Source organism: Acinetobacter venetianus RAG-1 = CIP 110063, assembly GCF_000368585.1.
In the GTDB taxonomy this organism is placed as follows: domain Bacteria; phylum Pseudomonadota; class Gammaproteobacteria; order Pseudomonadales; family Moraxellaceae; genus Acinetobacter; species Acinetobacter venetianus.
In genome coordinates this window covers 1,317,359-1,375,029 of record NZ_KB849558.1, presented here as the reverse complement: position 1 = coordinate 1,375,029, position 57,671 = coordinate 1,317,359, and the positions used below count along the sequence as shown (strand labels likewise).

The 57,671-nt window shown below is 38.6% G+C and carries 54 protein-coding genes and 2 tRNA genes (1 of these 56 cut by a window edge); 33 read left to right on the top strand and 23 right to left on the bottom strand.

The features are described 5' to 3' along the window. From F959_RS11990 to F959_RS11980, 3 genes are all read right to left on the bottom strand, one after another. Nucleotides 1-142 carry the 5' portion of a gamma carbonic anhydrase family protein gene (locus F959_RS11990; protein WP_004880518.1) on the bottom strand. It extends 392 nt beyond the left edge of the window, so only the first 142 of its 534 coding nucleotides appear in the window; the start codon lies at nucleotides 140-142; the stop codon falls past the left edge of the window. Between the two features lie 90 nt (nucleotides 143-232). Then, on the bottom strand, nucleotides 233-1,381 hold the full coding sequence (gene dacC, locus F959_RS11985) for a D-alanyl-D-alanine carboxypeptidase PBP5/6 (protein WP_004880516.1): 1,149 nt from the start codon (nucleotides 1,379-1,381) through the stop codon (nucleotides 233-235). Between the two features lie 114 nt (nucleotides 1,382-1,495). Next, complete coding sequence (locus tag F959_RS11980) at nucleotides 1,496-1,897, bottom strand: MCR_0457 family protein (protein ID WP_004880513.1); 402 nt, start codon at nucleotides 1,895-1,897, stop codon at nucleotides 1,496-1,498. A 320-nt stretch (nucleotides 1,898-2,217) separates the two neighbouring features. On the opposite strand from F959_RS11980, the gene F959_RS11975 reads away from it, so the two are divergent. Beyond that, entirely contained in the window at nucleotides 2,218-2,580 is a 363-nt protein-coding gene (locus tag F959_RS11975) for a glyoxalase/bleomycin resistance/dioxygenase family protein (protein ID WP_004880512.1), read from the top strand. A 96-nt stretch (nucleotides 2,581-2,676) separates the two neighbouring features. Here F959_RS11975 and F959_RS11970 read toward each other — a convergent pair whose 3' ends face one another. Further along, a complete protein-coding gene (locus F959_RS11970) occupies nucleotides 2,677-3,051 on the bottom strand; it encodes an MCR_0457 family protein (RefSeq protein WP_004880510.1) in 375 nt (124 codons plus the stop codon). Nucleotides 3,052-3,154: 103 nt separating this feature from the next. Between F959_RS11970 and surE the strand changes: the two genes are divergently transcribed. From surE to F959_RS11955, 3 genes are all read left to right on the top strand, one after another. Continuing rightward, complete coding sequence (gene surE, locus F959_RS11965; protein ID WP_004880508.1) at nucleotides 3,155-3,925, top strand: 5'/3'-nucleotidase SurE; 771 nt, start codon at nucleotides 3,155-3,157, stop codon at nucleotides 3,923-3,925. A gap of 111 nt (nucleotides 3,926-4,036) precedes the next feature. Then, entirely contained in the window at nucleotides 4,037-4,846 is an 810-nt protein-coding gene (locus F959_RS11960) for a peptidoglycan DD-metalloendopeptidase family protein (RefSeq protein ID WP_029424908.1), read from the top strand. Nucleotides 4,847-4,977: 131 nt separating this feature from the next. Further along, on the top strand, nucleotides 4,978-5,907 hold the full coding sequence (locus F959_RS11955; RefSeq protein WP_004880504.1) for a LysR family transcriptional regulator: 930 nt from the start codon (nucleotides 4,978-4,980) through the stop codon (nucleotides 5,905-5,907). 37 nt (nucleotides 5,908-5,944) lie between these two features. Here the strand turns inward: F959_RS11955 and F959_RS11950 are convergent, their stop codons facing one another. Next, entirely contained in the window at nucleotides 5,945-8,575 is a 2,631-nt protein-coding gene (locus tag F959_RS11950) for a Lon protease family protein (protein WP_004880503.1), read from the bottom strand. A gap of 282 nt (nucleotides 8,576-8,857) precedes the next feature. Between F959_RS11950 and F959_RS11945 the strand changes: the two genes are divergently transcribed. The 4 genes from F959_RS11945 (at nucleotide 8,858) to rpmE (ending at nucleotide 12,965) form a co-directional block, all read left to right on the top strand. After that, entirely contained in the window at nucleotides 8,858-11,032 is a 2,175-nt protein-coding gene (locus F959_RS11945) for an AmpG family muropeptide MFS transporter (RefSeq protein WP_004880500.1), read from the top strand. Nucleotides 11,033-11,034: 2 nt separating this feature from the next. Then, on the top strand, nucleotides 11,035-11,436 hold the full coding sequence (gene gloA / locus F959_RS11940) for a lactoylglutathione lyase (protein ID WP_004880499.1): 402 nt from the start codon (nucleotides 11,035-11,037) through the stop codon (nucleotides 11,434-11,436). 138 nt (nucleotides 11,437-11,574) lie between these two features. Beyond that, entirely contained in the window at nucleotides 11,575-12,543 is a 969-nt protein-coding gene (locus F959_RS11935; protein WP_004880498.1) for a bile acid:sodium symporter family protein, read from the top strand. 197 nt (nucleotides 12,544-12,740) lie between these two features. Then, a complete protein-coding gene (gene rpmE, locus F959_RS11930) occupies nucleotides 12,741-12,965 on the top strand; it encodes a 50S ribosomal protein L31 (protein WP_004880497.1) in 225 nt (74 codons plus the stop codon). Nucleotides 12,966-13,068: 103 nt separating this feature from the next. Here rpmE and F959_RS11925 read toward each other — a convergent pair whose 3' ends face one another. The 3 genes from F959_RS11925 to epmB are packed head-to-tail and all read right to left on the bottom strand — an operon-like array spanning nucleotide 13,069 to nucleotide 17,926. Beyond that, nucleotides 13,069-15,165 carry an EAL domain-containing protein gene (locus F959_RS11925; protein ID WP_017196963.1) on the bottom strand — a complete coding sequence of 699 codons (2,097 nt, stop codon included), beginning with the start codon at nucleotides 15,163-15,165 and terminating at the stop codon, nucleotides 13,069-13,071. Then, a complete protein-coding gene (locus F959_RS11920) occupies nucleotides 15,147-16,898 on the bottom strand; it encodes a hypothetical protein (RefSeq protein ID WP_004880495.1) in 1,752 nt (583 codons plus the stop codon). The genes F959_RS11925 and F959_RS11920 overlap by 19 nt, the downstream gene beginning before the upstream one ends. Before the next feature lie 11 nt (nucleotides 16,899-16,909). Next, complete coding sequence (epmB, locus tag F959_RS11915; RefSeq protein WP_004880494.1) at nucleotides 16,910-17,926, bottom strand: EF-P beta-lysylation protein EpmB; 1,017 nt, start codon at nucleotides 17,924-17,926, stop codon at nucleotides 16,910-16,912. Nucleotides 17,927-18,012: 86 nt separating this feature from the next. Between epmB and efp the strand changes: the two genes are divergently transcribed. The 7 genes from efp to F959_RS11880 all read left to right on the top strand — a co-directional run bounded on the left by efp (nucleotide 18,013) and on the right by F959_RS11880 (nucleotide 25,243). Further along, a complete protein-coding gene (gene efp, locus F959_RS11910) occupies nucleotides 18,013-18,582 on the top strand; it encodes an elongation factor P (RefSeq protein WP_004652839.1) in 570 nt (189 codons plus the stop codon). Nucleotides 18,583-18,761: 179 nt separating this feature from the next. Further along, nucleotides 18,762-20,864, top strand: coding sequence for a carbon starvation CstA family protein (locus tag F959_RS11905; RefSeq protein ID WP_004880493.1), 2,103 nt, complete (start codon nucleotides 18,762-18,764; stop codon nucleotides 20,862-20,864). 2 nt (nucleotides 20,865-20,866) lie between these two features. Beyond that, complete coding sequence (locus F959_RS11900; RefSeq protein ID WP_004880492.1) at nucleotides 20,867-21,169, top strand: YbdD/YjiX family protein; 303 nt, start codon at nucleotides 20,867-20,869, stop codon at nucleotides 21,167-21,169. Between the two features lie 79 nt (nucleotides 21,170-21,248). Continuing rightward, entirely contained in the window at nucleotides 21,249-22,208 is a 960-nt protein-coding gene (locus F959_RS11895) for an AAA family ATPase (protein WP_004880491.1), read from the top strand. A 14-nt stretch (nucleotides 22,209-22,222) separates the two neighbouring features. Further along, nucleotides 22,223-23,140, top strand: coding sequence for a DUF58 domain-containing protein (locus F959_RS11890; RefSeq protein WP_004880488.1), 918 nt, complete (start codon nucleotides 22,223-22,225; stop codon nucleotides 23,138-23,140). A gap of 2 nt (nucleotides 23,141-23,142) precedes the next feature. Continuing rightward, the gene (locus F959_RS11885) at nucleotides 23,143-25,131 is read left to right on the top strand and encodes a transglutaminase TgpA family protein (protein ID WP_004880486.1); all 1,989 of its coding nucleotides are present in this window, start codon (nucleotides 23,143-23,145) and stop codon (nucleotides 25,129-25,131) included. A gap of 35 nt (nucleotides 25,132-25,166) precedes the next feature. Next, a tRNA-Val gene (locus tag F959_RS11880) sits at nucleotides 25,167-25,243 on the top strand. A 1,380-nt stretch (nucleotides 25,244-26,623) separates the two neighbouring features. On the opposite strand, the gene F959_RS11875 is transcribed toward F959_RS11880, so the two are convergent. The 3 genes from F959_RS11875 to F959_RS11865 form a co-directional block, all read right to left on the bottom strand. Further along, complete coding sequence (locus F959_RS11875; protein ID WP_004880483.1) at nucleotides 26,624-27,307, bottom strand: pirin family protein; 684 nt, start codon at nucleotides 27,305-27,307, stop codon at nucleotides 26,624-26,626. 193 nt (nucleotides 27,308-27,500) lie between these two features. Continuing rightward, a complete protein-coding gene (gene argG, locus F959_RS11870; RefSeq protein ID WP_004880480.1) occupies nucleotides 27,501-28,844 on the bottom strand; it encodes an argininosuccinate synthase in 1,344 nt (447 codons plus the stop codon). 293 nt (nucleotides 28,845-29,137) lie between these two features. Next, the gene (locus F959_RS11865; protein ID WP_004880479.1) at nucleotides 29,138-30,007 is read right to left on the bottom strand and encodes an IS982 family transposase; all 870 of its coding nucleotides are present in this window, start codon (nucleotides 30,005-30,007) and stop codon (nucleotides 29,138-29,140) included. 39 nt (nucleotides 30,008-30,046) lie between these two features. On the opposite strand from F959_RS11865, the gene F959_RS11860 reads away from it, so the two are divergent. Continuing rightward, nucleotides 30,047-30,391, top strand: coding sequence for a hypothetical protein (locus tag F959_RS11860; protein ID WP_017196792.1), 345 nt, complete (start codon nucleotides 30,047-30,049; stop codon nucleotides 30,389-30,391). 20 nt (nucleotides 30,392-30,411) lie between these two features. Here the strand turns inward: F959_RS11860 and F959_RS11855 are convergent, their stop codons facing one another. Beyond that, on the bottom strand, nucleotides 30,412-31,263 hold the full coding sequence (locus F959_RS11855) for a LysR family transcriptional regulator (protein WP_004880474.1): 852 nt from the start codon (nucleotides 31,261-31,263) through the stop codon (nucleotides 30,412-30,414). Nucleotides 31,264-31,428: 165 nt separating this feature from the next. Here F959_RS11855 and F959_RS11850 point away from each other — a divergent pair, with 165 nt between their 5' ends. The 4 genes from F959_RS11850 (at nucleotide 31,429) to F959_RS11835 (ending at nucleotide 36,237) form a co-directional block, all read left to right on the top strand. Continuing rightward, entirely contained in the window at nucleotides 31,429-32,346 is a 918-nt protein-coding gene (locus F959_RS11850; protein WP_004880472.1) for a DMT family transporter, read from the top strand. Nucleotides 32,347-32,650: 304 nt separating this feature from the next. Further along, nucleotides 32,651-34,681 (top strand): FAD-dependent oxidoreductase, encoded by a 2,031-nt coding sequence (locus F959_RS11845; RefSeq protein ID WP_004880471.1) that lies wholly within the window; start codon nucleotides 32,651-32,653, stop codon nucleotides 34,679-34,681. 86 nt (nucleotides 34,682-34,767) lie between these two features. Continuing rightward, nucleotides 34,768-34,857 (top strand) — tRNA-Ser (locus tag F959_RS11840). 168 nt (nucleotides 34,858-35,025) lie between these two features. Continuing rightward, nucleotides 35,026-36,237: a tyrosine-type recombinase/integrase gene (locus F959_RS11835; protein WP_004880469.1), complete on the top strand. Its 1,212-nt coding sequence runs from the start codon at nucleotides 35,026-35,028 to the stop codon at nucleotides 36,235-36,237. A gap of 92 nt (nucleotides 36,238-36,329) precedes the next feature. Here F959_RS11835 and F959_RS11830 read toward each other — a convergent pair whose 3' ends face one another. From F959_RS11830 to F959_RS11805, 6 genes are all read right to left on the bottom strand, one after another. Next, entirely contained in the window at nucleotides 36,330-36,593 is a 264-nt protein-coding gene (locus F959_RS11830; protein ID WP_004880468.1) for a Txe/YoeB family addiction module toxin, read from the bottom strand. After that, a complete protein-coding gene (locus F959_RS11825; RefSeq protein ID WP_004671839.1) occupies nucleotides 36,577-36,840 on the bottom strand; it encodes a type II toxin-antitoxin system Phd/YefM family antitoxin in 264 nt (87 codons plus the stop codon). Before F959_RS11825 ends, F959_RS11830 begins: the two co-directional genes overlap by 17 nt. Before the next feature lie 406 nt (nucleotides 36,841-37,246). Then, nucleotides 37,247-37,513, bottom strand: a complete 267-nt coding sequence (locus F959_RS11820; protein ID WP_004880464.1) for a helix-turn-helix transcriptional regulator — start codon at nucleotides 37,511-37,513, stop codon at nucleotides 37,247-37,249. Nucleotides 37,514-37,619: 106 nt separating this feature from the next. Continuing rightward, nucleotides 37,620-38,660, bottom strand: a complete 1,041-nt coding sequence (locus F959_RS11815) for a hypothetical protein (protein WP_004880463.1) — start codon at nucleotides 38,658-38,660, stop codon at nucleotides 37,620-37,622. After that, the gene (locus F959_RS11810) at nucleotides 38,647-39,876 is read right to left on the bottom strand and encodes an inovirus-type Gp2 protein (RefSeq protein ID WP_004880461.1); all 1,230 of its coding nucleotides are present in this window, start codon (nucleotides 39,874-39,876) and stop codon (nucleotides 38,647-38,649) included. The genes F959_RS11815 and F959_RS11810 overlap by 14 nt, the downstream gene beginning before the upstream one ends. 941 nt (nucleotides 39,877-40,817) lie before the next feature. Next, a complete protein-coding gene (locus tag F959_RS11805; protein ID WP_004880458.1) occupies nucleotides 40,818-41,138 on the bottom strand; it encodes a pyrimidine/purine nucleoside phosphorylase in 321 nt (106 codons plus the stop codon). A gap of 617 nt (nucleotides 41,139-41,755) precedes the next feature. On the opposite strand from F959_RS11805, the gene F959_RS11800 reads away from it, so the two are divergent. The 10 genes from F959_RS11800 (at nucleotide 41,756) to F959_RS11760 (ending at nucleotide 49,449) form a co-directional block, all read left to right on the top strand. After that, nucleotides 41,756-42,868: a hypothetical protein gene (locus F959_RS11800; RefSeq protein WP_004880457.1), complete on the top strand. Its 1,113-nt coding sequence runs from the start codon at nucleotides 41,756-41,758 to the stop codon at nucleotides 42,866-42,868. Next, entirely contained in the window at nucleotides 42,861-43,205 is a 345-nt protein-coding gene (locus F959_RS11795; protein ID WP_004880455.1) for a hypothetical protein, read from the top strand. Before F959_RS11800 ends, F959_RS11795 begins: the two co-directional genes overlap by 8 nt. A gap of 104 nt (nucleotides 43,206-43,309) precedes the next feature. Further along, nucleotides 43,310-43,831, top strand: coding sequence for a hypothetical protein (locus tag F959_RS11790; protein ID WP_004880454.1), 522 nt, complete (start codon nucleotides 43,310-43,312; stop codon nucleotides 43,829-43,831). 286 nt (nucleotides 43,832-44,117) lie between these two features. After that, nucleotides 44,118-44,765, top strand: coding sequence for a hypothetical protein (locus tag F959_RS11785; protein ID WP_004880452.1), 648 nt, complete (start codon nucleotides 44,118-44,120; stop codon nucleotides 44,763-44,765). A 69-nt stretch (nucleotides 44,766-44,834) separates the two neighbouring features. Next, entirely contained in the window at nucleotides 44,835-45,194 is a 360-nt protein-coding gene (locus F959_RS11780) for a hypothetical protein (protein WP_004880451.1), read from the top strand. Between the two features lie 13 nt (nucleotides 45,195-45,207). Continuing rightward, on the top strand, nucleotides 45,208-45,363 hold the full coding sequence (locus F959_RS16665; RefSeq protein WP_154649197.1) for a hypothetical protein: 156 nt from the start codon (nucleotides 45,208-45,210) through the stop codon (nucleotides 45,361-45,363). A gap of 122 nt (nucleotides 45,364-45,485) precedes the next feature. Continuing rightward, entirely contained in the window at nucleotides 45,486-45,908 is a 423-nt protein-coding gene (locus F959_RS11775) for a hypothetical protein (RefSeq protein WP_004880450.1), read from the top strand. A 77-nt stretch (nucleotides 45,909-45,985) separates the two neighbouring features. After that, entirely contained in the window at nucleotides 45,986-47,053 is a 1,068-nt protein-coding gene (locus tag F959_RS11770; RefSeq protein ID WP_004880449.1) for a DUF932 domain-containing protein, read from the top strand. A gap of 223 nt (nucleotides 47,054-47,276) precedes the next feature. Next, on the top strand, nucleotides 47,277-48,404 hold the full coding sequence (locus F959_RS11765) for a YqaJ viral recombinase family nuclease (protein WP_004880448.1): 1,128 nt from the start codon (nucleotides 47,277-47,279) through the stop codon (nucleotides 48,402-48,404). Nucleotides 48,405-48,552: 148 nt separating this feature from the next. Continuing rightward, nucleotides 48,553-49,449 carry a recombination directionality factor gene (locus tag F959_RS11760; protein WP_004880447.1) on the top strand — a complete coding sequence of 299 codons (897 nt, stop codon included), beginning with the start codon at nucleotides 48,553-48,555 and terminating at the stop codon, nucleotides 49,447-49,449. Nucleotides 49,450-49,551: 102 nt separating this feature from the next. On the opposite strand, the gene F959_RS11755 is transcribed toward F959_RS11760, so the two are convergent. The 3 genes from F959_RS11755 to F959_RS11745 all read right to left on the bottom strand — a co-directional run bounded on the left by F959_RS11755 (nucleotide 49,552) and on the right by F959_RS11745 (nucleotide 51,167). Then, the gene (locus tag F959_RS11755; RefSeq protein ID WP_004880446.1) at nucleotides 49,552-49,824 is read right to left on the bottom strand and encodes a hypothetical protein; all 273 of its coding nucleotides are present in this window, start codon (nucleotides 49,822-49,824) and stop codon (nucleotides 49,552-49,554) included. Between the two features lie 14 nt (nucleotides 49,825-49,838). Continuing rightward, nucleotides 49,839-50,720, bottom strand: coding sequence for a copper resistance D family protein (locus tag F959_RS11750; RefSeq protein ID WP_004880444.1), 882 nt, complete (start codon nucleotides 50,718-50,720; stop codon nucleotides 49,839-49,841). Nucleotides 50,721-50,786: 66 nt separating this feature from the next. Then, complete coding sequence (locus F959_RS11745) at nucleotides 50,787-51,167, bottom strand: copper resistance CopC family protein (RefSeq protein WP_004880443.1); 381 nt, start codon at nucleotides 51,165-51,167, stop codon at nucleotides 50,787-50,789. 277 nt (nucleotides 51,168-51,444) lie between these two features. On the opposite strand from F959_RS11745, the gene F959_RS11740 reads away from it, so the two are divergent. Then, complete coding sequence (locus F959_RS11740) at nucleotides 51,445-53,790, top strand: heavy metal translocating P-type ATPase (protein WP_004880442.1); 2,346 nt, start codon at nucleotides 51,445-51,447, stop codon at nucleotides 53,788-53,790. A 73-nt stretch (nucleotides 53,791-53,863) separates the two neighbouring features. Here the strand turns inward: F959_RS11740 and F959_RS11735 are convergent, their stop codons facing one another. Together F959_RS11735 and F959_RS11730 are read right to left on the bottom strand one after the other, a co-directional pair. Next, nucleotides 53,864-55,240, bottom strand: coding sequence for a heavy metal sensor histidine kinase (locus F959_RS11735; RefSeq protein ID WP_004880440.1), 1,377 nt, complete (start codon nucleotides 55,238-55,240; stop codon nucleotides 53,864-53,866). Continuing rightward, complete coding sequence (locus tag F959_RS11730) at nucleotides 55,230-55,913, bottom strand: heavy metal response regulator transcription factor (RefSeq protein ID WP_002058525.1); 684 nt, start codon at nucleotides 55,911-55,913, stop codon at nucleotides 55,230-55,232. The genes F959_RS11735 and F959_RS11730 overlap by 11 nt, the downstream gene beginning before the upstream one ends. 150 nt (nucleotides 55,914-56,063) lie before the next feature. Here F959_RS11730 and F959_RS11725 point away from each other — a divergent pair, with 150 nt between their 5' ends. Together F959_RS11725 and F959_RS16935 are read left to right on the top strand one after the other, a co-directional pair. Continuing rightward, nucleotides 56,064-56,414, top strand: coding sequence for a hypothetical protein (locus F959_RS11725; protein WP_002058521.1), 351 nt, complete (start codon nucleotides 56,064-56,066; stop codon nucleotides 56,412-56,414). Between the two features lie 88 nt (nucleotides 56,415-56,502). Next, the coding region (locus tag F959_RS16935) for a multicopper oxidase domain-containing protein (RefSeq protein WP_004880433.1) at nucleotides 56,503-57,671 on the top strand (1,169 nt) is incomplete at its 3' end.

The following is a 57,671-nucleotide window of genomic DNA, read 5'->3' as shown; positions in this document are numbered from 1 at the left end:
CACCGCGAATCACGGCAAAAGGCCAGACAGAAACATTCTCAGCAAGTTTTACATCACCAATTACCACTGACATATCATCAATGTAACAACTTGAATCTATATCAGGTTTTTGGTCTAGATAAGGGCGAATGTTGTTTGACATAGCAGTGTTCAATTGAAGATTTAAAAGAATTATAAAATAAAAAAGCACTCAAGCTAAATAGCATGAGTGCTTGATTTCACTATTCTAAAATTAGAATAAGTTACTGAAGAACATTTTGATATGATCGATCATACGCGCAAAGAAACCCGCTTCTTCAACAGGTTTTAAAGCGACAAGTGGCTTCTCAGCAATCACTTTGCCATCAAGGCTTGCAACTAATTTACCTACAACTTGACCTTTCGCTAAAGGCGCGTTCAATTTAGGTTGAACTACAAGTTGGGTTTTAATGTTATCCGCTCGACCTTTAGGCATCGTTACGCTGAAGTTTTCAGCTAAGCCAATTTGAACTTCATCTTCTTTACCAAACCAAACTTTGGCTTTAGCAAGTACTTGGTTTGCAGGTTGAACATTAACAGTTTCAAAGTTTGCAAAACCCCAAGCAAGTAAAGTACGTGTTTGGCTTGCACGCTCATTCATGCTTGGTGTGCCGAAGATGACAGAGATCAAACGCATTGGCCCACGTTTACTTGAAGTCGTTAAGCAATAACCAGCTTCATTTGTATGACCTGTTTTTAAGCCATCAACACTTGGGTCAGTGTAAAGTAGGGCATTACGGTTGCCTTGCTTGATACCATTAAAGGTAAATTCTTTTTCTGAATAGATTGGGTAATATTTAGAACTGTCTTTGATAATGTGCTGAGCAAGAACAGCCATATCTTTCGCAGTAGAATAATGACCATCAGCAGGCATACCTGTCGAGTTGATGAAGTTTGTATTCACCATGCCAACACGTTTTGCTTCTTGGTTCATCATGTAAGCAAAAGTACCTTCATTCCCTGCAATGTGTTCAGCCATTGCTTTAGACGCATCGTTACCTGACTGAATAATGATACCGCGTAACATTTCTAGAACTGTTGCAGTGCCATTTAATGGAACATACATACATGATTCAGAACTGCTACCACGACACCACGCAGATTCATTCATACGTACTTTTTCGTCTTCAGTTAATTCACCCTTCAAAAGTTTCTGCTCAATGATGTAGCTTGTCATCATTTTAGTCATTGAGGCAGGCGCAAGTTTTTCATTTTCGTTTTTTGCAGCGAGAATCTGTCCAGTCTCATAGTCCATGAGTACATAGGATTTATTATTTAATTCTGGTGGAGCAGATAGGACAGTTGCTGCATAAGAAAAGCTTGGCAAAAGTAGTAATGCAGCAAGAGCGCTTTTTTGAGTCATTCTAAGTGGTTCCAATATCTTGTGTGAAGCAGTAGAGCCTAGCATTTTAGGATAAAGCAAAGCCGACTTCTATGGGCGAAGTCGGCTTTTTCATACAGTATTGTAACGAATCGGTTACTTAGAATAATAATTCCGAACATCATCGCAGATTTGGCGATTATCTTCTTCAGAAGCTGCCTTTGCATCTGCACGTGCTTCTTTTAAAGCAGCTTGGAAATCTTTGCTTTTTGCGCGTTTATTGAGGACTTCAACAGCATTTGGATCGTTGTTTAAATAAGCTTTAACTAAGTTTTCATAAGCTTTATTAAACTTGAGATCTTTTCCGATTAATTTAGGGCAAGTCTCAGAAATAACATAGATCGCAGCAAGCTCTTGAGGCGTGACGCTGTCAGTTGTTGGAGTAACTTCAATTTTCTCAGTCTCAGACTTTTTGTCAGCTGCAAAAACTGTAGGAGATAAAGTGCTAGACGCGATGAGAAATGATAAACCTAGTGTTTTAAAAACATTTTTCTTCATAAGAAACCAAACTCAAAACAAGACTTAAAGAATTTGAATAACTTATAGCATAAAGTAAATTAAAAATTGTATCTTTGCTGTAGGAACCATGGAGAAAATGTGGTTTTAAATTTTCATAATCTCAGACATTGCAACGATGCTGAGATGAAATTGTACTGAGGTTTAACAGCTTTATTTCTCCTTATATGTTTAATATAGATGAATTTACTTTTCGTATTATTATAAGAATGAATATGGTCGATAGAACTGTATTTTAAATGAATAAGTTAGATAAAAAGACGAGTGAAAATAACAAATCTGTATCGAACAGGAGTAATAAAATGAAGACAAAATTCACAGGTGGTATTGATATCGCCCTTAAACTTCCACCACATCAATTTGAAGAAACGGTCATATTTTATCGCGATGTGATTGGCCTTAAACAAATTACAGAAAAAGGCACAGCAATAGGTTTTGAATTTGGCCCTGTCAATTTATGGATTGATGTTGCATCTGGAATAAGTCAAGCTGAGCTTTGGCTTGAACTATTTACTGATAATTTTTCTGAAGCTGCTAAATATTTGAGAGACGCTGGGGTAGTGCGTTGTGATGCGATTGAACCTTTAGCTGAAGGTTTTCGAGGAGGTTGGATTATTAGCCCCGCCAATATTGTTCACATGGTCCGTGAACCTGATGCTTGGTAGTGATTGTTTAAGGCGGGCTTCACTCATTTTGTGAGTAGATTAGGGATGTGGTTTTAAAGTGCCATATTTTAAAACCACATTCATGCTTTTAGAGGATTACTCTTCGTAATTTAATACATCTTCACAAACTGATTTTTGCTCAGCTTGGCCGACTTCTTTTGCTGCTTGACGCGCATCTGTCAGTAGATTTTGGAACTCGCTATCTTTTTGCAAGCTGTCTAAAGTCGTGGACTTATTTGAGTAGTTACTTAAATAAGAATTAACAATTTTCTTAATATTTTGATCAAACTTTGCATTTTTACCAATAATGCTTGGACACATTTCGATCAGTACTTGTGCATTCGCGATATCATCTTTAATCAATGCATCCGCTTCAGCTGCTGAAACTGCCTCGTCAGCAAAAACCGTTGGTGCAGTAAGAAGTGCGAAACTCACCCCAAAAACTCGAATAAAATTAGATAAATGTCTCATAGTTACTTAAATTTCTAATACTAAGAAGTAATAAATATATATAATTCAATGAATAATTCAATTGAAAAAACTCAGTAGTAATATTTGAAGAGATAGGATTTTAGTGAATATATTGATTGCAAATGATGATGGAGTTTTCGCTCCTGGTATTCAGGCTTTAGCACATGCTTTGAAACCTTTAGGCCGAGTCGTTGTGGTTGCACCAGAAAGTGAGCGCAGTGGCTTTTCAAGTGCTTTAACGCTTGATCGTCCTTTACGTCCAGTACAAATTTCGGAAGATGTTTGGGCGGTAAATGGTACACCAGCAGACTGTGTTTATTTATCTATGAATGGTCTGTTTGATTTTGAATTTGACCTAGTCGTGAGTGGTATCAATAGCGGTGCTAACTTAGGCGATGACGTTTTATATTCAGGTACAGTGGGCGCTGCATTTGAAGGTCGTTTAATGAAACATCCAGCAATTGCAGTCTCATTATCTGGTTCAAATGTACGTTCTTATGAACACCCTCAAGCATATGCACAAGCAGCAAAATGGGTGCATGATTTCATTGCTAATGGCTTACCGATTTTACCGCCGCGTCATATTTTCAATATTAATATTCCTGATGTTAAAGAAATCAAAGGTGCTCAAATTACTTATCAAGGGCGTAGAGCACAGTCAAAACCGATCACTAGCCATGTAGACCCGCGTGGTCGACAAGTTTATTGGATTGGACTCGCAGGTGAAGCTGTAACAGAACCTCAACCCGCTTCGAGTCATATTCAATCTGATTTCTTTGCGGTATCGAATGGATATGTCAGTATTACGCCGATTCAGATGGATGCAACAAATTATGCTGTGCTTGACGATTTACATGCTCTTGTAAATGGTTAGCGGTGGCTCTGTTATAACTTTGTGAATATAGAATGTGAAAACTCGTTTTTTTTCACTATTTTGGTACTCTAGGGCCGAAATAAATTAAGCTTTTTTAAGATGGGGGTGAAGATGCACATAAACCAGGTCTCGATTTTTCTATCACAGAAGATGATTAAAACAATCGTATTGTCTATGGCGGTAGCAACAACGGCGGCTATTGTGACTGGTTGTGCATCTAAACCGCAAATCCACGGCGGAACGCGTTTTGCTCAAGCTCCAAATTATTACACTGTAAAATCAGGTGATACCTTAAGTGGCATTGCAAATCGTTATGGAATGAATTATCTCGATATTGCAGCTCTCAATGATATTGCACCGCCTTATCGAATTTATGTGAATCAATCTCTACGTCTTAAAGGCTCAGCATCTAAACGTACAACATCAACGCAGACAATCACACAAACTGCACCTATTCAACGTCAGAGTATTCAGTTGCCTACGCAACAGCCTGTAGCACCGAAACCTGTGGTTCCAGTCGTTCCTGTAAATCCAACTTCATCGAATCTAGCTTCAAATCTACGTTGGGTTAAACCATCAAATGGTCCTGTGATTCAGACATTTAATTTGGCGAGTAATGTCAAAGGAACACGTTACGGTGGAAATGAAGGTGATCCAGTATTTGCTGCCGCCAATGGTCAGGTTGTTTATGCTGCCGACGGTCTAAAAGAATATGGGAACTTAGTGTTGGTTAAGCATATTGATGGCTATATCACAGCGTATGCACATAACAGCAAAATGCTCGTGAAGAGTGGTGATAACGTTACCGCTGGTCAGAAAATCGCTGAAATGGGTTCTTCAGGTGCAACACGCGTGATGCTGGAATTCCAAGTTCGTTTAGATGGTAAACCAGTCAATCCAACTACAGTTTTACCAAATTAATTTTTCTTTTTGGCAAAACAAACTTTCAACAAATTGTTAATAATCACTGGTCTAAGACTAGACTTCTCTGTATACTCTTATAGATTGCTTTAATTAGAACAATAAGCATATAAATAAATAGAGGGAAGTCTATGTTAGATCAATTGCGTGCAATGGGGGTCTTTGCGTGTGTTGTAGAGAAAAGTTCTTTCAGTGGTGCAGCGAGAGAATTAGGAATTACAACAAGTGCAGTCAGTCAGCAAATCCGTTCTTTAGAACAAGAAATGGATGTCACTTTATTACATCGTTCAACGCGTAAGCTTAGTCTTACTGAAGCAGGGCAAGCATTCTTTTTAAGTTGTCAAGAAATGCTCGCAGCGGCTGAGCGAGGTAAAATTCGTATTAATGAGTTACGTGATGATCTGGTGGGTGATTTACGAATCTCGACTACACCTGAGTTAGGTGCATTACATGTTATCCCAGCACTTTCTCATTGGATGTCAGCGCATAAGGGCTTGGCAATTCATTTTGAAGCAGATCATCGTTATATCGACTTAATTGAAGAGCGGATTGATATCGCTGTTAGAATGAGTCTAAAAATGGATGATCATAATCTAACAGCAGTTCCACTGGCTCGTGTCGATCAAGTATTGGTTGCTTCGCCTAGCTATCTCAATCAATCTTTGCCAATTACAAGACCTGAAGACTTACGTCATCATGAGTTGCTTCCTGTAACGTTAATGCAAAATTATCAACATTTTGCATTTCGTCATGGGTTGAGTGGTGAAGTGGTGAATGTAGATATGAAAACACGTTTGGGTACAAATAACGTTTTTGTCGCAAAGTCACTCTGCCAACAAGGACATGGTATTGCACGTATTCTTTATATGGATATTCAAAAAGAGCTAATCAATGGTTCATTGGTCGAGGTATTGCCTGACTGGCACATGCCATCTTATACCTTGCATGCTTTAACATCGAAACGTGAACAATATCCAATGAAAGTTCATCGTTGTATTGATGCATTAAAGCAATATTTTGCGCAACTCCCTGGAGGCCGTTCCTTGCAAGGGGTAGCCTAACAAAAAAGCCATGTTCCGAGGAACATGGCTTTTTCTTTTAACGATGTTTCTTTTTACTTAGAGGTTTTAGCGTTTTAGCTTCAGCGAGAGCTTCCTCAGAAGCTTTGGCATCGGTTTCATCTTTTTTGGACTTCTTACGTTTTTTCTTTTTCTTTGGTTCATCCTCTTCTACAGCTTCACCATCCTCTATCGCTTGCCAGTACTCAAGTTGTTCCATCACAGCAGCATAGATTGAGTTTTTGCTGTAACGACCCTTTTTATCAAGTGTTCCTACTGGACGAGCCATTAAAATTTCTAAAGCTTGATCAATGGTGTCAATCGCATGTACGTGGAATTGCCCACTTTCAACGGCATCAATAACATCTTGACGTAACATGAGGTGTTGCATGTTTTGACGAGGAATGATGACACCTTGTTTACCTGTGAGTCCTTGCAGCTTACAAGCATCGTAAAAGCCTTCAATTTTGGCATTTACGCCGCCAATTGGCTGAACTTGTCCTAATTGGTTCATTGATCCAGTAATTGCCCAAGATTGATCAATTGGAATCTGACAAATCGCAGAAATGAGTGCAGAAAGTTCAGCTACAGTTGCACTATCGCCATCCACTTGTCCATAACTTTGCTCAAAAGCTAATGCTGCTGAGAAATGCAGAATTTGCTCACGACCGAAGTGGGCTTTGAGGAAGCTCGACATGAGCAATACCCCTTTAGCATGTAATGAACCACCTAGCTCAACACTACGTTCGATATCTAAGATATCACCACCACCTTGATAAACTGAGGCAGTGAGGCGAGAAGGTAAGCCAAATTCGACATCAGCATAGTGAATTACAGATAGAGCATTAATTTGACCTAGGCGATGACCTGAGGTTTCTATCAGTTGAGTACCGCGAGATAAATCTTGCCAGTAAAGCTCACGTAAATACCCTAAGCGATATTGACGATGATGAAGCGCTTGATTCACATGCTGATCCGTTACGATTTTATCACCACTTTTGAAAGCATGATGATGTGCTTCACGGATTAAATCACCCAGCGTAGATGCATGTAATGAAAGTGAACTTTGATCTTCGGCTTGACGACTTGAATCAGTAAGCAAAGCGGCTAAAGCTGAACGATCAAATGGAAGCAATTTGTCTGCTTGTACGTAGTCTGCAATCAACTGCATGTATGCTTGTTCATTACTGTCATTACGTTGTAATGTATCAGTGAAATCAGCACGAATTTTGAAAACGCTACCGAGTTCAGGCTCAACTTCTAAAATTTCATAATAGATTTCAGGTTCAGCGAGAAGTACGACTTTGAGATCCAAAGGAACAGAAGCAGGTTCAATTGAAATACTGCCAGTTAACGTCAGCATATGTTCAAGCGAAGAAAGCTTAAGTTGCCCTGATTTAAGTGCACGTTTTAAACCTTGCCAAGCATAAGGTTGTTCAAGCAAATGCTCAGCCTCAAGCATGAGGAAGCCACCATTCGCTTGATGTAATGAACCCGGACGGATTAAGGTAAAGTCTGTTGTGATCGTACCATTATGAGTAAGCTGTTCAACATGCCCAAGTAAGTTATAGTGAGTTGGGAAATCCTCAAAAATAACAGGTGCACCACTATTTGGTTTATTCGATACGATGACATTTGCTTGATAACGAGAAGGGACCCGATTAAATAAAGCGGGCGTAAAGTCATCCTCTTCCTGTTCTAAAATCAGTTCAACATTATCGATAATGTCATCAGCATATTGTTTAAGAAATTGCTCTAAACCTTTAACTTCTTTGTTTTTGTTTAGAATCAGGTCAACACGCGGCATAACCACTTGTGTCGCAATTTCTCGATTAAGGCTAGACACTTGATCTCGCGCATCATCTTCCAAATCACCAAGATGTAGACCAAGTCGGTCTAATTTTTTTTCCATATAGCGAATATTGGAGGTGATCTCAGCGCGTTCTTTATTGCTAAGCGTATCAATATCTTCTTGCGTCAACTCATGATATTCATCATCTCGAAGCTGCATTGGAATGAAGACATGTTTGTCATTACGGGAAATAAGCTTAAGGTCTAGGTCTTCTCCTTCTTTAGTCAGTTCAACTAATGCTTGTTGTTGAACTTCACCTGTCGCTTGGCGAATACGTTCGATACGATTGTGGTAGCTTTCAGCGCTAAAGCGCCGTTCGAGCTGTTTTAAAATAACCTGCCATGCTTGTTGTAAAGCATTTTGAAATTTGGTTCCTTGCCCAGCTGGGAAGCGTAAAGCAATCGGTTGTCTTGGGTTTTTGAAGTTGTTGACATATACCCAATCATCTGGGGTTTGCATGGTCTTGGCATGTTGCTGTAACAAACGCTTAATCATTGTGCGTTTGCCTAGCCCCGCTGTACCGACTGCAAATATGTTGTAGCCAGAATAAGGTAAAGAAATTCCAGCCTCAACAGACGCGCGTGCACGATCTTGCCCAAGAAAATTATTGAGCGGTTTGATACGTCGAGTCGAGCTTGGAATTTCTAATAAATCTGGAATATGTGTCAGTTGTTCTGCTTTTAAAGCTGTTTTAATTAGTGTTGGTTTGATTTCCGTCTGTTCAAAAGCGCTTGGGAATGAATTAAGTGTTGCTGTAATCGTGTTTGTTGGTGTTGATGATAAAGCTGTTGCAGTCATTTGATCGAGTTTTTGGGTCATTGCTATCCAACAAATAAACGTTAGTTGAGGGTTTGGTCATTTGATATTCCAGATATGCTTATATGACTGACAAAAACTTGCTTTATTTTTGAACTGGGTTGCAAGCATATTTGAAGTATCAATCGACTCTCTTAAAGGTATACAGTTTTAGGTCTAAAGATCAAGCGAACTTGTGTTTTTTATCGACAAAACAAAACAATGGTTGCATAAAGCAACTTGCAAGCAATCACAAGAAACGATTGAATAAGCACATTCACGCATATTCATGGAAAATAATAAGCAATGACGACTCAAGCCTCTGGTTGGGCAGCTGCATTTAAAGCTTTTTTAGATCGCCGTGCTCTGATCATGTTATTTCTTGGTTTCTCTGCGGGGATACCAATTCTATTGATTTTTTCTAGCTTATCATTGTGGCTAGGTGAGGCTGGTATTGATAAAAGTGCAGTGACTTTTTTTAGTTGGGCTGCATTAGGGTATTCATTTAAATTTGTTTGGGCACCATTGATTGATGAGTTGCCTGTACCATTTTTGACGAAGTCTTTAGGTCGTCGACGTGCTTGGTTGTTAATTGCACAGTGTTTAATTATCTGTGCCATTTGTGTTATGGCCTTTTCTGATCCAGCGCTTGGGCAAAGCTATTTAATTCAAATGGCGGCTGGTGCAGTTTTACTTGGTTTCTCTGCTGCTACCCAAGACATTGTGATTGATGCTTATCGTATTGAGCTTGCTGAAACAGAAATGCAGACAGTGTTAGCATCAACATACAATGCAGGTTATCGAATCGGGATGATTGTTGCTGGGGCTGGCGCATTATTCTTAGCAGCCTATTTAGGTACAGCAAAAGGTAATTATATTTACGAGGCTTGGAAATATACTTACTTAGCGATGGCAGCCGTGATGGCAATCGGGATCATCACAACACTCAGTATCCGTGAACCTCGGGTTAATCGCGTTTATAAGCATTATAAAACCACAGATTATTACCGCTTGGTCTTTGTTTTCTTTATTGCTGTTGCAACTTTTGTCTGTTGTTATATTTATTCGGATGACATTATTCAGTATTTGCAAACTCAATGGAAAATCAATGACAGCATACTGAAATTTTTGATGGAGGCAGTTCGTTTTCTCAGTTCAGGTGCTGGTGCTGTTTTTGTCGCTTCTTTATTAATTAAACTAGGTGTAGTGAATAAGCAAATGGCGCATGAAACATGGGTTGCGCCGATTTTAGATTTCTTTAAACGTTACGGTGTTAAGCTTGCACTTGTACTTTTATTGCTGATCGGTTTCTTCCGTATTTCAGACATTATTGCGGGTGTAATCTCGAATGTGTTCTATCAAGATTTAAATTTCAGTAAAGAGCAGATTGCTGAAGCGGTTAAAATTTATGGTGTTTTATTCAGTTTGGTTGGTGGTTTCTTAGGTGGCTTATTAGCACAACGCATGAATATTATGAAGCTCATGTTTGTTGGTGCTGTTTTAGCGAGTTCGACCAATTTGATTTTTATTGGTCTGGTCAAGTCAGGTAAGCCGCTTGATCAAGTTGAATTGCAAATCGGGGATAAGCATTATCAAGTAAAAACTGATGAAGTCGGATATTGGAAATTACAAGTACCGAATCAAGAATTTTTAAATGCTCACTCGGTACAAGTCAGTACTCAATATCAAAATCAGGCTGACTCAAAAATCAAACTTGAAGTTCCATATTTAATTGAAACAACGCAGCCTCAAATTCAATTGTTGCCGATTAGCAGTGATGATCAGCTAACCGCAAATGAATTGAAGCAAAGTTTGGTTGTTAAAGGGCAGTTGGCTAATGTAGCAGTAGCGGATTTAGATGATGAGCGGCCTGTCGTCTTAAAGTTAGATGGGCAAGAGTTTGTCGCAAAAGTTGATCAGAGTGGTTTATTTAATGGTGTAATTGATGGTAAGGCTTTACAAGCATCATCAACTAGAACAATTACAGCTTTAGCGAATCTGAAAAATAATAACGGCAATCAGTTATTAGCTACGCGACAATATCAAATCAATACAACAGCTCCAGCGAACTCTGCTTTGGATATTGACATTCAACCCGTTGCGGTCATAAGTCCTGATCAGCAAGGTTCAGTCGAGCTTTCAGGTAAAGTCATCAAAACCTATAGTTCCTTATGGCTTTACATGGCCATCATTATGGATAATTTAGCTTCTGGTTTGGCTGGTGCCGCATTTATTGCATTTTTATCGAGTTTAACCAGTGTTTCATTTACAGCGGTTCAGTATGCCATTTTCAGCTCATTAATGACCTTAACACCAAAACTGTTAGGCGGTTATTCGGGCACAATTGTCAGCAATATCGGTTATCCGAATTTCTTTTTGATGACAACTTTAATTGGTATACCTATTTTAATTCTTGTGGTTTGGGTTGCAAAACTTTTACGTGACCATGAGAACCAAACAACACAACAGGCAGGTGAATAAATATGCGCATGTTACATACGATGCTACGAGTAGGCAATTTAGAGCAATCTTTAAAGTTCTATACTGAAGTGCTTGGTATGAAATTGCTACGCAAACGTGATTATGAAGAAGGGCGTTTTACTTTGGCTTTCGTTGGTTATGGCGACGAAGAAAACAATACGGTACTTGAGTTAACCCATAACTGGGATACGTCTAGTTATGATTTGGGTAATGCATATGGTCATATTGCGATTGGCGTCGATGATGCCTATAAAGCATGTGAGGACATCAAGGCGCGTGGCGGTAAAGTTGTACGTGAAGCTGGACCAATGAAAGGTGGCGTAACGGTGATTGCATTCGTTGAAGATCCAGATGGTTACAAGGTTGAGTTAATTCAACAGGATAAAAATGCACGTAATAACTAATTTGAATTCATCTTAAGCTGAAGATTTCTCATTTAAAAGCGCTAGCATTATTTATATAGCCCAGTATGATGTGTCGATCAAATGGTCAACAATATTATATTGGGCTTTATCATAATTAGTGATGAATAGGAAAAAGTTATGTTGAAACTTTTGGCATTGGATCGCTTTACAATATTCTTGGTTGCGATGGTGTTACTCGCAACATTTCTGCCTGTTTCAGGTCAACTAGCGTCCTATTTCAATATTTTAACGACCGCTGCAATCGCAATACTTTTCTTCTTACATGGTGCAAAGCTTTCTCGGGAAGCGGTTGTGGAAGGCATGTTACATTGGAAAATGCATGCTTTAGTTTTTGCTTTTACCTTTCTTATTTTTCCCGTGATTGGATTACTCGCCAAACCTATTTTAGAGCCACTTTTAGGCCAGCAGCTTTATTGGGGCTTCTTGTTTATGTGCTTTTTGCCATCAACAGTGCAGTCTTCAATCGCCTTTACGTCAATTGCAAAAGGTAATGTCGCTGGAGCGGTATGTAGTGCCTCTTTTTCTAATATCATCGGTATGTTTATTACACCAATTTTAGTGAGCTACTTTATTTTAGGTCAGAGCCAACATGGTTTTGATCCAACAAAATCTATTATTCAAATTACTTTATTGCTGTTAGTTCCTTTCATTTTAGGGCAATTATTAAGGCCTTATATTTTCCCGTTGATGGTGAAAGTGCCAAGCTTAGTGAAAGCTTTTGATCAAGGCTCGATTCTGATGGTGGTATACGGTGCATTTAGCAGCGCTGTTGTAGCTGGTCTATGGCATCAAGTGAATGGGATCACATTGCTTTATCTGGTACTTGCTTGTTCAGTTCTTTTAACGATTGTGATGTTGCTTGCTTTATATCTACCGAAATGGCTGGGCTTTAATCGTGCTGATCAAGTGACGATTTTCTTTTGTAGTTCAAAAAAAACTTTAGCGAGTGGTGTACCCATGGCGCAAATTTTATTTATTGGCCAACCATTAGGTATGATTGTTTTACCTATCATGATTTTCCACCAAATCCAGTTAATGGTGTGTGGTGTGATTGCAAATCATTGGGCAAAATCCAAGCAGGAATAATTCGCATAATTTGATTTGTTGGCGTATAATGCGTGCCACTTGTTGGCTTTGCTCTGATCTTAAAGATCTCGGTGGGTCAAAAGAAATGGTCTGTTATGGTGTTGATCTGCAAGTTGAATAACTTTGCTTTCCTCATTTTGAGAGTGATCAATTGCGATAACAGCTTAAGCCTTTCTTGTTAATTAGGAGCATCGACCATGCGCGCCGATATTCACCCAAAATACGAAAAATTAGTTGCTACTTGTTCATGTGGTAACGTAATCGAAACTAAATCTGCGCTTGGTAAAGAAACTCTTTATCTTGACGTATGTTCAGCTTGCCACCCATTCTATACTGGTAAACAAAAGAATGTGGACACTGGCGGTCGTATCGATAAGTTCAAGCAACGTTTCTCTGGTATGTCACGTTCTATCAAACGTTAATATCAAGAAAGAAAAAACGGGCAATTTGCCCGTTTTTTTGTGCCCTTAATTTTACGCTTTACCTTAATAAAAGGTGAGGAGTCATCAAACTCCTCAACGTGGACTATTGGTCTTGTACATCAGTTAAGCGGTCAAGTTTCTTCTGGAAATAATTACCTTGTAAGAAACGCGCTTCAACATTCCATGCATTCGCAAAAAGATTCATATCATTCAGATCAATTAAGAGAATTTCTACAGATTTTATTCCTATGAAATGTAGAATTTTTTCTTGCAGCGTAGCCATATCTTTATCTGAAGCCAATTGCTTGGTTAGCTTATTATCGAAGCTCAAATATTGTGTATCAATCTGATTGAGGATGGATTCGCTATACAGTGAATTACCAAAGTTACGGATAGAAATTTCAGCACCGTGTTGACGAAGTAAAGCGATTTGAGGTTGTGCTTGAGATAAATTCTGTTGTAAAGCCAATTCTGAGAACTGAAGAATTAATGGGTGTGCTTGTTTACTTCCAATAATGGTGAGTAATTTTGCAATTAATTCAGGTAGTTTCTTGTCATTCAATAAAATATGATGATTGAGGTTAACAACGAGTTTAGCTTTTGGATATTGGGTAATGAAGTTATGTAATTGCTTACATGCTTCAACCAAGATCCAGCGATCTAATTGTACAGATAACTCAGGATCATCTTTTAAATCGCCAAGATCATTTAAATCTTGCCACTGATTGTTATGAATAAACCCACCAGTGACTTCATAGGTATGCGTATATTGATCTTGTTTGTCATAGAGCTGCTGATATTTCAGATGAATATCGCCAGCATCAAGTTTTTGTTTTAACTCTTGTAATAATGTTAATTGAACAGCCTTTGGAATATGTTCTGTAGTGAGACCAATGTCAGCATCAATTTTTGGTGTATTCAATGTTGGCAATTCTGATGAGAATGCTTTCGTCAAAATTTGCTCGAATGCAGTTTCATCATTTATTTGCTTGGGAAGTTCGCTATATCCCAGTTTTAACTGTAAAGGGAAGGTGTATTGTTCAGTCGCTAGCAACTGCGGCTTTTGTAGGCTGTTTAAACCAATCAATAGTGAATTTAAAACTTCTTTTGATTCGGCTTGTAGTAAACCTGCATGAAGTGATTTTTCAATCTGATAGATTGGAATATTTACTTGCTCTTTAATGAAGTTTTGAATGTTTGAAAAATACGCTTTAGTTCCACGCCAGTCATTTTGGAAAACCTCATTTGGGCAGTGATTTAAACTAAATAAAACTAAAGCATTTACATTCGCGGGGTGGTTGGTTAAATGGCGATTAATCTGTTGTAAGGCAGTATTTAGACTTGAAACTTTCTCTGCTACGGCTGGTGCAACTAAACTAGTAGGTGTTGAGATACTAATTGATGAACCACATTCGATATTGAGTTGAATTTCATCTTCATCGCCAGAAGGAATAAACTCGACTTGCAAAGGATTATTCTTGACGGTTGGATTTTGAGTATGAAGTTCAAAACGCCCATGCTCAAATTGACCTTGTGAAATCTTTTTAAAGCGGAGCTTAAATTGAGCTAAATCTTCTGGTTGTAAAACGTCAAGAATTGGTAAACCAATCAGATCATCTTCGCTGTTGAAGCCAAATAAATTTGCATATTCTGCATTGGCACTCATGTGAATACCTTCTTGCAAAAGAGCAACGGCTTTGTGGCTCTCAGCAGCTAAGGATTGTGCTTGAGTTTGTGCGGCCTCTAATTCATTCAATAAACGATGTTCAGCTTGAACTAAACGACTGTATGAAAGGGCACGAACAATACTGATATAGAACGCTTCTGGTGCTTTTAGATTTAAGACATCATAAATGCCTTTATGAATGTAGCTTTGATATTGATCAGCACTGTAATTTTCTGGCTCTAATAATAAAACGGGCAAGCTTGGCTGAGCTGATGCCTGAATTAAGGACAGTGTTTGTTCAATTTTTAAATCGTAGGCACGCCCGAAAATGACAATGTCCCAAGGCAAATTGAGTTGCTTTTCAAATGCTTTAAAGTCATCTAGTAGTGTTGCTTGAACTAGATGATCTTGTGTAGCAAAAATTTCTAAGATTTGATTATAACGAAGTTGGTTATCATCAATAATTAATAAGCGTGTTTCTGTACGTTTTAACTTTTTAGAGAGTAAAGAATTTCTCACTTCAATGCTTCCCATAGATCTTGATCATTTGTATCCATATTATTTTGTGCCATGAATTTTTGTAGAACAGGCTGTTCTTCATCATTCAATAGTTCAAAATCAAATTGAATAAAGCTCTGGGTAATTAGCTGTGCCGTTAATAAATACACTTTTACTTCCTCTTTCCCCAATCGTAAATGAACAGCTTGCTGTTCTCTAAAAATTTGTGAACCTGGTAAAATTAAAGTTGTTTTTGTTTCATCCAAATTTTGGTTTTTTAATAAAAGTGCTGGATGATAGTTGCTTACATGACGATCAGATTGGATACGTACGGCGCATGGGAAAATCTCTTGTGCCAATACTTCTAAACCTAATTCTAAGCTTTTTTCAGTGGATTGCTTTAACCAACGAATCACGCCTCCACGCCAATGCCCATGAGATGTTTCTTTCACGAGAATATATTCACCTGTTCTTAAGTTTTTAGGTGCTTCTCCTGACCATTTAATACGGTAACCGTTAACACTAATATCAAGAATATCAGCTTGATAAACAGCTTTGCTTTCTCTGCTTAGTCGTTGAATAGAGGACTCTTGATTGCCTGACGACTCTTTTTTATCCCATGTCGATAAAAATTTAGATTCACTTTGTAAGCCGTACCCATGTTCAAGCATTAATGTTTCTGAGAAATTTTTTGCTTTCGATAAATAAAAGTGAGCGGTCAGTAAACCAAAGCAAATATGAAGCTGAGCTGAATATTCATATCGTTCGTGGCGTCGTTCAGCAGTTGTACCTAAAATGGTTTGTACGTGGAACTTTAATGCAGGTGTTAGATAAATTTTCTCATTCTTGGAAATATATTCTGCATTTTTATGTAAAGTTGCAGTAACATGTTCAAGTAAACCGTGAGTACTGATAAAAATATTTGGATTAAAACCAGAACTTTGCTTCTTATTATAAATCGGTGGGTGATCTTTACTTGTATCAACGACATACTTGGTTAAATCAGTTTCTCTAGGTAATAACTGAACCATTTTGGCCCAGTCAAAACTACATTGAAATAAGGCTTGAATTTCTGATTGGCGTATTTGATTGGTATTAAAAATATCCATCAAAATCAGTTGAGCATATGCCTGACTGATATTGTTTAAACTTGGCTTACCTGAGGTCTGTTCTATATTGGTATGCTGATATTTGTGTGTAATCGCTGCATCATAAAGTTGATGTGCAATGAGCCACTGGCCAGCAACAGGCTCACTATAGAGCATATGTTGTTGATATAAGAGTTGAGTAAGTTGCTGTAAAGCTTGAAATGTGGCGAGTGTTCTTGCTGTTTGTAGATTTTTTTTCTGATTGAGCGCGAAGATAGAAAACTTTTGGTGATCAATTTGATCATTACTGCGCCGTACAATATTGATGTAAATTGCAGCGAAGTAGCAACGCAACAACATAGCTAATTCAATAATGTGTTCATTGCGATCTGAGCTAATCACACCTTGATTAAAAAAGTTTTTCTCAAGGCTGCCTAAGACGTTTTCTATCGTTGGATGAAGTGCTTGGATCAAATCGAAACGTAGCGTCTCAGGGCAGTCTAATTCACTTAATTCTAACAGTGCTGCAAACAAGGCTTTAGACGTGTCGCCTAATTGCATGATGGAGAGTGTTGAAATCCATTCATTAATACTTTTGGTATTTGCATCACAAAAGCTGAGTTTGTCCCGTGTGAGAACAGTTGGAATTTGAAAAATATCCGAAAATGCATTATTCATCATTGTAATCAATCTCAGAACGTTTGAACCCCAAAAAGCGGTGTTTTATTTTTTTCGCCCGCAATTTCCCTGACGAGTTTAGGAACTAAATATCCCGGCAAACTCGCTAATACATCACTATATATTTGATCTATCTTTGAAGAATCTAAATCAAAGTGCTGAGCACCTTTTACTTTATCCAATACATGTAAGTAATAAGGCATTACTCGGGCATCAAATAAACGAAGACTTAATTCATTCAAAGTTTCTGCAGAATCATTCACACCTTTGAGTAAAACTGCCTGATTTAGCACTGTTATATGATGTAGTGATAACTGTAATAACTTTGAGCAGGTGAAGTCATCAAGTTCAGCTGCATGATTTGAGTGTACCACCACTACAATGCGTAGCCTACTGTTTTTTAATATAGAAATCAGTTCGTCGTCGATCCGATTTGGAATAACAATAGGAACTCGTGAATGAATTCTCAATATTTTGATCTGGGGGAGAGATGCTAGACGTTCTAACCATAACGCTATTTTTCGATTATTCAGCGTTAATGGATCTCCACCACTTAAAATCACTTCATTAATATGCGGATTTTGTTCAATATACTGCTTAATATTTTCCCAATCATCGTTTTTAGGTAGATTTTCTTGATAAGGGAAATGACGGCGAAAGCAATAACGACAGTGAATCGCACATGCTCCAGTCAAGGTAAGCAAAAAACGTGATTGATATTTATGCAGTACCCCAGCCATTTGGTTTGCGGCTTCCTCACCTAAAGGGTCGGTGACAAACTCAGGATGATCTTCAAGTTCCAAATGGTGGGGGAGTACTTGTAGAAGTAATGGATCGAGAGGATCGCGGATGTTCATTTTTCCGACGAATGCACGAGGTACGCGTAATTTAAACTGTTCAGAGGCAAGGATTGCACCTGATAATAGCTGATCGGTGGATAGCTCAAGTAAATTTAACAGCTCTAGAGGATCAGTAATTAGGTCACTGAGTTGTGATTGCCAGTTTTGCTCTTGATGTAAATAGTTTATCATGCCATACGTTAAAATAGTGTTAGCCGAAGCTGTGCGCCCAGTCTAACATTAATAGATTTGAGTTTTAAGTTTGGAGTGCGCCTTTCATGGCCTATTATTCTACAAATGATTTTAAAGCAGGCCTTAAGGTTATGCTTGATGGCAACCCATGTTCAATCATGGAAAATGAATATGTAAAACCAGGTAAGGGTCAAGCGTTTAACCGTGTGAAATTACGTAACCTTCGTTCTGGTAAAGTATTAGAAAAAACATTTAAGTCAGGTGACTCTTTAGAAGCAGCTGATATTGTAGAAGTTGAAATGGATTACCTCTACAACGATGGTGAAATGTGGAACTTCATGGATCCTGTATCTTTTGAGCAAATCGCTGCTGACAAAACAGCAATGGGCGATGCTGCAAAATGGTTAAAAGACGATTCAAATGAAAAATGTACAATTATGTTATTCAATGGTGTGCCTTTAACAGTAAGCCCACCAAACTTCGTTGTACTTAAAATCGTTGAGACTGATCCAGGTGTTCGTGGTGATACTTCAGGCGGTGGCGGTAAGCCTGCGAAACTTGAAACAGGTGCTGTGGTACGTGTTCCATTATTCGTACAGCAAGAAGAAAGCGTTCGTGTAGACACTCGTACTGGTGACTATTTAGAGCGTGCATAATCGTTAAACACAAAGTATACGATTATCGAAGGGATGATGAAGAATCATCCCTTTTTTTATGCCAAAGTATTAGATAAATCATTTTTTATAACAGGTAAGCTAACAAAGATATTTCTTCTACAGAAAATATAGAAAGGGAAATCACAATAACCACAAGTTATGTATTTGAGAGGTTTTGAATGGAGACAACACAAGCAAAGTCAACACTTCCCTCAAAACTCCTATGGAGTTTGGTTGCCATTGTCGGGGCAATTTCATTTGGGATATTGGCTGTCAGTCGTGGTGAGCATGTGAATGCTGTTTGGCTCGTCCTCGCTGCAGTCTGTGTTTATAGCATTGCATATCGGTTCTATAGTTTATTTATTGCAAACAAAGTTTTTGAGTTAAACCCAAGACGTCTAACCCCCGCACATCGTTTAGCAGATGGCTTAGATTATGTTCCAACCAATAAATACGTATTATTTGGTCATCACTTTGCTGCAATTGCAGGCGCGGGTCCATTAGTTGGTCCTATTCTCGCCGCCCAGATGGGATATTTACCGGGAACAATTTGGTTGTTGGTAGGTGTGGTTATCGCGGGTGCTGTTCAAGATTTTCTTGTGCTGTTTATTTCGACCCGTCGAGATGGACGCTCTTTAGGTGAAATGGCAAAGCAGGAGCTTGGGACTTTTGCGGGTGTGATCGTGATGCTTGGTACATTAGGTGTCATGATTATTATTCTTGCTGTGCTTGCCTTGGTTGTTGTGAAAGCTTTAGCTCACAGTCCTTGGGGCGTATTTAGTATTGCGGCTACCATTCCGATTGCATTATTCATGGGTGTTTATATGCGTTATTTACGCCCAGGAAAAATTGCTGAGGTTTCAATTATCGGCTTTGTCTTGATGATGATGGCAATTGTATATGGCGGTGATGTTGCAAAAGATCCTTATTGGGGGCAGTTGTTTACCCTAAGTGGAACTGAATTGACATGGGCACTGATTATTTACGGTTTTATCGCATCAGTTTTACCTGTGTGGCTGCTACTTGCGCCGCGTGACTATTTATCTACTTTCCTCAAAATTGGTGTTATTGCTGGTTTGGCGGTTGGTATTATTTTTGCCATGCCTGAATTGAAAATGCCTGCGGTGACACAATTTGTTGATGGTACTGGTCCTGTATTTGCAGGAAGTTTATTTCCTTTCTTATTTATTACAATTGCTTGTGGTGCAATTTCTGGTTTCCATGCACTTGTTTCCTCTGGTACAACGCCTAAATTAGTCGATAACGAAGTGAATATTCGTATGATTGGCTATGGTGGCATGTTGATGGAATCATTTGTCGGTATTATGGCAATGATTTGTGCGACTGTACTTGATCCTGGTGTTTATTTTGCGATTAATACACCCGCTGCGATTTTAGGTACAAGTGTTGATACTGCTGCTGAAGCGGTTCGCAATTTAGGATTTGTTGTTAGTCCTGAAATGTTGACTGTCTTAGCGCAAGAAGTGGGTGAAAGTTCGATTTTATCTCGTGCTGGTGGCGCACCAACTTTTGCAATTGGTATGGCGCATATCATTTCTGAGATTTTTAATAATCGTTCAATGATGGCATTTTGGTATCACTTTGCAATTCTGTTCGAAGCGTTATTCATCCTCACTGCGGTAGATGCAGGAACACGTGCTTGTCGATTCATGGTGCAAGATACAGTTGGGATCGTCGTACCTGCGGTGAAACAATCTAGCTCATTTGTTGGTAATTTAATCGGTACTTTTGTTGCTGTTGCTGGTTGGGGCTTCTTTGTCTATCAAGGTGTTGTTGATCCGCTTGGTGGGATTAATTCATTGTGGCCACTATTCGGTATCGGTAACCAAATTCTAGCGTCAATGGCTTTGATTCTAGGTACAGTGATTTTGTTCAAAATGAAGAAAGAGAAGTATGTGTGGGTCACGATTGTTCCAACGATTTTCTTATTCATTACATCAATGACAGCGGGTTGGCAAAAGATTTTCCATGAAAATCCAAAAATTGGTTTCCTTGCGCAGGCAGATCGTTTTTCGAATGCGATTGCACGCGGTGAGGTACTTGCACCTGCTAAAACTGTTGCCGAAATGCAGACCATTGTGATGTCAAATCAGATCAATGCAGCTTTGTGTGCGTTCTTTATGATTGTTGCTGTTGTAATGGTAATTGCATCGATTGGAATTGTTCGCCGCGCATTGGCAAGCTCAACACCGACAGTGAATGAAGCGCCAGCGGTTTATTCTGATGTTCCAATGACTGCAAATAGCATCAAAGGAGAATAAGCATGGATTTCAAAATTGCTCGACAGGGTGGTGCGGTGATTGTAAAGATCATCAAATTTACTATCATGTCACAGAAACATTTGATTTTTTCACCTAGCAATTGGTCTCGGATTGCGATTTTGTGGCAACGTTTACAACAGAGCTTTCGGTTGATGGTTGGTGTACCAGATTATGAGACGTATCTAAAACATATGCAGACACATCATCCCGATCTGACACCGATGGATGCGAAGACGTTTTATCGTCACTGTATTGACGCGCGTTATCCATCTTCAGGTGGAAATATGAAGAAGTGTCCTTGCTAGAAATCTTTTGATTTCTTTGAAAAAAAAACAAAACAGTGTATGTTGAATCATGCACTGTTTTTATTTTGGGGAAAATATAATGTGGGGTACTGACAAAGCTACTGTTCAGGAAGAAAAATTAAAAAATCGAGAACTCGAACAAGATATTCAAAGCTTTAGCCCTAAAATCGAAAGGTTTTTAGTTGAGATTAATCAACTCATTTTAGATAAGCCCCAGCAGACAAAATTGGCATTAAGCTGTTTGTTGGCAGGTGGTCATGTATTGTTCGAAGATTTGCCGGGATTGGGTAAAACCACATTGGCCAGTGCCTTGGCTCGTCTAGCAGGTTTGCATTTCCAACGGATTCAATTTACCAATGATATGTTGGCGAGCGATGTCATCGGTATCAATATTTTTAATCAAAAAGAACATTTATTTGAATTTAAAAAAGGCCCTATTTTCACACAGATTCTGTTGGCAGATGAAATTAACCGCTGTAGTCCAAAAACGCAGAGTGCGTTATTAGAAGCAATGGAAGAAGGTGCTGTTACCGTTGATGCTGTGAACTATGAATTACCACAGCCTTTTTGGGTACTCGCAACACAAAACCCATTATTCCAAAGTGGAACCTATGCATTACCTGAATCTCAATTAGACCGATTTTTGATGCGGTTATCACTCGGCTATCCGTCACGCCAAGCAGAAAAACTGTTATTACAGCAAAACTCTCGTCAGTTTTTAATTCATCAGTTAGATGCTGTGTTTACCCAAGCAGATATTCTCCATTTAAGAGAGTTAGCAAAACAGGTTTATTTAAGTGATGCTGTGCTGAATTATATTTTAGATTTGGCGGCTGAAACCCGTAAACAAAGACATGGGCTTTCAACACGAGGTGTATTGGCGCTGAAAGCTGCAACTCAAGCTTATGCATTGGTTGAGGGGCGTGGATTTGTCACCAGTGATGATGTTCAATCTGTTTTTGTTGCTGTAGTTGCACACCGTTTGAGTCTAGGTGAAGTTGAAGCAAAACAGATTTTGCAGTCGGTTGAAGCCATGTAGTTGAGAGAAGGCACATGCAAAAAGGACTTAAGCAACAAGTTAGTCAATGGATTGCAAAGCGTTTTCAGGTGGATAGTGTTAAAACACTATTACAGAAAGATGTTTTAGTTTTTATTTACAAACAAGGTTTTCTCTATCTGATTCTGATTCTGATTACTTTTATCGCTGGAATTAACTACGCCAATAACTTGATTCTCGGTTTTTGCTTTTTACTCAGTGCGATTCTTTGTATTAGTTTTTATTTAACATTTAAACAATTACATGACTTAAAAATTGAAATTGTCATGCCTGAGGTTGGTCAGGTTAATCAGCCATCAATTATTAGGTTAATGTTAAAACAACAAGATAAGATCGTACGATATTTACGGATACAATCATCGCAACAAGAACATATGATCTATTTGAATCAAGTTCAACAAACTGTCGAACTTCCTGTTTTGCCTCAACAACGTGGCCTATATGAGTTTGGGGTGATCAAAGTCTATTCGACTTATCCTTTGGGTTTGGTCAGAGCTTGGACGTATTTATATCCTAAACAAAAAATATGGATTGCACCTAAAGCTCATGATTGGCAAAAAGAACATAAAAACCAGCCGACGTCAGCACATGATAGTTTGGATGAATTTAAAGAATTACGTGCTTTTCGACAGGGAGATTCCTACCAGAACGTGGCATGGAAACAAGTTGCTCGAGGACAAGGATTCTTTATTAAAATGTTTGAGGCACAAGCGAATCACCAGCATTTGGAAATTGATTATCAACAGATTCCAGCCCTAGGGCATGAGGAAAAATTGAGCTTTATGATGGGCTTGGTTGAGCAATGTGAGCAGCTGGGTGATGACTATGCATTAATTTTACCTCATGCACGATTAGAAAGTGGGCAAGGATATTCACAATTGATTCAAGCAAAACTTCTATTAGCGCAGGCTTAATCATGACGAAGCAAATTTATTTCTGTGTATTGTCTACCTTAGCGTTAGTATTACTTGGTCAAGTTGCTTTTGCTCCCATCACTTTGAGTGGGGTGTGGGGGCTTATTTGGCTGATTTTAGTCTGGAGATATAACAAGCAAGTCATTACTCCGTTCCCAAAACTGATATTGATTTTATTTAGTTTGTTATCATTGGGTCTGATTTATATCAATTATCAGACTTTATTGGGGGTTGAAGCAGGTGTGGCTTTTCTCAGCACTTGCTTATTTGCAAAAAGCCTTGAAGCTAAAAACACACGCGATCTTTTGATTGTCTTCAACTTTGCTTTATTTGTCAGTGCAAGTTTGCTACTGCATAGTCAAGCATTTTGGATGGCAGTCATTGTACTTTTAACATTCCTAATGTGCTTGCTGGGCTTATATCGAATACAAACAGCTGCATTTAGCCAAAGTCAATTATCTTCTGGACAGCTCAAGCAAGATCTAAAACAGATCGTTAAATTTGTTGGTATTGCAACGCCATTCTTTATTTTATTGTTTATCTTCTTTCCTCGATTGCCGCCGCTTTGGGCTATACCTATTCAAAAAGATCGAGCAACAACAGGAATCAGCGACACAATGTCACCAGGTGATATTGCACAATTGTCTCAATCATCGGCGTTAGCATTTCGTGTGATTGCAGATATGTATCAGTTCCCAACTCGGCAACAGTTGTATTGGCGTGCATTGGTATTAGACCAATATGATGGTCGTACTTGGACGAGTAGTTTTTTCAATCAGCAATTAAAGACAGCATCATCAGCATCTCGATATGTTGATTATAAATATCTGCCTGCAGATGAACAATCTAATTGGATTATGGGATTAGAGTATTCGATTCCGCAGGAACGATATTTACAGCTTTATCAAGATGATAGTATTCGTCCAAGTAAGTTGATTAAGCGTAATCAACCAATACAAATGCAATGGTTAGGACGGACAACATCTGAACCCATTGTATTGTCAACAAAACAATTTGAATTAAATACTCGATATGGAAAAACTCAGGACCCAGAGGCACAACAGTTAGCGCATCAACTTTTTGAGCAAAGTCAAAATCAACCTGAAGAATATATCCAAACTGTACTTAATTGGTATCGAAAAAATGGTTTTGTATATACCTTGACTCCCGGGACTTTAGGGGGGGATCGAATTGATCAATTTTTATTTTATAGCCGTAAGGGTTTTTGCGAGCACTATGCTTCAAGTTTTGTAATGTTGATGCGTTTTGTTGGCATCCCTGCTCGCGTTGTAACTGGTTATCAAGGGGGGCAGCTTGCGATCGACGGACAGAGTTGGGAGGTACGTCAACTTGATGCACATGCATGGAGCGAGGTTTATATCGATGGCAAATGGAAAAGAATTGATCCAACAGCCATGATTGCTCCGCAACGGATTGATACGGGTATGCAAGATTATCTCGCTCAGGATCAGATGGTTTGGGGAGATGAGAGAGCGCAAGGGTGGCGATTGCAACAGTTCAAATTTCTAAAAAATGTTCGGATTTGGAGTGATTATTTAAGTTATCAATGGCAGAGTAAGGTTGTTGGTTACGATGTGGAAAAGCAAAAGAATTGGTTATCTCGTTTAGGTTTAGATTCCACATATGGATATGTCATCATTCTAATCGTTGGTATTGGGGGTGTGCTATTGTTCTATATCGGTTTTTATTGGTGGAGACAACGCCAACAACTAGCAGTATACCAGCGTTTAATTTTTCAGTTTCAAAAACAGTTACCTACACCGTTGTATAAGCGCCAAGCTGAAACCTTCCAAACATGGATGCAACGTTTAATGAATTCTGTTGAAGATCATAAATCATTCGAGCAAGTAATTGTGTTATATAAAAAAATTGTTTTTATGGAGTGTGACAGTCCAAGTGATAAGCAATTGTTTAAGAAGTTGCTTAAAGACTGTGCGATTGAGATAAAACGATCTCAAAAAAACTTGTGAACCTTCTGAAAAATGAATATGATGCTTTACATTCTAGGTGTATAGCTCAGTTGGTTAGAGCGCTACGTTGACATCGTAGAGGTCTCCAGTTCGAGTCTGGATATACCTACCAAGATTAGCTGATAAATCAGCAACTTAAAAAACCGCCTTAATTGGCGGTTTTTTACGGAAGTTCCCTACGACTGAACTTTTTCTGAAATATTTTTACAAGATATACATTACTTCCATGACTGAATGTGCAAGATTCAACATTAGCAAGTAGATTTGTTTTGTCCTTTCAATTCATCAATAACAATTAATTTCTAATGCTTTATTTTTTTGATAAATTCTATGCATCTTTTCCTTAAGAAATCGAAAGTATAATCCTCTGTGTAATCTGGTTGATTATATATTAGAAGTAATGCAAGTTCAGATGCTATATTATATTTGTAACTACAACTATAATCATTATACTTTTTGTTTTCTCTTTAATTGTTTTCTCTTTAATTGTTTTCTCTTTAATTGTTTTCTCTTTAATTGTTTTCAACTTAGGAAGATAGAACTGATCAATTTTTTCATCTAGTAATTTTAAACGAGTGATAAATTCTTTTGGTTTAAGTTTTCGAAAATAAAGTAAATTTACTTTAGTTTGATAGTTGTGAAACTGATAGGGGTATTATAATTGTCAAAGGCATATACATTCGTATAAATAAAGAATAAAAGTAAAAAATTAAATTTTAACATATAAATTAATGTCTATATTCAGATATGATGTGGATAGTGAGTATAAATCAATATTGTAGTTAGTTTAAAAAATATTTCAAATAGACTATAGATATTAAAGTTTATTTATAGCTTTAATTTAAAATTAAAAATTTATGGATGGGATTGGTAGTGGGTTATTTTGATGTCATTAAATTTGTAATTTTTAAAGTAAGTTCTTTATTCCCTCTCTTTAAAAATATTGAGAATTAGCGAGATATTTTTTATATAGGTCTATATATTCTCTTGACCACTTTTAGAATTGGTGATAATTTAATCTATAAGGAAGTCATATACTATTTGGAATTTAAGAGATGTCTTGTCCAAATGAACAAAGATATGACAACCTGAATACACAGCTAACAACGAACGAAACGGTTTAAATCGTTTTTAAAAATGTTCAAGGTTGTAGAAAAGCCCGTTAATCGGGCTTTTTTAATGTTTATAGATTTTATTTTAAATTTTCAATATAAATTAAATGTTTAGAAAACTATCAAAAATGATATGGAGTGAGTGTGGTAGCTTTCATCGTTTTTGCTTTAATCTTTGGATTTACAATTTATATGATCAAGAAGGTGGGGAAAAGTTCAGATTCGGGTGCTTATGATTCATCTTCAAGCTATGATCACCATTCGTCCCATGGTTGCTCAAGTCGTGATAGTGGATCTGATTCTAGCGGATGCGATAGTGGTGGTGGGGATTAATCAAAAATGCTTCGCCACCATGATGATGACGAAGCATTTTGTTTGAGTTAAGGTAAGTCAAACCAGATCATTTGGCTGTCTTGTAATGCAGTAATTGTTGCAGTCTCATCAAACAGTAAAGCATCTCCTGCTTTTACTAAATGTTCCGCAATCATCACTTCACCTGAAATTACATGCACATAGTTTACTTTTTTCTGTGCTGTAATCTCTAAATGTTGATCTTTCTCAATCATTGCTGTTTTCACTTCGGCATTTTGACGAATCGACATTGGTGCAGATTCATCGCCAGCAATCAGGTGCCATTGATTAGGGTGATCTTTCGGGTTGAGCTGAATTTGCTGATAAGTTGGTTCAGCATCTTGTACATTAGGTTGAATCCAAATCTGTAATAGATGTACCGCTTTATCATGCTTGTTCATTTCACTATGAGTTACCCCTGTACCAGCACTCATCAACTGCCATTCACCTGCATTAATTTGCCCTTCATTTCCCATACTATCTTTATGAGAAATTGTGCCATCGAGTACACAGGTTAAAATTTCCATGTTGTCATGGGGATGAGTACCGAAACCATTGTGAGCAGCAACTGTATCGTCATTGATCACGCGGAGTGCACTTACACCCATATATTTGGGGTTGTACCAGCTACCAAATGAAAAGCTATGATAGGTGTCTAACCAACCTGCTTTGACATGCCCACGATTTTCACTACGATGTAGATAAGCATTCATCTTTCATCTCCCAATTATTATGTTTTGCTTGATCGTTATATTATCGATTCATAATGATGATAAATAGTCTTTAATTGCGACATATTGTTCTATAAATGAAATGATTAAATGTTTTGTGTTTTTTGAATGAAATAAAAAGGGCTGAATAAAATATTCAGCCCTTTTTAGTGAGATAAATTTAATTATCAATCACTTATTTTGTTTTATTTTCCAATTGAGGAATTGCAGAACCTTGACCAACTGCGAGCAAACCAGTTTCGGTATAAATACCGAGTTTTGCACGCGTATCCGTAATATCAAGGTTACGCATAGTTAACTGACCAATACGATCCATCGGTGTAAACATTGAGTCACCTTTCTCCATTGTTAAACGCTCAGCTTCATAAGTGAGGTTAGGAGATTCAGTGTTCATGATCGTATAGTCATTACCACGACGTAATTCTAGAGTCACAGTACCAGTGATTGCTTTAGCAACCCAACGCTGTGATGTTTCACGCAGCATCAGTGCTTGTGAATCGAACCAGCGACCTTGGTAAAGTAGGCGACCTAAACGTAAACCGTTGATACGGTATTGTTCAATCGTGTCTTCGTTATGAATACCGGTAACTAAACGCTCATATGCAATGTGCAATAAAGCCATACCTGGAGCTTCGTAGATACCGCGAGATTTAGCTTCGATAATACGGTTTTCGATTTGGTCAGACATACCAAGACCATGACGACCACCGATACGGTTAGCTTCTAAGATAAGCTCAACTGGGTCTTCAATACGTTGACCGTTTAATGCAACAGGGAAGCCTTCTTCAAATGTAATTGATACTTCTTCAGCAGCAATTTGTACATCATCTTTCCAGAACGCAACGCCCATGATTGGATCAACGATTTTGATACCTGCATTTAGGTATTCTAAATCTTTAGCTTCATGTGTAGCGCCCAACATGTTTGAGTCAGTTGAGTAAGCTTTTTCTTTTGACATTTTATAGTCAAAACCGTTGTCGATTAGGAATTGAGACATTTCCGCACGACCGCCTAGCTCATCAATAAACTGTTGGTCTAACCAAGGCTTATAGATTTTAAGAGCAGGGTTGGTCAATAAACCGTAACGATAGAAACGTTCAATATCGTTACCTTTATAAGTTGAACCATCACCCCAGATGTTTACATCATCTTCTTTCATCGCTGTTACAAGCATCGTACCTGTTACTGCGCGACCTAAAGGTGTTGTGTTGAAATAAGGAACACCACCTGTGCTGATATGGAATGCACCACATTGAATTGCAGCAATACCTTCAAGAGCAAGCTGTAAGCGGCAATCGATTAATCGAGCTTTGACTGCACCGTATTGCTCAGCTTTCTTTGGAATCGCATCATAGTCATCTTCATCAGGCTGACCCAAGTTTGCAGTATAAGCATAAGGCTCTGCGCCTTTTTGTTTCATCCACAATAGAGCTGCTGAAGTGTCTAAACCACCAGAGAAGGCAATCCCAACTTTTTTACCTACTGGTACATGCTGCAAGATCGTTGCATTATCAGTCATTGCTAGTCCTAACTATTTCGAAATAGGCACCCTAATTACTTCGGTGACCAAAGAGAATTTATTCGCTCAGTACTATATCACTTTTCAAAACGATTTTTTTTGTGTTCAGAGTGGAATTCTTGATTTTTAATTTGAAAAATAGATTAACATCAGAAAAATATAAAGTTTAACGATAAGTGAAGTTATCTGAATAAGATGATAAAAGGGTAGATAAAAGTGTTAAACCATCAAAATCAAATTCTTTCTACGTTGCATAAAATGGCAGCAATTGTTGTAATTAACCCGAATCCTGTTTAAGCTAATGATTCCATAATTTGAATTTTCGGCTTATTTCGATGGGTTAATTGATATGCGCATAACGATGCGTAAATCCCACTTAGAAATCCATGAATACTACGTGCCTTACTCGTCACTAAATTGTATTGGCCTTTCAATAAGCTGAATAACGTTTCTATTTTATTACGCTGTTTTAAGTGATATTCATCTGATGCACAGAGTTGAACAGACTGCATATTCTTTCGATGATAGGTAATCAAATCAATACCTTGACTTTTTAATCTGCTTTTTAATTCTTGGCTGATATAGCCACGATCCGCATAAAGCCTTGCTTCTAAGCCTACAAATAAATGCTCAACCATTTTTATGTCAGCCACATGTCCATTAGATAATGCAGAACATGCTATTTCACCCAATTGATTCATCGCGATATGTAATTTACAACCATAGAACCAGCCCATCGAACTTTTACCACGTGATGCAATTTTGGCTAATGATTTATGGCGTTGAATCCGTTGATTTTTACAGACAGGTAAAGTGGTTGAATCAACCCATAAATATTGGCTGCGTTGGCCTTTCATTAAGGCGACATGTAAAGCATGTAGTGCCAATTGATGCATATTGATGAGGTGAATCATCCGTTGGTAGCAGGGTAAATTTTTAAATAAATGATTTTTATCCTGTTTTAACCATGAAAAGAATGCTTTGAAATTGTTGATATGAGAACACTTATACCAAATGGCGATAAAATTGATTTCTGAAAGACTTAATTGGGCTGGTCGAATTCTTACAGAGTGACGACTTTGTTTGAGAAATTTCCAATAAGTTGCTTCAAATTTAAGAAAGAAATCATCGATTACGCAGAATAATTCGGTACTATTGAACATTAGGACTAGAGCTTTAGGTTAGGTGTGGTAACTCAACTGATGGCTCTAGTTCTTCTATTTTTCAAGTCAATTTCTTATCCGCGATTCGGGTTAATTACGCTTTTTATCTATAAAGCTGTTTATCGATTTTATGTGGATATTCCTCAATATTCTATTGGGAGTTTTCTGGGGGTATGTGCCTTAATTTTTGCTCATTTTATCTGTGCCAAAAGTGTGAAAACAGGGAGTACAAGCAGCCGCTTTGGATCAATCTTTATGACTGTATTTATGCTCAATAATTTTCCAATTGGAACTGTTATTGCAGTAATGATGCTGTTTTTTTCTTTATTTAAATGGGAAAAAGATTCAACTTTTAAATTACCAATTGAACTTCAAAAAAATTAAACCTTTCATTTAAAATTCGCTCAGAGCGAATCATTTAAGCCAATAAATTGTTTTTCAATTGGAGTAAAAACATGATCATTACGTGCGATGAGATATAAACCTATATCTCGATATTGTTCTGGAACTTCACGATAAAATTGAATGTTGTATTTTGAGATCAATGATTTAGCAATCATCGAGATTCCCATACCAAGTTGAGTAAAATGAATCAGTGCCTCATGATCATAGATATGTGTTAATTCACCTTTTGTTAAATTATAGTCTGTGTACAAATGATCAAGCGTTGTTGCATAACAACATTCTTCTGAAGCTAGCAAAATGTTTTGATGATTTAAACATTCTTCTAAATTTTCATAATTAATTATGTTTTTACCAATAATCACTAATTGATCATCAGCTTTTTGAATGTACTGTAAGCCCTTATGCTTTGGATGCCCTAGTGCATAAGCAATATCGAGATTGCCTTGCAAAATTTCTTCTTCAATATAGCCCGTTGAGCCTGTTTTCATTGTTAAGGATAGGTCGGGATAGGCTTCATAAAGTTGGCTAAAAGATGGATAGAAACGCATGCCACCCAAGCTCGTATTAGTACCAAAACGTAAGACACTTTCTTGTTGATAAATTTTATTTTCAGTTTCTTCCCATGTGAACATCATTTTTTTATATTGAGCATATAAATTCATGCCTGATTCAGTGAGTTCTACACCTTTGGGTTTACGAATAAAGAGCTGACGTTTGTAGTGATTTTCAATTTTTTTGATTTTAGCTGTCATATTTGACTGTAAATAGTTGAGCTTATTTGCCGCTGCAGTGATACTTTTTAGTTCAGCAACAGTGATAAATGATCTGATATCGTTAATATCAATATTCACATTCAATCCTCGATATTTATGTCTATGACTAAGCTAGGAATGCCTTTAAGGTATTTCTAGTTAGTTGGTATCAAAAAAAATGATGCATATATTAAAACATAGCATTATTCATGATGTCATTTGTTTTATACAATGATTTCACTTCCCATCTGTTGAGTACAGCAAGTGAATATTCGAGTGATGAGTGCAATCGCGCTATTATGTTTGGTTTGGGGATCTTTATGGGGACTTGTAAAACATAGTCTGCAAGTATTTCCACCATTTTTATTTATTTCTACACGGCTGATTTTGGCTGCAATCACCTTGATGGTTGTGCAGCGAGTCATTAAAAAATCAATCATGCCGAAACGAGAAGAATGGAAGCAGCTCATCATTTTAAGTGGCTTAATTTGCTTTGGTTTCTATGCAACTCAGACTTTTGCAATGCAATTTGTTGATTCAGGATTGTCGGCAGTTTTAGTATTTACGATGCCAATTTTTATTGGTGTTCTAGCGCATTATTTTCTAAATGAGAGATTAAATAAACAGAAAATACTTGGGCTTATTTTGGGTACGTTGGGATTAATCGCAATTCTTTGGCCTCAGCTACATGATTTACATATGAATGTTTCATTACTTGGACAAGTACTGCTTATAGGTTCTGGTTTCTTCTGGGCGATGTCGACAGTTTATATCAAAAAGAATTTTGCCAGTTATGACAAAATCAAATTGACCATTTGGCAGTTATTGTTGGGTGGGAGCATCATTTTGATTGGTGCACTTATGTTTGAGCCTATTGACGCACAAGTTTGGTTAAATCCATTCAATGAATCTGTGCTCTTTTATATTTCGGTGATTGGGACAGGATTTGCTTTTGTACTTTGGAATTGGATCGTCAGTCAGGTTGATACCTTTATCGCTTCAATATCAATCATGTGTATTCCAATTTTGAGCCTATTTTTTGGTTATTTGATTTGGCATGAGCCTTTGACATTCAATATTTTAATTGGTGCGGCATTTATCTGTTCAGGAATTGTGATGAGTTCTTTGAAAATAAAATCACAACGCCGTCACTTAGCGTATTCAAGTGGTGAACAACGTTAAGAGATTTAATTTTATCAATTAAAAACTTTAATAGACTTTTTTACTAGCATTCTTCAAAAGATAAAGAAATTGTAAATAATCATATAAAAGAAGTCAGAATGTCAGTCATGTTTTGCATGGCTGACTTTTTTTATTTTTAAACGTAACGTTGCTGATCTGCAACTTAGACTGGAATTCGTCGAATTTACATGCAAAATTGACATTTTCAACACCGAAAAGTTTTTTATCAGTCATCCCAAATGAGCAAAAAAGTATTAAAGTACTATGCAACAAGTTGCAAAGCCAAAAATATAGAAGGAATACCATGACTAGCTATGCAAATATTCTAAAACCATTACATTTGGGTTTTACTACTATTAAAAACCGTGTCGTAATGGGCTCTATGCACTCCGGTTTAGAAGATCGTTTTTATAATTACCCAAAACTTGCAGCATATTTTGGTGAGCGAGCTAAGGGTGGTGTTGGTCTAATTATTACCGGTGGTATTTCTCCGAACCGTCAAGGTTGGTTACTACCTGCTGGCGGAACGATGAATAGCTTAGCGGATATTCCGCATCATCGGCTTGTGACGCATGCTGTACATAAGCATGGCGCAAAAATTTTGATGCAAATTTTGCATTCTGGTCGTTATGGTTATCATCCTTTCTCTGTTTCGTCATCTCCGATTCAAGCACCAATTAACCCATTCAAACCGAGACAAATGTCAGACTCTCAGATTTTGGCAACGATTGAGGACTATGCACGTTGTTCTAGCTTGGCGAAAAAAGCGGGTTATGATGGTATCGAAATTATGGGGTCTGAGGGTTATTTAATTAATCAATTCCTCAGTAACCATGTCAATAAGCGTACTGATCGCTGGGGCGGTGATATTGAAAACCGTATGCGTTTTCCTGTTGAAATCGTAAAAGCAATTCGTGCCAAAGTTGGCGAGAAATTCATTATTTGCTTCCGTTTATCGATGCTCGATTTAGTACATGATGGTAATACCATGCAAGAGGTAATTGCTGTTGCTAAAGCATTAGAAAAAGCAGGAATCACATTATTGAATACGGGAATTGGCTGGCATGAAGCGCGTGTTCCAACCATCGTAACGTCTGTTCCTCGTGCAGCATTTGTTGATTATACCGCCGTGGTTAAACAGCATGTTTCTGTACCAGTGATTGCATCGAATCGTATTAATATGCCGGATGTCGCTGAGCAAATTGTTGCTTCAGGTCAGGCTGATATGGTGCAAATGGCGCGTCCATTCCTTGCTGATCCGTATTGGGTAAATAAAACTGCGACCAATCGTGTTGATGAAATTAATACTTGTATCGCATGTAACCAAGCATGTTTGGATCATGCATTTAAAAATCAACGTGTAAGCTGTTTAGTCAATCCACAAGCATGTTTTGAGACGGAATTGGTTTATATCAAAACCAAGAAACCAAAGCGTGTTGCTGTGGTTGGTGGTGGTGTTGCTGGGATGTCTGCTGCAACGGTTGCGGCAAGTCGTGGTCATGCAGTGACATTATTCGAAGCAAATAATGATGTGGGTGGGCAATTCAATTTAGCCAAAGTCGTTCCTGGTAAAGAAGAATTCCATGAAACGATTCGTTATTTCAAAGTTCAGCTTAAGCAAACAGGTGTGGATGTTCGGTTGAATACGAAAGTAAGCCGTGAGCAACTTGAACGAGAAGGCTTTGATGAAGTTATTGTAGCAACTGGTGTTGTTCCTCGTGCTTTAAAAATTCAAGGAAGTACAGCCCCGCAAGTATTGTCATATGCTGAAGTATTACGTGGTGCGCCAGTAGGTCATAATGTTGCTGTAGTTGGAGCTGGAGGTATTGGATTTGATGTTTCTGAGTTCTTATTAAAACCAACACATCAGCCTCAACCGCAACCTTTGAATGAGTGGCAGCGTGAATGGGGCGTTGACCCAAGTCCAAATTATATTTCTGAAGGTGGTATGCAACGCCCAGAAGTGGAAAGACCAGTTCGCCAAATCTACCTATTGCAACGTAAAACAACACCACTTGGTATTGGACTCGGTAAAACATCAGGTTGGGTACATCGTGCACAATTGAAAAAGCATGCAGTGCGCATGTTACGTGGCGTGCAATATAAGGCCGTGACTGATGAAGGTTTATGGATCGAGCATAATGGACATGATCAATTATTGCGTGTTGATACGATTGTTGTTTGTGCTGGTCAGGAATCTGTTAAAGATTTAATGCCGAAAGACGGTGAAAACACAATTGCGAATTATCATATTATTGGTGGTGCAAAGCTCGCTGCTGAGTTAGATGCGAAACGTGCAATTCGTGATGGCGCTGAATTAGCAGCTAAACTTTAAGAATTGATGAAACAATATGCATTTGAATACATTGCAGTTAAATTTTTCTTGAATAAAGGAAACAAGCTTTGTATTCTTACGCACATGGAAGCGTGGCAGAGCGGTTTAATGCACCGGTCTTGAAAACCGACGAGGGTGTGAGTCCTCCGTGAGTTCGAATCTCACCGCTTCCGCCAAATTCAAATTTCTGACACTGTTTAACACTATATAAGATTTTGATTTATAAGGTTAAAGTTGGAAATATACGATATGACAAGCCGTGACGCACTACGCCAATCGGTAGTTATAAAGTAGTAAAAAATGCAGTAAGATTGTTTCTTACTGCATTTTTTTATGTCTGAATTATGGCGACTCGTGGAATCAACAAGCTTAGTGCTTTACAGGTTAAAAAAGCTAAACCTGATCCTGACAAGATGTATAAGCTGTCAGATGGTGGAAATCTGTATCTGCGTATTGATCAAAGTGGTAGCAAGTACTGGATCTTCAATTACACACGCCCATTCTTAGGCAAGCGCAACGATTTATCTTTGGGTACTTACCCTGAAGTTTCGTTAGATGATGCTCGTACTATTCGTGATGAATATAAGAAACTCATCAAGCAGGGTATTGATCCAGCAATGGAGCGGATTGAAACCAAGTCTCAGAAACAGAAAGAAGCAGAAAACACCTTTCGTATCGTCGCTGAAGCATGGTTGTATAAACGTGAGCTAGAGCAAAAACAGGATGAAGAGACGATCCGTCGTTTAAAGCATGATGCTTATCCCTACATTGGTGATTTAACCTTTCCACAGCTTACCCTAGAAATTCTTGAGATTAAGGTCTTTAAGCGTATTATTGAGCGTGGGGCTTTATCTGTTGCTAAACGGCTTAAATCAGACTTGAACCAAATCTTTAAATCAGCACGTAAGAAAAAGCTGATTCAATATAATCCGATTGAAGATATTGAATTACCAAAACCACAGGGTGGAAACTTTGCAGCCGTGACAGAAGAGCAAGACCTAGCTCCAATGCTGAATAAAATTTGGAACTATTCTAAGCTTTATACACGTTGTTTATTGACCACGCAGGTAGCACTGAAAATCTCTGTACTGACTTTTCAACGCCCAGGAGAGATACGCAAGCTGAAGAAAGACTATTTCTATCGTGAAGAGCGTTGCTTTAAATTTACTGCCAGTAAAACCAAACAACTTCATATTGTGCCATTGTCAGATCAAGCCTTTGACTTGATTGAGTCAATTATTGATCTGCATCCTTACAGCGAATACATCTTTGTGGGGCGGGATGGTAAAACCATTATTTCTGACAATACCATTAACTCCGCTTTAAAACGCTTGGGCTATGGTGGTGAGCAGACAGCACATGGCTTTAGAGCAACTGCTCGAACTATGCTGGATGAGATTCTAGAGCAGCGTGTGGACTTTATTGAACACCAGTTAGCCCATAAGGTAAAAGACAACAATGGCACAGCCTACAACAGAACTAAGTTTTTAAATAGTCGTCGGGCGATGATGCAGGAGTGGGCTGATTATTTGGAATCGTTGCTACTGCCACAATGATAAAAAGAAAATGGAAAACTAAACCCTGTTGGCGTTGCTAAAGTCATTTATGCTGAAGCCAAAAGCCCCAACACTAAGTCAGGGCTTCTCATTTATTCGTAGTGATAACGACAAGAAATGATAGTTATCGCTACATCAGTTACTTCATAGACTAATCTATTTTTTTCATCTATTCGTCTGCTCCAAAAGCCCGATAAATCACCGAGTAATGGTTCAGGCTTGCCAATACCTTCAAAGGGTGTACGGAGACATTCTTTGATTAATGTATTTATACGTTTGAGAGTCTTTTTGTCTTGGCTTTGCCAGTACACATAATCCTCCCACGCTGTTGGGGTAAAACTAGTCTTCCGTTTCATCTAAAAGTTCTCTTTCGATTGCTTTAGATGCCCGTAATTCTGCAATTGATTTCGCTAAGTGCGCTGCATTACTTGGAGAAGACATGAGGTACAATGTTTCCATTATACTGTTGTAATAGTCTTGTCCCATTACAACTGCATGTTGACCTTCTTTCCTCGTAATGACTGCAACATCTGAATCATCAATAACACGGTCTAAAACCGTTTTCAGATTATTGCGAGCATCGGTATAAGTGAAAATTTGCATAGTCTTAATTTTCCTATTACTCAAGCATTACAAGTCATTAATTACGATCTGTAGGATATTCGCCACTATATTTTGACATTTCATTTAGCACTATTTTGGTCACTTCTTTAGATACATTGATCATTACATTTGGACACTATGGCTGGCTGTATTTTCGTCATTCACTTTTGGGCATTAAATTTAGATACTTAGATAGACACTAGTTAGCTTATTACTCTTACAATTGCGACTAAGCATATTAACTATAAGTCTCTTTAACTTAACTGTCAATATTCTGTACAGACAATATGTTGTACATAATATATTGGTCGGAGAAAACACTGTAATAAGATATAAATTTCTTATGGAATCTACACTTTAAGTATCTATATAAAAAACCAGCCTATCGTCGATAGGCTGGCTGTATTTATGCGACTCGATTTTCTTTTTTTTCAAGCCAATGTTTAATCTGGCTTTCTTTCCAAGTTGGCATACTTGCTGTTAAGTATGTCGGTTCTGGAAAGTCACCACGACGAATCATCTTCCAAAAAGTCGATTCTGCGATATTTAATAAGCCTGTACTCGCAGGTTTATGTGAAAGTCTTCGGCGACGACCTCTACGATCTACATAATCTTTAGCAGGTCGTTCAGGGTAGTTTACTAAATCTCTCACTCGATAGTACTTTTCAATCATCTTCAATATCTCACAAGATTTCTCTTAAGTTGCAATTTTCAAAAAATGAGAGGAGTGACAAGCGGTAGACTCTTTCTGTGAGTGCTTATGCTAATCACACTCAACATTAATCTGAGTTCAGAAGAAACTGCACCTCAAAAGAAGGTTTTTCATCCACGATGCGACAATAGAAATCAGTACCAACAAGATAGGATTCAAGAATTTCAAGACGCTTTCCAAAATTAAATTCATTGCAGTCATATTCCGGCATGCCTAAAAACTCTGGCAACTTTGACCAATTTGTTTGGATAATACCGGTGGGATCAATGAAAGGCTGCAAAGACACATATAATTCTGACTGTTCAAGCGGGCTTGGATCAGAATATTCTTTTTTAACCACAAAGATTAAGCGAAGATCTACACTATTGGACGTAGCTGCTTCCCATTTGGAGAACACAGACAGAACATTGTTTTGGCTTGCATCGCTTTTAATCGTCTTTATGATTTTTTCAAGATTATGATCAAATAAGAGATACTCTTTTGAATAGGTGGATAGGGTAGATTGACTTAAATAACATTTTAAAACAACGGAGTATAATTCAAAACTACCTGATTCTTTAAGGATTTGAGTAATGGCATGATTATATTTGATGCGAACTCTATCAAAACTCGACTCCCAAAGTTTAGACTGACTTAGGTAATGACGAGTTTTAGAGGATACCTTTAGGTGTGAACAAGACCGATCAACTGCTACCTCAAATTGTGGTGAAAATGGAGATATATTACTTAACTGATATTGTTTGGCTAAGTCCGAAAATGCTCTAGTGAGTGGATTCACATATACATACGGATATGAACCGTTCAACATCGGATGATTTTGATTGGTCATAATCAACTGGCACATATCACGACCAAAGCTGGTATGGTGTAACTGAGGTGCATCCCCAAAGTGACGAATATGTTTAAATACCCGATTGCTTTGTTTGGTTAGGATGCGCTTAAGAATTGTGTGATGTTGCGGCAATGATAACATCAATGGTGGTGCGATCGATGGCATCGGAGGTGGTTGGAGCGATGGCATATGATATCCGTTTCCACTCTCAGCCAACCTCAATGGAGCTGTTAAAGAACATTCGATAAAATATTCCTGATATTTATTTATCTTCATGACCTTTACTCCGTGATTGACGAGATTTGGTTGCTTGCTTGGACTCATATTTGCGCGGACGTCCTTTGTGTTTACGCTTTTTTAACAAGGTACTTATTTGAGTGGCTTGAATTCTTCGATAAGCTACCAAAGGCCTATAGAGGAAATATTGATCAGATTTGCATAAGTATCTAATCAGAAAATATTTAAGATTATTAATCTTCTCTGCATCTGTATAATGAATCGTGCCAAGGCATGGATACTTATAGCGTTTCTTGGATTGATTACAGTTTTCAAAACTCCCTAAACCATTGGTTATTTTTACCCAATACTCACCAATTTGCTGTGCGTGGAAATAATCATTTTGGAACTCATTGGCATCTAAAAAAAACAAACAATGTGCATGAAAACCTCGACCCATACCATGCTCGAATTTGATAAAAAATGCGAGTATATTGTTAAGCTTAGAGTTACGTCGGATATTGTTGAAAAAATGATTAATTTCGGATTTTAATAGCTCTAAACAATGCTCCTTGTGTATGGGATTACCAGAGTGAATGCCATTCACAACCGTTGAAGGCGGGTGCTTAAAGAATAAGTCGACACGAAGAACCATCAGCTTACTCTTTTGCTCAAACAGAATATCAACCATTTTCGTGACTTTGTTAAAATCCTTTTGACTTTGCTTCTCTCTTTTGCGTTTTATCTTAGTGATTTCATCACTCATGGCGTGCTTTCTAATATCATTGCAGAACATTGAATGGCACTTTAAGACTTCTACATCTTGATTTGTAAGGACCTGATTGTCTCTAGGGAGCAGTACCTTTAGAATCGGGAAGTTTGAGCCTAATTGCTTCTTTGCCCATAAAAAACACTGGATGTCTTCGGCAACATAAAATCCAGTTGTATCGATGAACATCATTTCGTCCCAACGCGTAAAGTGTGGTGTAAACCAATCACTATATTTTGCTCTGTAAACGTTTGGATTTTTGTCGCACTGCACAACCTGAATTGCAGGTTGTGGGTGCTTAATACAGTCTTGAACGAATCGGACAATGCATAGCAGTCGATTCTGAATGTGATCTTGAGATAAGATCACTGCTTTGTTATTTTGATATGATGAAGGAATATACGTTTCAGCATGTTCCTCGCATATCATGTAGTCGCTTGCTTTGGTGCGGTCATTGCTGCTGAAGTCAAATTCGCACTCGATGGAATTACTACTTGTAGTTTTCACTCATTACTAATCCTTTACCTGATTTTTAGGTACAATGAATCTCTACTAGACATTTTGGGATGTCTAGGAAAGAAGTTTGGTTGAGTTTTGATCACTGCTTAAATTTTACAAACAACTATCCGTATCAGCATTGTGGTGCTAACAAAGAAAGAGTTGTAATATGAAGAAAGTATATGAAGGTATAAGTGTTAGTAGTGAGTATTATATTTAGTAATAACTAATATAATTAATATAATAAAACTATTAACCGAATATACCTATGACCAGAAACTATCTAGTCTAAGCAGTTTGTGTGTTTTTAGGTTCACCACTTTTAGGCGAATTTTTCTCTAATTATTTGTACGTAGTTAATACCTCCTTTGGTTTACAGAGGGCTTATTGGAACACATAATTTATCTCCTGATCTTTAGCAAATTTTGCCATTTGTTAATATATTTTTATAAATAACACACGTCGATTTAGAAAGTAAATAGAATGGCGCTAAAATTCAATTTGTGTGTTTTAAGTTGTTGAAAATTATTTTATTTATAATGTAAAGTTTCGTTTTGTTGTTCTTTTTGGGTTGTGCACTGGTTTATCCATAATTCAATGTTATTAAAGATTCAAGTTTGGTTTATATTTCATGTATTTTAGAATTTAATTTTCTAGTACGCACTTAATCTATTATGTATGAGAATTTTTGTGGAAAAGTTGGTGTACAAATTTAAGTTTAAAAATACAAGTTTAATTTTTTATTCAAATATTCAAGGTTTTGTAGTGGAAAGTGTTAATAAAATTAAATTTTGATTTTTTATACCATTCATTATATGGGTGAGTGTGTTTTTAACTGTTTTTTAATATTCCTAATTTTAATTTTATTCTCAAAATAAAATAATATATCCATTTGTGAGGGAAAAGCTTACATGATTGTTTATGTGGATAAGTAGATTGATGCATCAAAATTATTCAAAATGACAAACATAATCTACGACTTCATCTGACTGGATTGTAAATTCAGTGTTGGGTGGAATAATAAAAGATCCACCTGAACTGTATGTTGAGATCTCAGTGGCAGCTCCAATTTGAACTGCACATGTGCCTGAGATAATTTCAATGCGCTCTTCGAGATGAGTCTTAAAGGTGAGGGGATGTTCTGAAGGTAGAATAACGCCGAGTGTCTTTTTACTGCCATCTTTTAAAATGAGCACATGGCTAATCGACGAACCATTAAAATGAATGTTGGCCTTTTTTTTAATTGAAACAAAGTTAAATTGTTCTGACACGATGAGTGATCTCAAAAAAAATATAGTCTTATGTTTTGAGAATCATAATCAAAGTAACGATCAAGACTCAAGCTAAAAATGATCCATCGATTACTTGAGTAGACTCCACTACCAAATAGCTGAGAGAGATCATAGCGTTATCTGCTTTACGATTTCCTGAGCAACCATAATGCCCGTTGCTTGACCGAATGGTAAGCAGGGATTATCCTTGGCGTGCTGGCCTACATTGCCGGTGGGTTTTAGCAGACCCAGTTAAACAAAGACGAGATACGAAATTGATTTTTTGTGTGTCGTGGACCCGTTCGTCCCCCTTTCTTCTATGGTAGGGCGGAGGGGGGACGCGCTTGCGCGTGCTGGTTTCTTTGTTTACCAGTCTGCTAACCCTCTTTCGTCCTACCACCATCTTTTAGCAGGGATTCGGTAGGCTTACTTTAAACAAAGGAGTCCGCCATGCGTACTGACATTTATCTTTTGGCTTTGCCATTTCCAAACTTATACCGATTGTGCTTTTTATTTCGATTGCCCTTGGCAAGACGATCTCACGGCTGTGCTTTGCCTGATTCCACTCAATAACGTTTAGATCTGATCTATAACGACGAATAATACAAGGTGGTTCTATGGCACATGCCCCGATTTGGGTGGCGTGTCTGATGGTGCCTTTGTGCGTCACGGCATGCTCAAAAAAAGATAATCATGTTTATATCCCCGATGAAGCTGAGGCTTTATCTGAACGCATTCAAATTCAATCTAATCCTGTCCCCGTGCTAGTAACGGCTGAACAGTTACAACCCTTAGCACCGACTGATGAAGTCGATGACGGTACGCTTGAAGGCTTTCATCAACAACTCACTGACAAACAACAACAAGCAGACTGGCAAGCACTCCGTCAGCAACTCAAACTCAAACCTGATCAAATAGTTTGGTTGGGTAGTCAACGTAGACGCTTTAAGGAAGACTTCAATCCTGTTGATCTCAGAAAAGCCGAAGCCTATCCGCAAGCCAATCAGTTGATGATCAACTACTTTCGGCGTTTGAAATCTCCAAACTCGATTGAAGCACAAGGAGAACTTGAAACCACCGCAGATTACCAACAACGGCTTGAATCAGCACAGCAACAGCATCAACAACTGACGGGTAAACTGAAAGTTGATCTCAGTCATTTAGAACTGGCACTGAATGTATTACATGCCCCCGTTTGTTTTAATGCCGATGATCAAGATGCCTATAACGCGATTGAATACGATGCAGACCACGAAACTTTAAGTTTGCGCACGAGCATACCCTATGTCATTGAAAAAGAGGTATTGGCTCAAGCCTACAATCCGAACTTTGGTGGGCAACAGGTTGAGGTACTGAAAGTAGAATTGCATTACCCATTGGACCAAGCCAAACGCAACTTGGCGGATTTAAAACGCGGTACTTGTCTGGGTTATCTCTTACAACTCGATGCAGGGCAGCGTCTGACGGTCAAACAACTTATCCTGTCCGCTTATTCCTCAGATACGGCTATTCCACAACCTGTTGTCTATCGCTTCCAACCGCAGCAGTTGCGTTATGACCTTTATCAAGAACAACAGGAAGTGACTCGAAGTGACGATGGCACACGCGACTACCATCCTAAGCCACGGCAGCTTTTACACAGCACAGATATTCCGATTCCACAGCAGATCAATTATCGCTTTGGTTTAGTCAACACCCCCGTTGAGACACAAGGAGCATCTGATGAGTAAGCTATTTTTACAACTAAGCCGTCCTTTACTGCTCAGCATGGGATTGATGGTTGGGCTGAGTGCTTGTGGTGAATCTCGTGAGGCATTTATTCCACCGACCGCCAATGATGCCTTACATGCTATGCGACAACAGGATGACAGCATCGTACAAGTCAAATTGCAGCAATGCATACGCAGTAATCCCTTTGAGGGGCAGCCAGGCAATGGCCCAAGTTATGACCAGTATGACTGTGAAGTGCTGGTGGAACGCTACGATGCGGTACTTGATCAAAGCATGACACAAGCGCAATCAGTTCTGCTCAATTTGGGCAGCAGTGGTTGGCAGGCTGAGTATTAACCCGCAGCGCACATTAAAAACGTAAATAAAAAATATTCAAATACACAACATCTAGATGAAGTAGGACGCTACCTACACCATATCTAGTCTTCAGGATATTAACAATGACAGTACATCTAAACGCTCAACAACAAACGCTTCAAACCAATTCAAGCTTTACCCATCCTTTAAAACAACTACTTTGTACTGGCGCACTGTTCGCGAGTGCACTGCTGCTTGGACAAGCCACGCAAGCAGGCGGCTATCAAGAATATACCTATCCCTTACAACTGGTCAGCGTTGAGGGCGGGGTGCCACTGCGCTGTACTTATGTCGGCTATGAACGTCAGCGTACCCGTCAGACATTTCGTATCACTGCCTTACGCAATCAAGGTGGTTGTCCACGTAATACCTATTACAAACCGAGTCGGATGCAATTGATTATTGCAGAGACAGGGCAAACGGTATTCGTGCGTTCTGAAGAAGTGCGTCAAGCCACCCGTCAAGACTATACCGGTCCACGGATGAAAGCGCCTGACAAACCTGCCTCTGCCAAGATCAATCGTTGTCACATCATGGCGACTCAAGATGCCAATGGCAAAGTCACTCGTGGACCTGCCTTAACTGATCCAAGCTGTCAGAAATAGGCCCGACCATGAAAAAATTCTTTGGCTTTTATCTAATCGTGACCGTTGTCTATGCCGCAATGCTGATGCAACGCACGGCAGAACTACAAGGTGGTTATGTCAGTGTCGATTACTTAAGTTGTCTGCTGTTCTTGATCAAAGGACTGATGTGGCCGTTGGCCATTGTGCGCTGGTTGTTCTAGCACACATCTTAAACCTGATGATCATTCTCCTTGAAGCAAACAGGGAGGTGAAGCTTTATTGATATAGAGATAAAGACAAAGACCAAGACAAGAAGGATAAAAAAATGAATAGAAATTCTAATGATTCAACTTCGACGAAAAGTCTACAACCGATGCATTGGGTGTTGATTGTCTGCGGCATGATTCTGTTACTCACCGCAGCCGTGTTATATAACCAACATCAGCAACGTCAAACCGATTTAAAACTGGCACAACTTGCAGCGACACCATCCCAAGCATCTCATTCAAGTTCATCTACAATAACTGAACCATCCACATCTGCCGATTTAGACATGGGAGAAGATGGTATTTCCATGAGCACAGACGCTACTGAAGCTGAACCCTCAGCGTCAACAGGAAACGCCAATCTAGAAAATCTTAGCATGCGGATCGATGGCGAATACCACGATGATCAAACTTTGAGTTCTAATCCGTCCACTTATGGCTTAAAGCCGATGCAATCCGCTTCGGCAGATTTAAAAAGCATGCTGCCTGAGATTGATCAAATGTTGCGAACCCACCTGATGGAGGCGTGGGGACGTGCTGATCGTGATCAAGTACAAAAACGTGTAGAAGGCTGGAGCCAGCAAGGGGACGAACTGACTTATCGTGCGGCATGGGACTCGGATCGTTATCAATGTACGTGGTATGTGGTGCGTTGGAATCTAACGAGTCAGCAAGTATTACAAGAAGGCTATCAACCGTGTTTCTAAGCAGCACGATAACTAATCTATTCAGCACAACCTTTAACGATGAACGACACGAAGAATAGGATAAACAAAATGAAAAGAATTCAAATTCACGCACAAGCTATACGACGCTGTTTGAGCTTTGCGGTATTTGGTCTATTGATCACGCATACTGCGATGGCAAAGACAGAGCAGATTACTTTAAAAAAGAGTATTGAGTTTGGTGAGGAAGCTGTGATCATTAACACGACTCGAGGTGAAGTAATCTTAAATTATTATGCATTGCCCGACAAAGTGGCACGTAAACTAGAACCTTATAAGAAAGGACAATGTTTAGAAGTCGAATCAAAACATGGCTTTTATCACGATACCGGTGATGGGCAATACATTCAAAGCATCCGCCCCTGTAAAACCAAATCAAGCTTAGCTCGACCGAAAGTCAGTGCATCGTGAGTAAACGACTGACATGAGCAAGCGCAGATTTATGCTGATCTGTTTATTGTGTTGTGTCTTCATTGCAACACTACTTTGGCTGGTGATGCGGGGTGATCAACATCCTGTATTACAAAAAGCGCTACAGGTCTATGTCATTAAACTCTTACAACTGCTTGTCAAGCTTTAAATCAACTGAACTGAGTTAAAGCGAATCGCACGAATACCACAACACAAACCTAAAAAACCTGCCCACCGTGGCAGGTTTTTTTATGCCCGTTTATGACGGATGTTTTATCTCAGGAGACTGTTATGTCCAAAATTTGTTGTCCCATGTGTGGCAGTGATCAGATAGAAATGATTGCACAGCCTCAATTTCAACCACCACCTAATCCAACACAATCAAGCTTTCCTAAACCTCCGATGCATAGCTTGATGCATTACTTGGTCAACTATGCCGCGATGGGGGCCACGGGTGCCCGTATGTTGAAAGGACAAAAGCCGATGGTGCTGATCATTGGCGCGGTGATTGGCGGTGCGGTGGGATGTGCGGCGTGTCTACTCAATCATTTACAGGATGCCGCACCGACTCAACCTCCGACACCTTCCATTCCCACCCAAGCCCGTGGGCAAACTTCGTATCAATGCTTGGAATGTGAATATTGCTTTGCCTTGGCTTTTCAATATGAGCCAGAGACCACTTATCCCATTCATCACACCCGTCCTTTCGAATAATCAATAACTACTTCCGTAATTTGATGATTCATTCCTTTAATGAATCCTTTTCTTTAATCTCTACAGGAGAATGCTTTATGGCACATTTAGTCGACAGTATGGCCTTTGTCGGTCAAACCCCTTGGCATGGACTAGGCAATCAACTCACGCCCAATCAACCGATTGAAATCTGGGCACAACAAGCGGGCATGGACTGGCGTATTGAAAGCTCTGATGTTCGTTACATGGCACAAAACGTACGTGGACAAGACATCATTCTACCTTTTGAAGAACAACGGGTACTGTATCGCTCCGATACCCATGCACCGTTATCCGTGGTCAGTCAACGCTTCCAAGAAGTGCAACCGATGGAAATCTTAAACTTCTATCGAGACTTAAGCGAACAATCGGGATTTGAACTGGAAACTGCTGGGGTACTCAAAGGTGGCAAGAAATTCTGGGCATTGGCGAAGACAGGACAAACATCTGCCTTAAAAGGGAAGGATGTGAGTAATGGCTATATTCTTTTGGCGACCGCTTGTGATGGCACCTTAGCGACCACTGCACAATTCACCTCTATTCGTGTGGTGTGTAACAACACCTTAGCGATTGCACTGAAAGCCCATAACACTAGCTCTAGCAATACGGGCGTAGTCAAAGTTCCACACAGTACTCGCTTTGATGCAGAGAAAGTCAAACATCAACTCGGTATTTCAGTGCGTGCATGGGATGAACATATGTATGAAATGAAGCAACTCAGTCAACGTAAGGTGACACAACAGGAAGCAGCCGCTTACTTTGATGCGGTGTTTAACAACAGCAATCTGAGTGTGGCAGATCAAGAGGACAGTATCATTCAATACTACCGCAATGCAGCTTTGCCTAAACTTGGACAACCCAATACAACGCTAAAATCCGATAATAAAACCGAACCCAATGGCCGTGCCATGTCAAAAGCCATGACCATGTTCAACGGACATGGACGTGGCGCAGAACTCAGTTCAGCCAAAGATACGGCCTATGGTTTGCTATGCGCCATTACCGAGTTCACCGACCACGAAAGACGCGCTATGAGTACTGATCATCGACTGGATTCAGCATGGTTTGGGGCAGGGGCTGCGCTTAAACAACGCGGCTTGGAACAGGCTTTACGCATGTTGGCTTAGCCCATCCACTATCAAATTCACCCCTTATTCACTTCGCAAACAATACCCACCACAGTGATTCAAATTTCAGCTTCATTTAAGTTTTCACCATTAGCCTAAGCCAGTGGTTATACGATAGCCGCAGTGCAAGACCCTTCGCCACTCTCAGAGGTGGCTTTTTTATGCCTGAAATTTAGCGGTTGCTGTGGTGACGATACTTTATTTAAAAAGGAATCTCGCCATTATGAATAGTCATCATCATATTCAAAACGCATTAAACCAACCCCCATTACAAGCCTACTCACCGAATATCAATCCATCCACTTCACAGGTGGAAGTGGGCACTCGAACCAAACGTGACCGACCCAATAAACAGCCAAGAAAATCCAAAACATCCGCAGCCAAACGCCTTGCCAACACCAAGCAATTGAACTATCAACAATGGCTTGAAATCCGCAAACAAGGCATCGGTAGCAGTGATGCTGCAACTGCGTGTGGACTGAATCCCTATATGTCGATGCTCGAACTCTGGATGATCAAAACAGGACGCATGCAACAAAACATCGAAGATGAAAGTGCAGGCTATGCACCGTTGTACTGGGGCAAACAACTCGAACCTTTAGTCGCTGAATACTACAGCATGCACACCAATAACAAAGTGCGTCGAGTCAATGCGGTGTTACAACACCCTGATGAAGACAAGCATTTTATGCTCGCCAATCTGGATTATTCCGTGGTGGGCAGTGACGAAGTGCAAGTGCTAGAGTGTAAAAGCGTAGGAGAGTATGGCGCAAAACTCTGGCGGGATGGTGTGCCACTGTATGTGCTGTGCCAAGTGCAACATCAATTGGCGGTGACAGGCAAACAGGCGGCACATATCTGTGCCTTGATCTGTGGACATGAAACCAAAATCTATAAAGTGACCCGCAACGAAACCGTGATCCAGCACATCATTAATGCCGAACGCCACTTCTGGCAATGTGTTGAATCGGGCATTCCACCGAGTGTCGATGCCTCTGATTCAGCAGCCAAAGCCTTACAGCAACTCTATCCTGAACAAATTCCATTAACTGTAGAAGACCTCAGCCAAAACGAACAGGCCAACTACCTCTTTAACCAACTGTTAGAAGAGCGACACAGACTTGAACAACACCAACAGTATTTTGATGAGTTAAAACATCAAATACAGATGCTGATGAAAGATGCGGAACGTGCGGTATTTACAGGAGGCTCAGTGACATGGAAGAAGGCGCAAGACTCCACCACCTTAAATAGCAAAGCGTTACTGAAACAACATCCTGAATATCTACAGCAGTTCCCACAAACCAAAGTAGGGACGCGGCGCTTTCAGATTTATCCGAATGGTGGATAGGACAGATACACATTCCAGCATTTATTTCCCCCAATAAACGTATCAATCACCAAAGCCACATCAAATAACCCGATCCCATACCTCAAACAGGCATGGGATTTTTTATGTGCAAAATTTTATTTACACATCGATATAAGAGGACATCACCATGATTAAAGGTTTAGCAATCACACCACCCGTTTTAGGTCGTATCAGTATTGGTAAGATCGTGGAAAAGAACGGAAAGCGCGTCCCTGAAAAGGATGATCAATTTACCATTACCAGCCAAATTCAAGGAAAGGATGGGTGGATCAAGCATCCCTTGGATGAACAACTCCGAGCTAAAGCACCCAATCAAAAACTCAGAACCATTCCAGTGCGGATGATCTTCAATGATCCCGAACTGAGTCTACGGGCAGAGTACAGCCTATTTGACCGCCAAACAGGACGCTTAATCTGTTCAGGCAATGGAGAAACTTGCCAGCGACTTGGACAAAATGGGATTGAGCAACATCCATGTCCATCCCCTGATTTATGTCCATTGGCACAAGGTGGACTGTGTAAGCCTTACGGGAGACTTTACGTCAATTTAGACGAATCCGATGAGTTCGGTACCTTCATCTTTAGAACCACAGGTTTTAATAGCATCCGCACTCTGGCAGCGCGATTACGTTATTACAGCTCGGCTTCAGGTGATTTACTTTCATGCCTACCTTTGCAACTTACTCTCAGAGGCAAAAGTACCACGCAAAGTTACCGTACTCCGATTTACTACGTGGACTTGACCTTACGTGATGGTGTCAATTTGCAGGAAGCGATTAGCAATGCCAAGCAAATCAGTGAACAAAGCAAAGCAGCAGGGTTCTATCAAGAGGCATTGGATCAAGTAGCGAGGATAGGTTATGGCAATGCCAGCTTTGAGGTGGGAGGTGAGGAAGGGATGGACATTGTTGAGGAGTTTTATACGGAGGATTCCAAACCAGAACAGCGTAAGCAAACGCATGACCTGAATCATGTTCAGGATATTCAGAAAGGGTTGCAGCAGTCGGTGCAGGCTTTGAATTAAATACTGTTGGGGGCTAAGAAGCCCCCAACAGTAATATTGCTACTATTTTTTATTAAAAATTTGAACTACTTATTGAATCAATAAACATTACTTAAGTATCGTTTATTTGGAGGGCGGTAGTACGTTAGGCTTTTGTAACATTAATCCATTTATAACTTTTTGTTGTCTACTATCCTCATTACGTAGTTGTTTATCTTTGGAATGATGGTCATCTTTATTCTCATCAACTTTGGTATCGCCATGGTTATGATCAGTAATATTACGTAAATCAGTATCATCTAAGGAGCGAATCGTTTTTGAAGTGCTAGGTTCAGCCCAAGATATTGTATTTAAAAATATGAGAAATAATAAATTGTACTTCATCCATGAAGTCATAGCGTGATCCTTTTTTACTCAATACCGACTACAGTGGTGATATAACCAGTGGCTAAAAGAATTGATAGACCTAATGACATCTCAAATAAAATGGCATAGCCCAATTGTTTCGCAAATTTCGGGTCTTGTAAGCGAGGTGTGAAATACCATTTGTTAAAGGCTGCTAACAATAAAATACTTAGGACAAATAATATTTTAATAATAAATCCATGCCCATAAGGTGTATTGATTAGAGTATTAAAATCTTTAAAGAGTAATAAAGCAATACTAAGACCACAAGCGATGAGTATTCCTACAATAAAGGCTGCTATTTGCCCAAATAGATGCATACGTTCTTTAAGTGGTAAGCCATTAATTTTTTTGCTTGTTTTCCATAATGGATAAAGCGACCCCATCCATAAGGACATTACAAGTACATGTATTGTTAACAAAGCTTGAGCGAAAAAGGGTAAATTCGTGACGTGTCCGAGTTGTGAAAAACTTAAAACGATTGGTGTGAGCAGTATGGTAAAGATTGCTCCTTCAGTTTTGGAAATATCAATCGTCCCTTTACTAAGTTTGACTATCATAAATATGAGTAAAAGTGCAAAACTGATTGATCGAATGATATAGACATGTCCAGTAGGAGTATTGACTAGTATATTTATATAGTTGCTATCCCACATACCTGAAAGGCCAGTGTTGGCAAAACTTCCTATAAGAATGAAGAAGCCGAGAACACTTGAAAAAAGACCTAATCCTGTACCAATAGTTATGTATTTGAGAATAGTTCCCTTTATTTCAACATAACGTCCAAGTAAGAAATAGCAGAAAGCACCACCTATAATAAATGCAATCCCTAAATATAGAATGACTTTAACCAACCATGTTGCGTATATCCAAGTCTCAGGAATCATAATTTTCTCCATCGTAATAGCAACATGCCAGCAGTTCGCTGGCATGTTGCTATTAGCACTTGATTTTTATTTTGCTGATTTAATGGTGAAATTATATTCGCCATTCATGTTGTGGCCATCCGCTCCCATTGTGGTCCACACGACTGTATATTTTCCTTTTTTTAGTTTAGGTGCAGCGACGTCAAATGATTTTTTCATATCATGAGTTATTTTATAATTTAAAGGAATGTCCTTACGTTGTGCATCAAGCAACTTGACGTTCATTAACATAACTTCTTCACCAAAATTCAAAGTTATATTTTTCGGTTGGCTAGCTACAGATGCATTAATAGCAGGTGTTGCACTTTCAAGTTTCACATGTGCGAATGCACTTGAAGTAGCTACAACCATAGTCGTGCCTACGAGTACGTTACGTAGAGTAGACATTTTATTTTTGAAAATTTTCATTTCTTCATCCTCTTTAAATTAATCTTGGGCCCAGTAATGACCGAATGAAATTCATTGATTGATAGCTTGGTCACCAACTTTGTAATCCTATTATCAAAGAAAGATAGAAACACTCCGATGACTTCAAAATTACATTTTTGTCATTTTAAAAATTGAAAAGTCACAAGTGCTACACTGACTATAAAGAAAATTTCGCTTATCTAATGATCAAGTAATAGGAAATTATTTACGTTTTAATCAATTTATTACTTTTAAAATTAAATATGAAGGAGGTTGTATGGACCATCATCATCACGAAGATAAAAATACACTTACTGATCCTGTCTGTGGCATGGCAGTAAAAGAAACATCTCAATTTTATGAAAAAGTTGACAGTAAAACTTTCTATTTTTGCAGTGAAAATTGCTGGTTAAAGTTTAAGAATGATCCTGCTTTTTATATTAATAAACTAGCAAAAGCGACTAATCCAAAAGAGATTGGGATAAATTCAATTGTGGTTGATCAGCCGATAAATGTGAATACTTCTACTATTTACACTTGTCCGATGCATCCCGAAATTCAACAAAATCACCCTGGGAATTGTCCTAAATGTGGTATGACTTTAGAGCCTTTACTTCCAAATCTGGATGAAGCTGACGAAAACCCTGAACTAAAAGATTTTAAAAGACGATTTTGGTATACCTTACCTTTAACTCTTATCGTTGTATTTTTAGCCATGTTTGGGCATCAGCTGAATTTATTTGATATGAAGATACAGAGTTGGATTGAACTCATTCTTACATTACCTATCGTTTTTTGGGCAGGGTGGCCATTTTTTGTTAGATGTTGGCAATCAGTTTTAAATCGTAGTCCGAATATGTGGACCTTAATTGGAATTGGTACTGGTGCCGCATTTATATACAGCCTCATTGGAACTTTGGCTCCACAAGTATTTCCAGACTCTTTTGTTTCTATGGGACGTGTCGCTGTATATTTCGAAGCCACAGCAGCCATTATTTCGCTGACCTTATTAGGCCAAGTTCTTGAGTTGAAAGCTCGATCACAGACCTCGGCAGCAATTAAATCTTTACTTGGGCTAGCACCTAAGACTGCAAGAAAAATAAATGACGATGGTAAAGAAGAAGATATTCCTCTTTCCCATGTACATGTTGGAGATTTGCTCCGAGTACGACCAGGTGAAAAGGTCCCTGTTGATGGAGTTGTTACTGAAGGGTCAAGTTCTATTGATGAATCAATGTTAACAGGAGAACCTGTTCCCGTTACAAAACGTGAAGGCGATCAAGTAATAGGTGCAACAATAAATATGAATGGTTCATTAGTAATGCGTTCAGAAAAGGTTGGATCTTCAACGGTACTGTCTCAGATCGTACAAATGGTATCGCAAGCTCAACGTTCTAAAGCGCCGATGCAAAGAATGGCAGATCATGTTGCAGGTTGGTTTGTTATGGTAGTTATTGCTATTTCTGTGCTTACATTTTTTGGTTGGGGGGTATTTGGCCCAGAGCCTAGTTGGGTTTACGGGTTAATTAATGCTGTCGCAGTGTTAATTATTGCTTGCCCATGTGCTTTAGGCTTAGCGACACCTATGTCAATTATGGTGGCAACAGGTCGTGGTGCATCGAATGGTGTACTTTTTCGTGATGCAGCTGCAATAGAAAATTTACGTAAGATTGATACTTTAATTATTGATAAGACAGGTACTTTAACTGAAGGCCAACCCTCATTCGATAAGGTTATCGCTCTTTCGGGCTATGAAGAAAATGAGGTACTTCGGTTAGCAGCTAGTCTGGATCAGGGGAGTGAACACCCTTTAGCTGATGCAATCGTACGTGCTGCCCGTGAAAGAGATCTTGTACTGTCTAGACCAACATCTTTTGAATCTGGCTCTGGGATTGGTGTTAAAGGAGAGTTAAATGGACAACAATTATCTCTTGGTAATACAGCATTAATGGAACAGCTGGGAATATCAGTTAAAGCATTTGTTCCCGAAGCTGAAAAGTTAAGAGCCGAAGGTGCAAGTGTCATGCATTTAGCTGTGGATGGAAAACTGATAGGGTTAATAGCTGTTTCAGATCCAATCAAAGCAAGTACACCTGAGGCTGTTCTTTCATTAAAAGATTCCGGTCTAAGAATCGTAATGGCTACTGGTGATGGATTAACAACAGCTAAGTCTGTTGGCGCTAGATTAGGTATTGATGAGGTTTATGGTGAGGTTAAACCCGCAGATAAATTAGAATTGGTTAAGAAATTGCAAAAAGAAGGAAGAGTGGTTGCGATGGCTGGTGATGGGATCAATGATGCCCCAGCTTTAGCTCAGGCTGATATCGGAATTGCAATGGGTACAGGAACAGATGTAGCAATGAATAGTGCACAAGTTACTTTGGTAAAAGGTGATTTACGCGGTATAGAGATTGCTCGTTCATTATCAGAAGCAACCATTAAAAACATGAAGCAGAACCTTATGTTCGCATTTCTTTATAATGCTTTAGGTATTCCTTTAGCAGCGGGTATTTTATATCCATTTACTGGCTGGTTACTTTCTCCTATGATCGCAGCCTTAGCAATGAGTCTAAGTTCAGCATCAGTCATTGGTAATGCTTTACGACTACGTAGCCAAAACTAAGTTTTTCTGACTACTCATTATTTTTAACTATTAAAGATGAGTAGTCAGTAGTTGTTTATTTTTATATAAGCGATTAATTTTTAAAAATAATTTTAAAGGTTATGCGGCCATTATGATAGTCTGCTCTAATTGTTGCGCCATGTACATCAAGAATGGATTTGGTAATTGCTAGCCCTAAGCCAGTACCTTCCTCAACTCGCTGTCTGGATGCATCTGTACGATAAAAACGGTCAAATAATCGGCTTAACTGTTCAGATGTCAATGGAGAGCTTTCATTCTCAATTGTAAAAACAGTTGTATCAAAGTTTTGTTGGGTTTTGATTCTGACTACCGATTCTGTTTTACCATATTTTATTGCATTTGATAGTAAGTTGCTCAGAGCACGACGTAACATAGATGGGTCACCATTTACAACTCCATAACCTTTTTGTTCCAAAGAGATACTCTTTTCGGCAGCAATCGCATCATAAAAATCAAATAAGGCAGAAACTTCTTTTACTAGATCAACTTGTTTTAAGTTTGGTAAATGCAAGCCATGTTCAGCCTTTGCAAGAAACAACATATCGGAAATCATTCGAGCTAAACGTTCAAATTCTTCCAAATTGGAGAACAGAACTTCTTGATAGGTATTAATATCTCGACTACGAGATAAACATACTTGGGTTTGGGTCATCAAATTGTTGATAGGTGTGCGAATTTCATGAGCAAGATCAGATGAGAAGTCTGATAATTTCTCTACAGCAGATTCCAGTCTATCTAACATATCGTTAAAAGCTATGGCTAAGGATCTAAGCTCTGTTGGCGTGTTTTCGACTTCTAAGCGTTCAGAAAGATGTTGAGCAGATATACCTTCTGCCACTTTTGCCATTTTTTGTACGGGACGTAATCCTCGCCATGCAGCAAACCAGCCTAAAAACATTAAGCAGATAGTACCGACAATGCCAATGTATAATAACTGGCGCCTAAAATCATTTAAGAAATGCAAATGCTCGGATGTATCGATTCCAACAATAATTTGAGCTGTTGGAATGCTACTATTTCTATTAAAAGACTTTTTATAAGCTAATCCACGATAAGTTTTATTTTGTATTTTCCACTCTAACCAAGGAGTATGTTTAGATTTAATTAATGTCTGCGCTTTAATAAGTGCAGGGGCTGAACTAAAAATAATTTGACCTGTTGGTCGTTCAATTTGAACAATTAGATCATGATGACCAACTAAGGCGTCTTTTAAATAAATATTTAGCTCTTGGGAATTGGCTGGATTTTGTTCTAGTAAATTTTCTAGAAGTTGAATTTTCCCTTCTAGTTGTGTCCGGTCCTGAGTTTCGAAATGATGCATTACGAGTTGATGAATAACTAGTCCCATAATCATTAGAATGATTACGGTAGATAGAGAAAAAATAATAGCTATACGAAAGCTGATTGCATTAAACAATTTACGAGTCATCTTCAACCTCTAGAACATAACCCATTCCCCGTATGTTCTGGATTAGCTTAGGGCTAAAGTTACTGTCAATTTTACTTCTCAAACGTTTAATAGCGACTTCTACGACGTTGGTATCACTATCAAAATTCATATCCCAAATTTGAGAAGCTATGAGTGCGCGAGGTAAAATTTCACCACGTCTACGCATAAATAATTCCATCAGCGCGAATTCTTTAGCTGTTAAGTCAATACGTTGCCCAGCGCGAGTGACGCGGCGTTTACGAAGATCAAGTTCAAGATCAGCAATTGTAATAAGGTTACTATCTTCTTTTTGTTGTCCCCGTCGGAGTAAGCTTTTAATGCGTGCTAATAACTCAGCAAAAGCAAAAGGTTTTACGAGGTAGTCATCAGCTCCCAAATCTAATCCCTTAACTCGATCTTCAATTTGATCACGCGCTGAAAGAAATAGAATAGGCATTGTCTTTCCGCTTTTGCGAATATCATAAATGATATTCCAGCCATCTAATTTTGGTAACATAACGTCCAAAATGATGAGGTCATATTCTTCGGAAAGTGCTTGATGTTTACCTGATAATCCATCTGTGACCCAATCCGTAATATACCCAGCTTCAGATAGACCTTGTTTAAGGTAGTCACCAGTTTTTTGTTCATCTTCAACTAGTAAGATTCTCATTGATAAAAATCCAATATCACTCATTAAGAATATAATAACGTTATAAATACGTGATTCTTTGTAGATTACAAAAATGTCATTTTCATGTCATATAGATGTTTGGTGGTAGCCTTTAAGGTATTTGTATAAAGTTAATTTTTGGAGCAAAACATGAAAACTCTATTCCGTCGTAGCTTAACTACACTTATGTGTATTGGAACTTTAATTGCAGGAACTCAGTCTTGGGCAGCCGATGCTAAACAGGGAACCACTGTAGTCACTGAAACTAAAGCGGACTCAAAAATGTCAGAGAAATGCCAAAAACCTTGTAATATGAAGAATGATGAGAAAACCCAACAGGATCATAGTCAGCATGAGCATGGCAATATGGCTGATATGTCTCAGATGGATCACTCTAAGATGATGAATATGGATCAGTCTAAAATGGGTAATATGGATCATTCAAATATGATGAACATGGACCACTCAAAGATGAACATGTCAAATACATCAAATAAATAACAAATACGATAAATGAAAGATTGGGGAGATTAAAGCGAATAATTGGTTTGCTTGAGCTCCCCATCTTTATATTAGATAGGTGAAATAAATGTCTAAAAAATTAAGTCATGTCCTTTTAATAGGAGTTGGTTTATTTTCATCAACTTGGGTAATGGCGGCAGTTAAAGAATATGATTTAACAATCGCTGAACAAACTGTAAATATCACAGGAAAACCAGTTGAGAGAATTACTGTAAATGGTAAATTCGTTGCACCACTTCTTGAATTTGAAGAAGGTGATGAGGCCGTTATCCGTGTTCACAATAAGTTAAAAAATCAGGACTCTTCAATCCATTGGCATGGCTTATTATTACCTGGAATTATGGATGGTGTACCTGGATTTAACAAATTTAATGGCATTGCCCCTAATAAAACTTATGAATATAAGTTTAAAGTCCGCCAAAATGGTACTTATTGGTATCATTCACATAGTAAAGGACAAGAACAAGACGGTTTATATGGTGCTTTTGTTATTTATCCTAAAGATAAAACTCCACTAACAGCTGCTGAAAAAACCGATAAAGATTACGTTGTTTTGCTTTCTGATTTTCATAATTCGACAAGTGATCAAATTATGAAAAATCTTAAAAAAGAAGCAGACTACTATCAGAACCGCCGCGAAACAGTATTCGATGTATTAAAACAAGTTAAACGTGATGGGCTAAAAGCGACTTGGCAAGACCGTTCTATGTGGAATCAGATGCGAATGCTGAAAACAGATATGTCCGATGTGACTGGTTATACATTTTTAATGAATGGCAAGACACCTCAGCAAAATTGGACGGGTAACTTCAAAGCTGGTGAAAAAGTTCGCCTTCGTTTTATTAATGCTTCCGCTATGTCATTCTTTGATGTACGCATTCCAAACCTAAAAATGACTGTAGTCAGTGCTGATGGTCAACCTGTAAAGCCCGTTCCTGTAGATGAGTTCCGTATTGGTACTGCTGAAACTTATGATGTCATTGTGGAACCAAAACAAGCACATTACCAAATTGAAGCTGAATCTATTGATCGTACTGGTTTTTCGGTTGGAACCTTACATGATGAAAATACCTTACCTGTAAAACAAATTGAGATGCCTAAACCTCGTCCTCGCTCTTTATTGACTATGGAAGATATGGGGATGGATCATGACATGTCTTCAATGCAAGGTATGAATCATGATATGTCTTCTATGAAAGGTATGGATCATGATATGTCTTCTATGAAAGGCATGAA

What these genes read in the sequence shown, in the direction of transcription:
- F959_RS11935 (WP_004880498.1), top strand. Translation starts at nt 11,575, where the DNA reads ATGTTGAAACTTTTGGCATTGGATCGCTTTACAATATTCTTGGTTGCG.
- F959_RS11815 (WP_004880463.1), bottom strand. Translation starts at nt 38,660, where the DNA reads ATGAAGATAAATAAATATCAGGAATATTTTATCGAATGTTCTTTAACA.
- F959_RS11725 (WP_002058521.1), top strand. Translation starts at nt 56,064, where the DNA reads ATGAAAACTCTATTCCGTCGTAGCTTAACTACACTTATGTGTATTGGA.
- gloA (WP_004880499.1), top strand. Translation starts at nt 11,035, where the DNA reads ATGCGCATGTTACATACGATGCTACGAGTAGGCAATTTAGAGCAATCT.
- F959_RS11755 (WP_004880446.1), bottom strand. Translation starts at nt 49,824, where the DNA reads ATGACTTCATGGATGAAGTACAATTTATTATTTCTCATATTTTTAAAT.
- F959_RS11795 (WP_004880455.1), top strand. Translation starts at nt 42,861, where the DNA reads ATGAGTAAGCTATTTTTACAACTAAGCCGTCCTTTACTGCTCAGCATG.
- F959_RS11825 (WP_004671839.1), bottom strand. Translation starts at nt 36,840, where the DNA reads ATGCAAATTTTCACTTATACCGATGCTCGCAATAATCTGAAAACGGTT.
- F959_RS11750 (WP_004880444.1), bottom strand. Translation starts at nt 50,720, where the DNA reads ATGATTCCTGAGACTTGGATATACGCAACATGGTTGGTTAAAGTCATT.
- F959_RS11745 (WP_004880443.1), bottom strand. Translation starts at nt 51,167, where the DNA reads ATGAAAATTTTCAAAAATAAAATGTCTACTCTACGTAACGTACTCGTA.
- F959_RS11845 (WP_004880471.1), top strand. Translation starts at nt 32,651, where the DNA reads ATGACTAGCTATGCAAATATTCTAAAACCATTACATTTGGGTTTTACT.
- F959_RS11775 (WP_004880450.1), top strand. Translation starts at nt 45,486, where the DNA reads ATGTCCAAAATTTGTTGTCCCATGTGTGGCAGTGATCAGATAGAAATG.
- F959_RS11950 (WP_004880503.1), bottom strand. Translation starts at nt 8,575, where the DNA reads ATGACCCAAAAACTCGATCAAATGACTGCAACAGCTTTATCATCAACA.
- F959_RS11920 (WP_004880495.1), bottom strand. Translation starts at nt 16,898, where the DNA reads ATGATGAATAATGCATTTTCGGATATTTTTCAAATTCCAACTGTTCTC.
- F959_RS11820 (WP_004880464.1), bottom strand. Translation starts at nt 37,513, where the DNA reads ATGATTGAAAAGTACTATCGAGTGAGAGATTTAGTAAACTACCCTGAA.
- F959_RS11890 (WP_004880488.1), top strand. Translation starts at nt 22,223, where the DNA reads ATGCAAAAAGGACTTAAGCAACAAGTTAGTCAATGGATTGCAAAGCGT.
- F959_RS11770 (WP_004880449.1), top strand. Translation starts at nt 45,986, where the DNA reads ATGGCACATTTAGTCGACAGTATGGCCTTTGTCGGTCAAACCCCTTGG.
- F959_RS11960 (WP_029424908.1), top strand. Translation starts at nt 4,037, where the DNA reads ATGCACATAAACCAGGTCTCGATTTTTCTATCACAGAAGATGATTAAA.
- epmB (WP_004880494.1), bottom strand. Translation starts at nt 17,926, where the DNA reads ATGATAAACTATTTACATCAAGAGCAAAACTGGCAATCACAACTCAGT.
- argG (WP_004880480.1), bottom strand. Translation starts at nt 28,844, where the DNA reads ATGACTGATAATGCAACGATCTTGCAGCATGTACCAGTAGGTAAAAAA.
- F959_RS11800 (WP_004880457.1), top strand. Translation starts at nt 41,756, where the DNA reads ATGGCACATGCCCCGATTTGGGTGGCGTGTCTGATGGTGCCTTTGTGC.
- F959_RS11765 (WP_004880448.1), top strand. Translation starts at nt 47,277, where the DNA reads ATGAATAGTCATCATCATATTCAAAACGCATTAAACCAACCCCCATTA.
- F959_RS11900 (WP_004880492.1), top strand. Translation starts at nt 20,867, where the DNA reads ATGGATTTCAAAATTGCTCGACAGGGTGGTGCGGTGATTGTAAAGATC.
- F959_RS11835 (WP_004880469.1), top strand. Translation starts at nt 35,026, where the DNA reads ATGGCGACTCGTGGAATCAACAAGCTTAGTGCTTTACAGGTTAAAAAA.
- efp (WP_004652839.1), top strand. Translation starts at nt 18,013, where the DNA reads ATGGCCTATTATTCTACAAATGATTTTAAAGCAGGCCTTAAGGTTATG.
- F959_RS11905 (WP_004880493.1), top strand. Translation starts at nt 18,762, where the DNA reads ATGGAGACAACACAAGCAAAGTCAACACTTCCCTCAAAACTCCTATGG.
- F959_RS11945 (WP_004880500.1), top strand. Translation starts at nt 8,858, where the DNA reads ATGACGACTCAAGCCTCTGGTTGGGCAGCTGCATTTAAAGCTTTTTTA.
- F959_RS11730 (WP_002058525.1), bottom strand. Translation starts at nt 55,913, where the DNA reads ATGAGAATCTTACTAGTTGAAGATGAACAAAAAACTGGTGACTACCTT.
- F959_RS11740 (WP_004880442.1), top strand. Translation starts at nt 51,445, where the DNA reads ATGGACCATCATCATCACGAAGATAAAAATACACTTACTGATCCTGTC.
- F959_RS11785 (WP_004880452.1), top strand. Translation starts at nt 44,118, where the DNA reads ATGAATAGAAATTCTAATGATTCAACTTCGACGAAAAGTCTACAACCG.
- F959_RS11735 (WP_004880440.1), bottom strand. Translation starts at nt 55,240, where the DNA reads ATGACTCGTAAATTGTTTAATGCAATCAGCTTTCGTATAGCTATTATT.
- F959_RS11780 (WP_004880451.1), top strand. Translation starts at nt 44,835, where the DNA reads ATGAAAAGAATTCAAATTCACGCACAAGCTATACGACGCTGTTTGAGC.
- F959_RS11885 (WP_004880486.1), top strand. Translation starts at nt 23,143, where the DNA reads ATGACGAAGCAAATTTATTTCTGTGTATTGTCTACCTTAGCGTTAGTA.
- F959_RS16665 (WP_154649197.1), top strand. Translation starts at nt 45,208, where the DNA reads ATGAGCAAGCGCAGATTTATGCTGATCTGTTTATTGTGTTGTGTCTTC.
- F959_RS11925 (WP_017196963.1), bottom strand. Translation starts at nt 15,165, where the DNA reads ATGGGAAGCATTGAAGTGAGAAATTCTTTACTCTCTAAAAAGTTAAAA.
- F959_RS11860 (WP_017196792.1), top strand. Translation starts at nt 30,047, where the DNA reads ATGGCTCTAGTTCTTCTATTTTTCAAGTCAATTTCTTATCCGCGATTC.
- dacC (WP_004880516.1), bottom strand. Translation starts at nt 1,381, where the DNA reads ATGACTCAAAAAAGCGCTCTTGCTGCATTACTACTTTTGCCAAGCTTT.
- F959_RS11865 (WP_004880479.1), bottom strand. Translation starts at nt 30,007, where the DNA reads ATGTTCAATAGTACCGAATTATTCTGCGTAATCGATGATTTCTTTCTT.
- F959_RS11980 (WP_004880513.1), bottom strand. Translation starts at nt 1,897, where the DNA reads ATGAAGAAAAATGTTTTTAAAACACTAGGTTTATCATTTCTCATCGCG.
- F959_RS11895 (WP_004880491.1), top strand. Translation starts at nt 21,249, where the DNA reads ATGTGGGGTACTGACAAAGCTACTGTTCAGGAAGAAAAATTAAAAAAT.
- rpmE (WP_004880497.1), top strand. Translation starts at nt 12,741, where the DNA reads ATGCGCGCCGATATTCACCCAAAATACGAAAAATTAGTTGCTACTTGT.
- F959_RS11955 (WP_004880504.1), top strand. Translation starts at nt 4,978, where the DNA reads ATGTTAGATCAATTGCGTGCAATGGGGGTCTTTGCGTGTGTTGTAGAG.
- F959_RS11975 (WP_004880512.1), top strand. Translation starts at nt 2,218, where the DNA reads ATGAAGACAAAATTCACAGGTGGTATTGATATCGCCCTTAAACTTCCA.
- F959_RS11790 (WP_004880454.1), top strand. Translation starts at nt 43,310, where the DNA reads ATGACAGTACATCTAAACGCTCAACAACAAACGCTTCAAACCAATTCA.
- F959_RS11875 (WP_004880483.1), bottom strand. Translation starts at nt 27,307, where the DNA reads ATGAATGCTTATCTACATCGTAGTGAAAATCGTGGGCATGTCAAAGCA.
- F959_RS11970 (WP_004880510.1), bottom strand. Translation starts at nt 3,051, where the DNA reads ATGAGACATTTATCTAATTTTATTCGAGTTTTTGGGGTGAGTTTCGCA.
- F959_RS11760 (WP_004880447.1), top strand. Translation starts at nt 48,553, where the DNA reads ATGATTAAAGGTTTAGCAATCACACCACCCGTTTTAGGTCGTATCAGT.
- F959_RS11830 (WP_004880468.1), bottom strand. Translation starts at nt 36,593, where the DNA reads ATGAAACGGAAGACTAGTTTTACCCCAACAGCGTGGGAGGATTATGTG.